The following is a 56,368-nucleotide window of genomic DNA, read 5'->3' as shown; positions in this document are numbered from 1 at the left end:
GACTAACGCGATTCGATGTCGCGCAGGGCCTGGGGTTGCCCGCGGTCCTTCTTGCGCTGGATGCGGCGCAGCCGGCGGGCGTTCTGCCGGGCGAGCTTGGATGCGTGGTAATCATGTCGCATCCGGGCAGGCGAGCCAAAAACGGCGTCGCCGGGAACCGGCCGAGGGCCTGCGACAGTGACGTCCGGGGCGACAGTGCCGTCCGGGGCGCCGGTGTCGGCCATTGCGGACCCGGCCCCGGAGCCCGACGGCGACGGCATGTGGGAAAACCGTTCGGCGGCTTCACCCAATTCCTCGAGCGTGGTCATGGCTTGCCGGTATAGCCGCAGGCCGAGCACGCCGAAGAACAGCAGGGAAACCGCGACGAGCGCTATCCAAATCAGGATCCAGGACCACCAAGGCATGCAGATCAGTCTATCGGGCGATCGGACGAGGCTTCGTATTGCGTCAGGGCCGCGGCGAGCCATTCCCGCGACGCGTCCGCGAGAGCGTCTGGCTGCAGGATCCGCACCATTCCGCCGTGCTGGGCTACGAACATCGGCAGCCAGTCCGTGCTGCCGAACCGGATTTCGGCGAGCATGCCGCCGCCGGGCAGGTCCGCGGTCCGCTCGGCGTAGTAGTCGTCAGCGAGGCCGGTGCCACGCGGCGCAAGTTCCACCACCACCACGGTGTCGTCATCGTTCGGGGTGAACAGTTTCACCGGAAAGCTGTCCGCCGGTTTCGCCATCGCGGCCGCCGGCCGGCCGTTGGGCTCAAGGGCTTCGATCCTGTCCAGCCGGAAGTTGCGCAGGCCCTTGGCGGAGTGGCAGTACGCCTCGAGGTACCAAGTGTTGTCCAGCGAATAGAGCCGCAAGGGGTCCACGTCGCGTTCGGACACCGCGTCCCGCTGTGGCGAGAAGTACCTCAAGTGCAGCTGCGCCCCGGACCCGATGGCCGTACGGGCGGTTTCGAGGGTGGCCGAGTTGCCGGGGGCCACCCCGGGGCCTGAGAGTGCGGCGGCCTGCACCCCCTCCTCCCCCGCCGCGGCCATGAGTTTGAGCGTCACCGATTCGAGTGCGCCGCCTTCGGCGATCTCGGGGAGGCCGTTGAGGGTCTCCAAACCGGTCAGGAGGGCGCAGGCCTCGTCCACGGTGAACCGCACGGGGCGGGTCAGGTCCAGGGCCTGGGTGATGAAAACGTGGTCATCGTCCCACTGGATGTCCAGCAGATCGTCGGGGTAGCCTTCGGGCAGGCCCGAGCAGATCAGGATCCGCAGGTCGTCCTCGAGCGCCTTGCGGGTGATCCCAAACCTGGCGGCGACCTCGCTGATGTGCAGCCCCTGGTTGTGGACAAGGAAGGGGACGAGCTGCAGCATCCGCTTGAGCTGGTCCTCCGAGGTGCGTTTGCGGGTGCGGCCGGTGCGGCCGGCTTCGGGGAAGGCCGCGTCCGGAACGGGCCTGGCGGCGAAGGCTGCGGCGGCGGTGAGGCGCCGGCGGACGGCGCCGGCGAGTTCGGGAGGTGAAATCACGGTGACCCGGGGACCGTAGGAGGCCAGCTCCTCGCCCAGCGTTTCGGCATCGCGGAAGGGCACCGTGAGGCGGTCCGTCCCGGCCGCCGGCCGCCGTGTCCCGCGTTCCGGTGCCCCAGGTTCCAGAGCTCCGGGTTCCCGTGCTGAGTCCGGAACCGCCTGGGCGCGTTTGCGGAGCCCCAGGAGCCGTCCATGCTCGACGTCCACCACGGCGCTCTGTACCGGCAGCTCGGCCAGGCCCGCCAGTTCGGCGCGGACGTTGAACCCGGCGGGAGGCGTGAAGCTCTCCTTCTCCAGCACGGTCACGGCGGACGTCAGGCGGGACAGCCGGAAGAACCGTTTGTCCCCCCGGCCGCGGTCGTGGCCCACGAGGTACCACTGGCCGAAGCGGCTGCCCAGGCCCCAGGGCTCCACCAATCGTTCCTGCTCCTGGCCCGTGCTGCTGGCGAGGTAGCTGAACCTTACCGGGTGCTGGGCGTGCATCGCGGCCACCAGGTCTTCGAAGGCCTGGCCGGCGGGGCGGATGCGGGGCTGGACGCCGGTGGGGAGTTCGGCGTCGACGAGGCCGCCGGCGGCCTGCAGCTTGCGGACCGCGTCCACGGCAGCGGAGCCGAGGGCGGCGTGCTCCCAGAGCTGCGCTGCGAGGATGAGGACGGTGCACTCTTCGGGGGTGAGGCTGACGTCGGGCAGCCGGTTCGATTCCTTGCCGATCCGGTAGCGGGTGGTTGCGGGGTCGTCGGACCCCCAGCCCGTGTCCGTCACGGTTTCGACGTCGAAGCCAAACTGGAGCAACTCGCCTTTGTCGCGCTCGAACATGCGGCCGAAGGCGACGTCGCTGCTCTCGGTGTCGTGATAGACCTTTTCGCGCAACTCGCCGCGGCGCAGGCCGTACTTGGTGTTGAGCAGGGCGATGAGAAGGTTCAGGAGGCGTTCTGTACGTGAGGCGGACACCTCGCAAGGGTACTAAAGCCGATCCCGGAAAATGACGAAAGCGCGGCAACAGCCGGAAGAACTTTTCCGATTGTTACCGCGCTTCCACCCCAAGGGGGATGATTCAGGGTGCTGATCCAGGCGGCTGATTCAGCCGGTTGATTCAGCCGGCGTTACTGTCTGCGTGTGGGTGTTGTCCTAGCGGACGGCGACGAGGTCCACGACGAAGATCAGGGCCTCGTTGGGACCGATCGCCCCGCCGGCGCCACGGGAGCCGTAGGCAAGTTCGGACGGGATCTCGAGGCGGCGGCGGCCGCCGACCTTCATGCCCAGCAGGCCCTGGTCCCAGCCCTGGATGACCTGGCCGACGCCGACCCTGAAGTCCAGCGGCGCGCCGCGGCCCCAAGAGGCGTCGAACTCTTCACCGGTGGACCAGGCGACGCCCACGTAGTGGGTGGAAACAGTGTCGCCGGGCTTGGCCTCGGCGCCGTCCCCCTCGATCAGGTCGGTGATGACCAGTTCGGTGGGGACGTCTCCCTCGGGGAAGTCAATTTCCGGCTTTTCGCGGTCGAGGTCGCGCTGTCCAAATGACATGGTTACTCCTTTGAGGTGACGTGTGGTGACGTGGGGTGGATGCGGTGGATTATTTGACGCCGAGGATGTCGACGACGAAGACGAGGTCGCCCTTCGCGTCGCCTTGGCCCTGATCACCGTAGGCGAGGCCCTTCGGGACCACCAAAAGGACGCGGGAGCCGACCGTCTTGCCGGTCAGGCCCTGGGTCCAGCCCTTGATGACGCCGGTCAGCGGGAAGGTGGCCTTCTTGCCACTCTCAAAGCTGGAATCGAAGACCTTGCCGGTGGCGAGTGCCACACCGACGTAGTTGACCGTGATGGTGTCGGTCTCCTTGAGCGCCTGGCCCTTGCCGGTGATGAGGTTTTGGGAGATCAGCTTGGTCGGAGCCTTGACGCCGGCGACTGAGATCTGCGGGACGCCCTTGTCGTTTTCCTTGACGGTCGGCAGCCCGGTCGGCGGGGTGACGGCGTCGCCCTCAGGCTTGTCCAAGACCGGTGGTGCGTCCTTGGCGGCGAGCACCTTGACGATCAGGAGCTGCGTCGGCTTGGCCGCGGTACCCTCGGCCGCCGCCTGGCCGGGTACGGCCAGGGCGATGTGGGAGCCAATCTTGGCGCCAACGAACGCGTTGTAGATCACAGGGCTGCTGGTCTTGAGCTCGTCGTTCAGCTCCAGCGGCTCGGGACTGTTCGGGAAAGTGTCTTCGAGGGTGGAACCGTCCTTGCCGTTGAAGGCCACGATCGAAATGTCGGCGATCTGGTTGGCCTTGACCCGCTCGCCACTGCCCTCGGTGACCACCTTGACAGTGGGTTCCTTGACGTCGAGCGGCTTGGTGAACTCGACACCGGGGGCCTTCTTGTCGCCCTTCTCGGTCAATTTGACCGAGTCCAGCTTGGCGGTCTCACCCGCGGACTGGCTGGTGGGCTCCGGAGCGGGGGGCGCTTCGCCGCCGCCGCCGCCGCAGGCGGTCAGCAGCAGCAGTCCGGGAAGGAGAATTGCTAGTAGTCGGCGCACTTGGAAACTTTCGTCGGGGCAGGGTGGACTCTGTGCCGTTCGGTTTCCCGTGGCAAAGAAAGCGGAGACCGCAAGGCGGCCCTACCCCAGAATAACGTGCGAAGCTGGGTGTCAGCCCATCGAGTCCAGCAGCGCATCCACCCGGTCGTCCACGCTCCGGAACGGATCCTTGCACAGGATGGTCTGGTGGGCGCGGTCGTTCAGCTTCAGATGAACCCAGTCCACGGTGTAGTCGCGGCCAAGCTCCTGGGCACGCCGGACGAAGTCGCCGCGGAGTTTGGCACGCGTGGTCTGCGGCGGAGCGTCCACAGCATCCTTGACCGCGGTGTCGTCCACCACCCGGCGCACCGCACCCCGGGCTTGGAGCAGGTAGAACAGGCCGCGGCCGCGGGAAATGTCATGGTAGGTCAGGTCCAGCTGCGCAATCCTGGGCGCGTCAAGTCCCAGCCCGTGCCGTTCCCGGTAGTTGTCCATGAGCTTCTTCTTGATGGCCCAGTCCACTTCGGTATCGATCGTGCTCGTGTCGCCGCTTTCGATGGCGTCCAGGGTGCGCTCCCAGAGGTCCAGGATAAGCGGCACGTGTGCGTTGTGCGCGCCATGTTCGGCCACGAACGCGGTCACCTTGCCTAGGTACTCGCGCTGGATTTCCAGGGCCGTAAGCTGCCGGCCGTTGGCAAGCCGCACCAGTGCCCTGCCGCTGAGGTCGTGGGAGATTTCCCGGATGCTGCGGATCGGGTTTTCCATCCGCATGTCGCGCATGATCACCCCTGCCTCGATCATCCGCAGGATCAGGTCCACCGTGCCGATCTTGAGCAGGGCTGTCGTTTCGGACATGTTGGAGTCGCCCACGATCACGTGCAGGCGCCGGTAGAACTCGGCGTCGGCGTGCGGCTCGTCCCGGGTGTTGATGATGGGCCTGGAGCGGGTGGTGGCGGAGGAGACGCCCTCCCAGATGTGGTCGGCCCGCTGGGAGAAGGCGAAGGTGGCCCCGTGTGGGGTCTTGAGGATCTTGCCGGCGCCGGCGATCAACTGGCGCGTGACGAGGAACGGGATGAGGATCTCCGCGAGCCGGGAAAATTCCCCGCGGCGCGGGATGAGGTAGTTTTCGTGGCTGCCGTAGGAGTTCCCGGCCGAGTCCGTGTTGTTCTTGAACAGGTACACGGTCCCGTTGAATCCCTCTGCTGCCAGCCGTTCCTGGGCTTCGTCCACGAGGTCGCACAGAATCAGTTCCCCTGCGCGGTCATGTGCGATCAACTGGGCCAGGTCGTCGCACTCGGCCGTGGCGTATTCCGGGTGGGATCCGACGTCCAGGTAGAGGCGTGAGCCGTTGGTCAGGAAGACGTTGGAGGACCGGCCCCAGCTGACCACCTTGCGGAAGAGGTAGCGGGCCACTTCCTCAGGCGCCAGCGGCCGGGACTCCGGACTTGAATAGGAAATTCCGAATTCGGTTTCGATGCCGAATATGCGCTTGTCCATCTCACTTCTCCTCAGCCAGCAATGCCACGATGTCCGGATCCTCGAGCCGGCGGAACGCCCGACGGGTGCCGCGGCCGCTTTCAGATCCCCGGTCCAGTACCGCAACTTCCAGTGCGGATACCGGCAGGGTGGTGGTTTCCTTGTCTGCCACGAGTCCGGCGAGGGCCAGCCGGATAGCGCCCGCGAAGTCGAGTTCGCCCTGCCAGCCCGCCGCGACAGCTTCGGAAACCTTGTCCGCCTGACCACCCATCACGATAAAGCCGTGCTCATCGGCGATAGACCCGTCAAAGGTCAGCCGGTACAGATGGTCCGCTTCCTGGGTCGGGCCGACTTCGGCCACGGCCAGTTCCACCTCGAAGGGTTTCTGTTCGGCCGTAAACACAGCGCCGAGGCTCTGCGCGTACACGCTTGCGAGGCCGCGGGCCGTGACGTCCTCGCGGTCGTAGGAGTAGCCGCGGACATCGGCGTATCGCACCCCGGCTTGCCGCAGGCTCTCAAATTCGTTGTACTTTCCGACCGCCGCGAACGCGATTTTGTCGTAGATCTCGCCGATCTTGTGCAGCGACGGGGACGGGTTCTCCGCCACGAGTGCAATCCCATCCCGGCAACTGATGACGACCACCGAGCGTCCGCGGGCGATGCCCTTCCGTGCGAAATCCGCACGGTCCTTCATCAGCTGTTCGGGTGATACATAGAACTGCTGGGTCATCTCACGCCTCCCGCTGGGCGACGGCCCGGGATTCGATGACGCGGCCGGCCACGGCGGCGAGATCGCGGTCCGGGACCCGGAAGGCGCCTGATCGGTTCACGATATACACCACCGGCCATAGTTGCCGGACGGGGTCCGGGCCGCCCGTGGCGGAGTCGTCGTCGGCTGCGTCGTACAGTGCCTCGACGGCGACCGCCACGGTGTCCTCCTCCGAGAGGCCGGGCCGCCACAGTTTTTTCAGCGCGCCGCGGGCGAACATCGAGCCGGATCCCACGGCATGGTGCTCCTGCTCCTCGTAGCGTCCGCCCGTGACGTCGTAGGAGAAGAGGCGGCCGATGCCCGCGGGCCGGTCGAAGCCCGCGAACAAGGGGACGACGGCGAGGCCTTGCATGGCCATGGGCAGGTTGCCGCGCACCATGGCGCCGAGCCGGTTCGCCTTGCCGTCCAGGCTGAGGAGCGTGCCCTCGATTTTCTCGTAGTGTTCCAGTTCAACCTGGAACAGCCTGGTGATGTCCAGGGCGATTCCGGCGGTTCCGGCAATACCCAGCACGGAGTACTGGTCGGCGGGGAAGACCTTCTCGATGTGCCGGCTCGCGATCACGTTGCCCATGGTGGCGCGGCGGTCCCCGGCCATCAGCACTCCCCCGGCGTAGGTCATCGCCAGGATCGTGGTCCCGTGCGGGGCCTGGAGGGGCGCTGCCTGATGCGCGGCGTGGCCAGTGCCGGCCAACTGGTTGAAAGGCACTTGACCGAAGGGCATTAAGTCGGGCCGTTCGCGCTGCAGATGCTCGGTGAATGAGGACGTCGCGTTGGCTGCTACTCGGTTGGCTGTTGTTTCCTGCACTAACGCTCTCCCTCAACGTGGTGGATCAACGACACTTCCGGCCCTTAGCCCCTGCCGCCGCCCTCATGCTGCGGCCGGCGGCGCTCCTACTGGCCGCCCTTTTGGACGAATGCGCGGACGAACTCCTCGGCATTGGACTCCAGCACGCCGTCGATCTCGTCGAGGAGATCGTCGACGCCCTGGGTGGCTGCCGACGCCTGGGCGTCCCCTGGGGCCGGCGGCGCGGCGGGGACGTCCTCGTCAACCTCGGTGTCCCGCGACTGCGGCTGCTGCTGCTCCTGGCCTGCCATTGTTTTCTCCTTCATGTCCGTCCCTTTTCTCCTAAGGGACATCCTCTAGCAATAGTGCCACGCCGGGGGCGCCCGCGGGGGGCTTTATTCCTAGGAACTGGGGCTGAGTCCCAACAGTTCAGCCAGGAACGACCCGGCCTCCCGGTGCCGGGCAAACAGGCCGCCTGTGAGGGCTTCGGTGCCGCGCAGCGGCTCGCGGGTAGGGACCCGCTGGAGCCTGCCGCGGCCGGGGACATCGAAGATCACCGAGTCCCAGCTGGCCCCCGCGAGGTCTGCGCCGAACCGGCTGACGCAGCGTCCGCGGAAGTACGCCCGCGTGTCCGACGGCGGTTCGGTCACCGCGCGGGCGATAGCGGCGTCGTCCACGATTCGCTGCATCCGGTCGCGGGCCAGGAGCCGGTAGTAAAGCCCCTTTTCGGGGCGGATGTCAGCCCACTGCAGGTCCACGAGGCCCAGGCGCGCGTTGTCCCAGCCCAGGCCGTCACGCTGCCGGTAGCCCTCCAGCAGGGACAGCTTGCCGAGCCACTCCACCGAGGACGCGGCCGCCGCCCGGTCACTGCCGAGTTCGCTCAACGTGGCGGACCACCGTTCCAGGACCTCGTGGGTGTGGCCGTCACCGTCCACCGCGTCCGCGACTCCGGTGTCCTGCGCATGCTTCGACGCGGCCTCCAAATAGATCCACTGCAGGTCCAGGGCGGTGATCCGTCGGCCGTCGCCCAGGCGCAGCAGCGCGGTGAGCGAGGTGTCGTGGCTGACGGCCTGCAGCGCGGCGACGGGCTCGTGGACTTCAATCCGTGGCGCCAATCCGGCCTCGATCAGGCTCAGGACCATGGCGGTGGTGCCGAACTTAAGGAAATTGGACGCCTGGCTGAGGTTGGCGTCGCCGATGATGACGTGCAGCCTGCGGTATTTGTCCGCGGTGGCGTGGGGTTCGTCCCGGGTGTTGATGATGGGGCGGCGGATGGTGGTTTCGAGGCCCACTTCGGTTTCGAAGAAGTCAGCCCGCTGGCTGATCTGGTAGCCGGCCCGGGCGCTGTCCTGCCCGAGCCCCACTCGCCCGGCACCGCAAATGATCTGCCGGGTGACGAAAAACGGCGTGAGGCCGCGCACGATCTCGCCGAACGGCACCGAGCGGGGCATCAAGTAGTTCTCGTGCGAGCCGTAGGAGACCGACTTGTTGTCCGTGTTGTTCTTGTACAGGTTGATTGGGGGCAGGTCGGGATCGGCGGCGAGTCGCCGGACGGCGGCCAAAGCCACCAGGTCACCGGCGGCGTCCCAGGTGACGGCAGCCCGGGGGTTGGTCACTTCGGGGCTGGAATACTCCGGGTGGGCGTGGTCCACGTACAGCCGCGCGCCGTTGCCCAGCACCATGTTCATGAGCAGCGTGCCGGCCTCGTCCTCGCCGTCGGCCTCGAGTTCCTGCCGCCCGTAGGCGAGGGCGATCGCCTCGGCGTCGAGGACGGGAGGCTGGTCGGTGAGTTGTTCCGGGTCCGCGCTGCTGCGCTCCAAGGTCCAGCCGCGGGCATCGTGCAGCGGCTCCTCGTCGGTGTAGTCCCACCGCGTTTCGGCGCCGCCGGCGGCGCGCTGCCGGGTCACCTGGGCGTACGCCTGAATGACCCGGGCCGACATCATAGTGGCGTTGGCTCCGGGCGCCGAGGGCGCGTGGATGCCGTATTCGGTCTCCGAGCCCATCACCCTCATCGCCCCGCCGACCGGCAGGCCGCCGGAAGTGTCGGCGGGCTTGCCGGGGACAACAGCCGTCACAGGTACTGCCCTGTGCTGGGCATCGTCTCGATGGACTTCCCGGGCTCCTGGCCGGCCTTGCCCTGGACGATGGTGCGGATGTACGTGATGCGCTCGCCCTTCTTGCCCGAGATCCGTGCCCAGTCGTCCGGGTTGGTGGTGTTGGGCATGTCCTCGTGTTCACGGAACTCGTCCACGACCGCCCGGAGCAGGTGGTCGATCCGCAGGCCCTTCTGCCCGATGGTCAGCAGCTCCTTGATGGCATACTTCTTGGCCCGGTCCACGACGTTCTGCACCACGGCGCCGGAATTGAAGTCCTTGAAGTAGAGCATTTCGGTGTCGCCGTTGGCGTAGGTCACCTCGAGATATTCGTTGGACTTCTCGGTGGAGTACATCGCCTCGACGGTCCGCTGGACCATGGCGTCCACGGTCGCCTGCACGTCGCCGTTGTGCTCGGCGAGGTCGGTCTCGTGGAAGGGCAGGTCCGTGGTGATGTATTTGTTGAAGATGTCGGCCGCGGCCTCGGCGTCGGGACGCTGGATCTTGACCTTGACGTCCAGGCGGCCCGGGCGCAGGATCGCCGGATCGATCATGTCTTCCCGGTTGGAGGCGCCGATCACGATCACGTTGTCCAGCCGTTCGACGCCGTCGATCTCGCTAAGGAGCTGCGGGACGATGGTCGTTTCTACGTCCGAGGAAATGCCCGTGCCGCGGGTGCGGAACAGGGAATCCATCTCGTCGAAGAACACCACCACCGGGCTGCCCTCGGACGCCTTCTCCCGGGCGCGCGCGAAGATCAAGCGGATGTGCCGTTCGGTCTCGCCGACATACTTGTCGAGCAGCTCGGGTCCCTTGATGTTCAGGAAATAGCTCTTCATGTCCGTCTTGCCGGCGCGCTCGGCGGCCCGCGCGGCCAGCGAGTTGGCGACGGCTTTGGCGATCAGGGTCTTGCCACAGCCTGGCGGGCCGTACAGCAGGATGCCCTTGGGCGCCTTCAGCCCGTGCTCCCGGTACAGGTCCGGGTGCAGGAACGGCAGCTCGACGGCGTCGCGGATCTGCTCGATCTGCGGGCCCAGGCCGCCGATGTCCTGATAGGTGATGTCCGGAACTTCCTCGAGCACGAGGTTCTCCACCTCGGAGCGCGGGATTTTTTCCAGCGCGTAACCGGTGCGTGAATCGATCGACAGTGCGTCGCCGACCCGGAGCCGCTGGGCGAGCAGGGCACCGGAAAGCCGGATGACCCGCTCCTCGTCCGCGCGGCCGACTACCAGGGCGCGGTCCGGCCCCAGCATCTCCTTCAGCGTGACGAGGTCCCCGGCCCGCTCGTAGCCGAGTCCGGCAACTACCATCAGGGCCTCGTTAAGCAGGACTTCCTGCCCGACGGCCAGCTGGTTGATGTTGACCAGAGGGCTGATCCCCACGCGCATCTTGCGGCCGGCGTTGAAGATGTCCACGGATTCCTCCGTGGCTGCCTGTCCGCTGTTTCCGGCCGTCGGCTGCCGCTTCGGGTTGAGCTGAAGGATTGTGCCGAAGCTGTACGGCGGCTGTCCCTCCTGGTCGAGGGCGTTTTTCAGCCGCAGGATCTCGGCCTTGGCCGTTTCCAGCATGCTGACCAGCTTGGAGTTGTTCTGTGTGGCGGCGGCAAGCTGGCGGTCAATGTGGCGGAGCTTGTCCCGGAGGATGTTGACCTGCCGCTCTGCGACGGACAGCTCATTGGCGGCGTACCGTTCACCCTCGCCGGCTGCGGCCAGGGCCGCGTCCGTGCGCGCGGCAGCATCCGCTGCGTCCTTGGCCGGTGTGCGGCCCGGGTCAGTATTCGGAGTCTCCATCGTGCATCAGCCCCTTCCTGCTCTTCTGTTAAGACCATAGCCCTAAGAAGGCGGGTGCCGCTGGAGACATCCGAAATATGCTGCCTAGTTCGTTATCTCCGGTGCGTCAACGACGTTTGTTCCGGCGATTGCGTCCCGGGCGGCGCGGCGCAGCTTCTTGTCCGAGACCGCACGTTCGCCGACAGCGCCCGGGGTCCAGGCGTTGACGTCTTCTTCGTTAAAGTCGGTCTTGGAGGGGCGGCGCTTCACCGAAATTCCCGTGACGCCGTCGGCGAGACGGCGGGTTACCAGCAGGAAGCCCGTGTGGGCGACCATGCGGTGGTCCGGGCGGACCGCCAGGCCCTCGAGATGCCAGCCGCGGACCATGGATTCCCACGCGTCGGGTTCGGTGAAGCGTCCGTCAGCGCGGATGGCTTCGGCTGTGCGCGAAAGCTGCGTCACAGTCGCGACATAATTGATCCACACTCCGCCGGGTGCCAGGACCGTGGCGACGGCGTCGAGGCATTCCCACGGGGCGAGCATGTCCAGGACCACGCGGTCCACGGAGCCGGGTTCCTCGGTGCGCACCACTTCCTCTTGGAAGTCGCCGAGCGAGATCTTCCAGGCCGGGTGCGGGCCGCCGAAGATGGTCTCGACGTTGCCGCGGGCGATGTCCGCGAACTCCTGGCGCCGCTCAAAGGAGTGCAGGTATCCGTTGTCCCCCACGGCGCGCAGCAGGGAGATGGACAGGGCGCCCGAGCCGACGCCGGCTTCAACAACGCGCGCGCCGGGGAAGATGTCCGCCATGGTCACGATCTGGCCGGCGTCCTTGGGGTAGACCACGGCCGCGCCACGCGGCATCGAGAGCACGAAGTCCGAGAGTAGCGGGCGCAGGGTCTGGTACTGCTGTCCGACGTTGTTGACGACCACCGAGCCGTCAGGCTTGCCGATGATCTCGTCGTGGTTCAGGAATCCCCGGTGGGTGTGGAAGGCCCCGCCGACTTCGAGCGTGATCGTGTTCATGCGGCCGCGCTCGTCCGTGAGCTGGACCCGCTCGCCTTCGCGGAACGGTCCGCGGCGGCGCGCCGCGCCGGTCGCACCGTTCGGGGTGGTCGCGGCGGTGGTGCCTGCGGCCTGCGCTGCGGCGGTGTTAGTGCCTGCGGCGGCGCTGGTGTTGGCGGCAGTGTCGCTGCTCATGAAGATGTTCCTCGCTCCTGTAAAGCTGTGTGGCCGCGGACATGCCGGCGGGCACCGGTCCTTGCGCGTGGGGGCCGGAAATTCACGACCGCCCAGTAACTCTACCGGTTCTGGCCCTGGTTCTGGCGTTCGTTCCGGTACTTGCCTGTAATGGCCCGCAGGACGGCGGACTGGCGCAGCAGCCCGGTGACGGCGCCCTCGCGGTCCACCACCGCGTACTCCTGGCCTTCGATCTGGGCCAAGTACTGGACCAGTTCCTGGCCCTTGGACCATTCGGGGACATAGGCGCCGGCGCCAAGGGGGTAGGAGACCGCGGTCAGTGCGGTCGCTGCGGCCAGGGCGGCAGGCACGGTTGCCGCGGCTGCGGCGTCCACGATGCCCACGGGGCGGCCGTCCCGGTCGCACAGCACCACGGCGGGCTTTCCTGCCGGCGCCCGGTCCACGAGGTCGGCGACCGTCGCCGTTTCCGGAAGGCCGAGGGCGGGTTCGGCGAGGGCCGCGGCGTCGACAAGGTACAGCCGGCCCCGCAGGCGGGCCTGCTGGATCGACGCCGATGCCCCCATCCACAGGAAGCTGCCCACGAGGGCGGTGATGAGGGTGAAGGAAATATCTGGCCGTGCGCCGCTGAGCAGGGGCAGGACAATGAACCACAAGGCCAGGCCGATCACGATGATCCGGCCCGCCCAACCGGCGGCAATGGTGCCCTTTTCCTGGTTGCCGGTGGCTTTCCATACTGCGGATTCGACCAGTCGGCCCCCGTCCAGCGGGAGGCCGGGAAGGACGTTGAAGATGCCGATCAGCAGGTTGGCCCAGACAAAGATGTTGGCCAGGATATCGGCCACGCCGCTAAGGTCCCCGTAAGCGAGCGGGAGCCAGCCGGCGCCGGCAAGGACGAAGTTCGCAGCCGGGCCGGCCATCGCCACCAGGACGGAGCGGCCGGGTGAGGCAGTGAAGCTCTGGAACTGGGTGTGGCCGCCCCAGAGGTTGAGGACAATTTTCTCCGTGGGCCAGTGGAACAGCTTGGCGGTCAGAGCGTGCGCGAGTTCGTGGGCCAGCACGGAAATCAGGAGCAGCAGCGCGTAGGCGAAGGCGACGAAGAAGGCGGTGAGGCCGAGGCGCGGATTGTTGCTCTGCAGGACCGGCCCATACGCGATCACCGTGAACGCCGCGATGATGAACCACGAGTACGCCAGAAATACCGGAATGCCGGCAATGCGGCCCAGCGGGATCCCCTCCCGGCGGGTAGACGTATTCTTGCCGGGCTGTCCCCGGCTGCCGGTGTCAGCCACGGAGACCGCCCCCGGTCGCGAGGGCCGCTGACTCCGCCGCGCGCCCGAACGTGGCGTCCGGGAACTCATGCCGCAGGGCCACGAGCTCTTCCAGGTCCGCAACCGTGCGGCCTTCGAGGGTGTCCCAGGTGGCGCGGCGCGGATCGTACGGGAGGGGCAGGATGTGCGGGATGGCGACCGTCACGACGCCGGAGGCGAGGGCGGCGGCGACACCCGGCACGGAATCTTCCAGGGCCACGCAGTGGTGCAGGCCAAGTTCTGGGTCCTGCTGCTGCAGGAGCTCAACGGCCGTCAGGTAGGCCTCCGGGTGCGGCTTCCCCTGCGTGACCGTGTCCCCCGTGACGAGGAACTCGAAGTAGGGCTCCGGCAGGCTCGCAACGATCTCCCGGGCCAGCGGGGCCTCGGACATGGTGACGAGGGCGCAGCGGACGCCTGCGTTGTACAGTTCGTCGAGGAGTTCGCGGGCACCGGGGCGCCAGGGAACGGAGTCACGGACCTGGCTGACCACATGGCCTGTGAGAGTGTCGATGATGTCGCGCCGTTCCATAGCCACGCCGGCTTCCTGCAGGATGCCCGCGGAAAACATCAGGGACTGTCCCACAAGCTGCATGGCCTGGTCTTGGGACCATTGTCCGCCGTGGGCTTCAACGAGGGTGCGTTCGGCCTCGATCCAGTAAGGCTCGGTGTCGACAATGGTGCCATCCATGTCCCAGAGCGCTGCTTTAAGGAGGGGCCGGGAAGCTGAGGATCGCATGCCTTCAAGTCTACGGGGAAGCCCGCAACCGGGCGCCCGGGCTACGCCTACGGCGAATTCCGTCCGCCTACCCGGGGGATTCCGGGCGGAAATTGGGCGGAAATGGGGCACGCGCGGCGCTCTATTGCGTGTGCGGGGCGGGGTCTTGGACGTAGGGTGATGGCATGAACAGCTTCGAGGCAGACCCGACCGAACCAGGCGCCGTCTCCGAGCCGGAGCGGCTGCTGCAGCCCGTCCCCGAGGGCCGGCGCATCACCGTCATGCTGGCGGCTTTTGAAGGCTGGAACGACGCCGGGGAGGCCGCCAGCGATGCCCTGCGCTATCTGAACAAGCTCTGGGGCGGCAAGAAAGTCGCTGCGATCGACGCCGATGAGTACTACGACTTCCAGTTCACCCGGCCCACGATCCGCCGGACGGCGGCCGGTGAGCGGAAGATCAAGTGGCCGTCCACGCGGATCTTCAAGGCCAGCGTCCCCGACTCGAACGTGGACGTCATTTTCGTCCAGGGAACCGAGCCCTCCTACAAGTGGCGTGCCTACACGGCGGAGCTGCTGGTGCACGCCGAGGCCCTGCGTGTCGACTACGTCATCCTGGTCGGTGCGCTGCTGGCTGACGTGCCGCACAGCCGGCCGATTCCGGTCAGCACGTCCACGGACGACGCCGCACTGCGTGAACGGATGGACTTGGAGGCCTCGCAGTACGAGGGGCCGGTGGGGATTGTGGGCGTGCTCGGCGAGGTGGCGTTGCTGGCAGGGCTCCCGACGGTTTCGCTCTGGGCGGCCGTGCCGCATTATGTGGCCCAGGCCCCGTCACCGAAAGCGCAGCTGGCCCTGCTGCACCGGATCGAGGAGCTGCTCCAGGTCCCCCTGGACACCACGGAACTGGTGGAGGAGGCTGACGCGTGGGAGCGCGGCGTGGACGAGCTCGCCACCGAGGACCCCGAAATTGCGGCGTATGTCCGCCAGCTGGAGGAGGCGAAGGACACCGCCGACCTTCCTGAGGCCAGCGGTGAATCGATCGCCCGCGAATTCGAGCGCTACCTCAAGCGCCGGGGCAAGGACAAGCCCTAGCGAAGGGCCCGGTTAGAGTTCGACGCCCAGCAGGGCGTTGACGGCGTCGCTCACCAGCGCGGCGTCCGTGGCCGAGGCGGTCCCCGGGGCCTCGAGGGCGGACTTGGCCCAGGCGTCGACGGCGGCGAGGGCGCCGGGCGCGTTGAGGTCATTGGCGAGCTCGGTCCGCATCCGGCCGATCAGGTCCGCGGCGGAGCCGTTCGGAGCCACGGCGAGGGCCTCGCGCCAGGTGCGGAGCCGTTCGTTGGCTTCGGTGAACCCGTCGGCGGTCCAGGACCAGTCCGTGCGGTAGTGGTGGGCCAGGATCGCCAGGCGGATCGCGGCTGGCTCTTCCCCGTCGGCGCGGAGCCTGGAGACCAGGACCAGGTTGCCCTTGGACTTGCTCATCTTTTCCCCGTCGAGGCCCACCATGCCGGCGTGTGCGAAGTGGCGGGCCAGCGGCACGCCGGCCAGCGAGTACGCGTGGCCGGCGCCCATTTCGTGGTGCGGGAAGACGAGGTCCGAGCCGCCGCCTTGGACAGTGAACGGCTTGGGCAGGTACTCCTGGGCGATCACGGTGCATTCGACGTGCCAGCCGGGCCGTCCCTCCCCCAGCCCGCCGCCGGGCCAGCTGGGCTCGCCCTCGCGGGCAACCCTCCACAGCAGCGGGTCCAGTGCCTGGCGCTTTCCAGCCCGGCCCGGGTCGCCGCCGCGTTCGGCGAAGAGCTCCAGCATTTCGGCGTCGGAAAGGCCGGAAATGGAGCCCAGGGTCCAGGCGTCGACGGCGTCCGCCGCGTGCTTGCCGGCCGCCTCGACGTCATAGTAGACGTCGCCGTCGGGCTCGCCGCCGGTGCCGGGGACGCGGTACGCGAGTCCGTTGTGCAGGAGGCGTTCGATAGCTGGAACGATCAGCGGAACGGCCTCGACGGCACCGATGTAATGATCCGGGGCGAGGACGTTCAGGGCCTCCATATCGGTCTGGAACAGCTCGATCTGGCTCGCGGCGAGTTCGCGCCAGTCGACGCCGGTGGCCGTCGCGCGCTCCAGGAGGGGGTCGTCGACGTCGGTCACGTTCTGGACGTAGGCGACGTGCTGGCGGCCGTCCCGCCACGCGCGGTTCAGGAGGTCGAAGGCGACATAGCTGGCCGCGTGGCCCATGTGCGTGGCGTCGTAGGGGGTGATGCCGCAAACATACATGGACTGCTCACCCGTGGCCTCAAGGGTGACGATTCCGCCCTTGGCGGTGTCGAAAAGGCGCAGGGCGGGCATGCTGCCGGGGAGCTGGGCAACGGGGCGGGAGATCCAGGATTTCACAGCCCAAGCCTAGTGCTAGGCGCTGATGACACTGAAACCGAGCAGCAAGAACAGGGACATTCCCAGGATGATCCGGTACCAGACAAAGAGCCGGTAGCCGCGGGTGGAGACGTACTTCAGGAACCAGCCGATGATGACGTAGCCCACGATGAAGGCGATCACCGTGGCCAGGGCCGTTTCCGGGAGCCCGTACGGGCCGGTGATGCCTTCCTTGGAGACCACTTTGTACAGCTGGTACAGCCCACTGCCGAACACGGCGGGGATGGCCAGCAGGAACGAGTAGCGGGCCGCCGCCTCGCGGGTGTAGCCCATCAGGAGCCCGGCGCTGATGGTGCCGCCGGAGCGGGAAACCCCGGGGAAGAGCGCCAGGGCCTGCGCGAGTCCGTAGTAAAGGCCGTGTTTGTAGGTCAGCTGTTTCAGTTCGCGGTCCTGCCGGCCGATGGTGTCGGCCACCGCGAGGACCATGCCGAACACAATCAGCATGGTCGCGACGCCCCACAGGCTGCGGAGCACCGACTCAATCTGGTCCTGGAACAGCAGGCCGAGGACGATGATCGGGATGCTGCCCAGGATCACCAGCCAACCCATCCGCGCATCCGGGTCATGCCTGGACACTTTGCCGGTCAGCGAAGCGGACCACGCGCGGATGATCCGCAGGATGTCGCGCCAGAAATAGACAATCACGGCCGTCTCGGTGCCCAGCTGGGTGATGGCCGTAAAAGCCGCGCCGGGGTCTGATGCCTCCGGCAGGAAGGCGCCGACAATCCGCAGATGGGCGCTCGAGGAAATCGGGAGGAACTCGGTCAGCCCCTGTACCAGGCCGAGCAGAGCCGCTTGTATCCAGTTCACGTTTATAGACCCTACGTTATGAAGCACGGCGACTCCCGTAAGCTTGCTGGCATGCAGCAGCGTTATGTCGGCAACAGTGGGTTGCGCGTGTCCGCCCTATCCCTTGGCACCATGTCCTGGGCCCGGGAAACCGAGGAACAGGATGCCGCCGCCCTGGTCCGGTCCTTCGTCGATGCCGGCGGAACCCTGATCGACACTGCGGCGTCCTACGCCGACGGGCAGGCCGAGGCGATGCTCGGCGGAATGCTGGGCGACGTCGTCGCCCGTTCCGAAGTAGTGATCTCCACGAAGGCCGGACTAACGACGGCGGACGGGCGTCGCGGCGTCGACACGTCGCGTAACGGCATGCTCTCCGGGCTTGACGCGAGCCTTGCCCGGCTGGGAACCGACTACGTGGATCTCTGGTTCGCGCACGCCTGGGATTCAAATGTGCCGCTGGAGGAGACCCTGTCCGCACTGGACCACGCAGTGCGGTCCGGCCGGGCGCGTTACGCCGGCGTCTCCAACTTCAACGGCTGGCAGACAGCCAAGGCCGCCGCCATAGCGGGCTTTCCCCTCGTGGCCAACCAGTCCGAGTACTCGCTCCTGCAGCGCAGCGCGGAGATTGAGCTGATTCCGGCCATCGAGGACGCCGGCCTCGGCCTGATGGCCTGGGGTCCGATCGGACGCGGCGTCCTGAGCGGAAAATACCGCGGGCACATCCCCGGGGATTCCCGTGCCGCCAACCAGCGGCTCGCCACATACGTGGAACCGTATCTTGAGGCGCCGGCGTCAAGCGTGGTAGAGGCCGTCGCCATGGCAGCTAAGGGGCTCGGCCGGACGCCGCTGGATGTGGCGCTGAGCTGGCTCCTGTCCCAGCAGGGGGTCGCAACCGCGGTAGTCGGCCCACGGACACCGGTGCAGCTCAAAGAGATCTTGGATTCTGCCCTCGCGCCGCTCCCGCCGGAGATCGCGCAGGCGCTCGAAGACGTTTCCGACCCGGCCTGAGCCGAGGTGCCCTTCAGGCTTTTCCGGGCTAATTCCCGGTTTGCAGCTTTAGCCTTGGGCGGTGAACATGCAGAACCTCGCGATCACTACCGGCGTCGTGCCTGTGGTTCTCTACATCCTGGCGGCGGCCGCCCAGGCCTGGCTCGTCTGGGGGCGCCGGCGGCATCTGTCCCGCTGGGTTCCGGCCGGGGCCGTGGCCGCTGGCCTTCTGAGCATCCTGGTGTGGCTGTTTTCGGAGCGGGTGTGGAACCTATGGGGTTCCCCCTTGCCGAAACGCGTCTATGCCTATGCCGGCCTCGGCATCCTGGCCCTGCTCCTGATCGTGCCCAAGATCCTGGACCTGCGCCGGCCGTCGGCGCGCATTGCCGTGGTGCCCGCCGCGCTCGTCGTGGTCCTGGCCTCGGGGTCGCTGATCAACCAGAACTTCGAGTATTACCCCACCCTGGGCTCAGTCTTTGGGGACGCTGGCGTCAAAATGGAAAGCCTGGACCAGTTCAAAAGCCAGGAAAGCGGCGACCCTGTGCCCAAGACAAAGCGGAGCGACCCCCCCACCTCGCTGGCGAACTGGACCCCGCCGGCGGGTATGCCGGATCGGGGGACGGTGGTCAGTGCGATCATCCCGGCGCCCATCTCGCATCAAGAGTCCTCGACAGCCTATGTGTACCTTCCCCCGGCGTACCTCGCCACGCCGCGGGCCGATCTTCCGGTCCTGGTGCTTATCCACGGCGTCCCGGGGGGGACTACCGACTGGATCCGCAACGGCCGGATCGGGCAGTTCATGGACGACTATGCAGCCTCACACAACGGGCTGGCGCCGGTGGTTGTGATGCCCGACGCCGGCGGGAAACGGGCCAGTTACCCACCCCTCTGCATGAATACCAAGCAGGGCCAGGCCGGAACATACCTGAGCCAGGACGTGCCGAACTGGGTCAAAGCGACCTTCGGGGCAGGCACCCACTCCAGCAGCCAGTGGGCCATCGGAGGTTTCTCCTACGGCGGGACGTGCGCCATGCAGCTGTCCATGAATTACCCGGCGGTCTACCCCACTTTCATCGATAGCTCGGGCGAAAACCAGCCGACCATCAGGCAGGGGCATCAGGTTCTCCTGCAGCAGTACTTCGGCGGCAGCGCCGCTGAGTTCCAGAAACAGAACGCCCTCGACGTCATCAAGAAACGGAAATATCCGCACACCGCCGGCATCGTCACCGTCGGCGCCGAGGATCAGTTCTACCGCCCTCAGGGAATCCAGGTCTACCAGAGCATGAAAAGGGCCGGTATCAACGTCCTGCTCCAGGAGGCACCCGGCGGGCACGCGTGGCCAGCGTGGAAATACGGCGTGGAGAACAACATGAACTGGCTCATGACCCGCCTCGGCGTCGTCGGCTAGGCCGCACGTCCCCTGGCATCGTCGACACCTGTCACCGGCTGAGCCTGCGTGCGGGCTCCGGGACCGCTGTGGAACAGCGGCCCAGAGGCCCGAACGCCGCTGCGCGGATAATATTCTGCGTGACCCCCGTGGCGAAGTTTCGGGAGCGGGCCGGGACAGCCTCATCGGACTGGGCCTGGAGCCAACCCGTGGTGCCCATGTTCAGCACGCCCGCGCCGGACGCGGAAGTGTAGAAGGTCGAATCTGACCAGCCGCGGGACGCGTGCGCCCCGGCTGCCGGCGAATGGGCAAAGACGAGAAGGTTTCCCGCGTGGGCAAATTCAGGCCGCTGTGCCGTCGGGTACAGCCGGTCGACTTCGCCGGCAGTAAGACCGGCGTAGGTGGCGCCCCGGGCCGCGCCGGTGCCAGCGAAGGCGAAGAAATCGGGGTCTGTCACGGTGAACATTCCCGTGACTCCGAGGTCTCCGTAAGCCGAGCCTGTCAGTGTCGATTCCGGTTCGGGGGCGGACCCTTGGCGCCACTCTGTGGTCGTGGCATCGGGGTGGCTCAAATGGTCCGGATCCAGCAGAGCCTTCCGGTAGCAGACCAATACACGGTCTTCCCCTGTGAAGGAAGCTTCAAGACGAGTACGCCAATAGACGTTGTTCGCGCCGAAGAATACAATGTTGGTGCCCGTGTCCCTGGCGTCTTCGACGGTCCGGCGCAGTGCCGGCGACCAGTATTCCGAATGGGCGGAGAAGATCACGGCTGCGGCGCCGCTCACGAGGCGTGGGTTTCCGCTGATCCTCGCTTCGGTGGTGTAGGCGAGGTTGAGCTCGGTGTCTGCGATAGACTCCGCGGACCGGATCAGTGGAGCGTTACTACGCTCGATCTCTTCGAAGTTCCGGTAGGGTCGGTCAAAGGAGACCTTGTAGGACCGGTCAGCCGGTCCGTGCTTCGGTCCGGTGTAGAGCGAATAGCCGCCCCACTTGTTGTACGCCTGCATTGTGCAGTCGTTAAATACCAGCACTGTCTTACCGACGACCGACGCCGACTCTACGACGAGCGGGATCATGTGGTCCCGCCCGGAACCGCCAGTCAGCACCAGGTAGTACAACCCCTCGGGCCATCCGGTCGTGTTGATCGACGTTGTTACGCGCCAATGGCAGGACACCATCCGTGTGTCGCGCTGAAGGGTGAACGGCCGCTGCCGCCGGACCGACACTGGCGCGGACGTCCACACCAGACGCTGGCCCTCCCCGTTATAGTGCCCGATCCGGTAGGCCTTGATCCGGATACTGCTCAAAGTGGAGTTGATGTAGACATCCACGTTGCGCCGCCGCGCGGTGGATGCATGCTGGCCCAGGAACCCTTCCAGCGTCGGGGTGGCCGACCAATTCGCTGCGACGTCCCTCCTCGGGGTGCCGGGCAGCCGGTTCTCCGCCGCAGCGCTAAACCCAGCCCCAGGAGACCGCGCCCGTGACTGACCGTCTTTTGCAGTGCCCTCACGTTCCGCAACTCCGGCACTGTCGTGGCCCGTGCAGTCGATGCCGTCGGTGCTTGGACTAAGGGGGGTCCGAAGCCACCGCTCACTCGATGCGGCCTCCGCGGCGACCCAAGCCGCTCCGGCGATCGCAGCACGGATCACGGCTCGGCGTTCAGGCCGGCAACCATTCGCGCCCATCATCGCCTCGATTCAAGCCGGTCGGTTCGTGGAACCGGCCAGCCCCCTGGCGGCGTTGAATAGTCCGGTACTCGACCTCTCCCAAGGTTATTAGCAATAGTCCTTGGCGGCAGCAGTACGGACTACGTGTTTAATGCCCGCGATCGCGCCTGCTCCACTCAGTCAGTACTCGCGTAGCAGGCCGAAGCCGCAATGGCGTTCGCGATGCTCAGCCGATGACTCCGCGCAGCAGCCTGGCCGTATGTCGGATGGACATGGTGGGCATGTAGGCCTCGGTGAGCGCACGTCCGATGACCGGCAGCGCCAAGGGGTCGTGGTACATCATGTACAGCGTCCGGCGGCGCGGGTGGAAGCGCTGTTTGAAGGCAGCCAGGGACCGGAATCCGTAGACCGGTTCCAGGGCCGCCCCCAGCCAGTCCAGGAAGCGGCCGACCGCTGCGCCGTCTGACGGGCTGCTCGCCGCATCGCCGTCATGAATCGGCGCCAGCGGAGACCCGGACAGGGAAATTTCCGCCATGGTTCCGTCAAAGTGGAGGACCGCGGAGGCAATCAGGAATTCCATCACGCCTTTGAAGCCGTCCGGGCTTCGCCGCATGAAATCGAGCGTGCGCCCGGTGACGCCACCATCCTTGAACACCGGCAGCCAGCTGGTCACGCCGTGGACCTTTCCCGCCGAATCCACCGCCAGGCAGAGCAGCACGTTCTCGTCCTTGAGCTCCTCAATGCCGCCAAGGGTGAATCCCATTTCCGGCAAGGTCTTTTCGGAGACCCACTCTTCGGAGATTTCGTGGACCTGGGTTCGCAGCGTTCCCGTGAGCTCGGCGTAGGTGGACCACTGGGCCTCGACAGACAGTTTCCGGGCCTTGTTGAGGGCCGTGCGGACTCCCTGCCATTCCTTGCCCTTGAACTCGATGTTGCCCAGCGGCAGCAGGGTCTCCTCGGCCACCCTCACGCGGCTGAATCCGAGGTCCCGCAACAGGCTCCAGTGTTCATCGGTGACGGAGTACCAGCACGGGGAGAGAGACTGCTCGGCGCAGAAGGCCGTGAACGCCTCAATGGCCCGCTCGAAGTCTCCGGGTTCGCCGAAGGGTCCGCCAACCGTCAGCGCCACGTTGTAGTGGATCTGGTAGCCGATGCCCACGGTCTCGGCGTCGTTGAACCAGTACCGGTTGTTGGGCCAGAGGGCCATCCAGGATAGCGAGCCGCCGCCCTGACGCACCAGCCGCAGCGCCAGGGAGATGCCACTGTCCGCCCGGAGGTCCCGGAGTTTGCGGCTGACGAACATGGCGAGGATGCTGATGAGGCATATCAGCCAGAACACGGCACCGCCATAGCTGAAGATGAGGGGCGACCACACGCCGTGCGGGTATACCGACACCGAGTACCGGAAGGAAAACGGATACGGCAGGAACATCCTTGGCAGGGTGGCCAAGAGGGCAAGCAGGCCGGCCCGGTGGTAGTAGTTGTCCTCGGCGAACCATGCCACCACGTACCCAGTGACAAACACCGCGAAGACACTGGCCAGCAGGATCAGTGAGCGGCGGCCCAGAACCGGATCGGCGTCGACGTTGAAGTGCCTGCGGGCGGCAAACAGCGCCGCCGCGATGAGCAGGGGCACCAGAACCACCGGGAGAACTTCCGCGATTCCCGAGTCCACGGAGAGTACCCGTGGCCCACTCCGCACGGAGGTTCCGAATTGGGCGAAGAGCTGCAGGTAAATGGCGGAAAGTACACCGATCACCAGCTGGACGGAAATCGCCACCCACAGGGCAGCCCGGTTTCCCCGGCGGAGCCCTTCCGCGCATACCAGCAGCAGGACCAGGGGAACCAGCGAGAGGGCTTCCCCGCCGGGCCCGCGCAACCCGGGGCTGTGAATGACCTGAAGGCAGGAAAGGTCGACGGCTGCTGAGCAGCTCGCCTGCAGGTCGTTGATGGTGGGGATGGGGTTGACAACCAAGTTCCTGAGCACCGCGAGCGGCCCGGAGGGCGCCTTCGCCAGGGTGGCCAGAACCGGGCCCGCGGCAAAGACCGCCACCACCATTGACAGCAGCGCCCTGACTTCCCGGCTTGTGGAATGGACGAAGTGACCGCCGCCGTGCAGGCCGCCCATCACGGCGCCGATGCCGAGCCCGCACACCACTCCGAGCAGGCTGTTGAGGTTCTGCGGATGCCCGATATACAACAGCAGCATCACCGTCACGGATATGCTCACGAACCGGATCCTCCGGCGCCAGAGAGCGCTGATCCGCGGGCTTGCGGCCATGACAGCGGCCAGAGACGCAGCGTAGGGCCCCAACGGTGCGGGGTGACGGAGCGTGGCCAGCCATTCGCTGCCCACGGCCGCACCGGTCCCGACCACCGCAAAATACAGGAGCAGTGCGCCGAGGTGCCCGCCGACGAACGCGAGGGCGGTCCGGCCCATTCCCATGGTGACTTCCGCCAGGCCGACGCACCCCAGGATCACGGCGGTTGACAGCAGGTAGGAGGCGAACGGTCCCGGGAACAACAAAGAGGTAAACAGCGACCACCACTGGCCGCGCATCAGCAGATCAGGTCCTATGGACAGGGCTGACCCGAGCCCGGGCGGAGGCCCTGAAAACACGGAGCCGGTGATGACTCCAACTGCCCACATCAGCAAAGTAAGGGTCAGCGCCAACGGGATCCTGATGATGCTCCGAGCTAGCCGCCTCAAGAACCGGACCGGCCGGCTCCGCCGGACGGGGTTCCCGGCCGCAGAGGATCCGTCCGGGGGAACTAGAGCCACGGCGCGGTTCACCGAGGGGACGTCGTTAACGCCGGTCCCGGGCAGGCTCACAGTGCGCCACGGTGCAGGCAACGACAACCTCCGACATTAGACAAACCCGGGACATGGACCGTCTATCAACCGATCCGAAGCCGACCGGAATACGGACGGCGTCCCGTGGACAAACGTCGACAGGATACTCCCTCAAGCTGGGGAGTTCCGGAGAAGACGCTTCGCCAGAGGCCTTCAAATTTCCGTGCGGGAAAAGGACAGTGCTATGTAGGGTCCGCGCCGATCTGCAGTGGTCCGAGCCCTAGTCCTGCAGCAGTTCGAGGTCTTCCTCGTCGTCGACGTCGTCCCTTTCGTCGTCGTCATCTTCCTCGTCGATGACTTGGAGCGGGGTCACTTCCCCATACGCTTCGTAGAGGGCATCGTCGTAGACTTCAAAGGCATCAGCAACGGCAAAGAACGCCGCCTCGACAGCGGGATCCCCGTCTCCCCGCCGCGCCGAGGCCGCGGCCAAATGTTCTTCCAAGGCGGCGGCAAGGGACTGAAGCGCGACACGCGGATCAATGCTCATGACTTCACGTTAGCCCGAAAAAGACGAGAATGGAGAGCAATGAAGGAACATTTTCTGAGCAGCTCGGTCCGTCGGGAGCGGGACTATGCAAAGCAGTACGAGTACCTCGTGCTGACGGTCAGTCCTGAGGATTCGCTGCCCGAGGCGCGCCGCCTCCTCGCCGCGCACTCCGAGTACGGCAAATGGGAACTCGAGCGCAGCGTCCTTTACGTCGGCGGCGGCCGACGCTTTTGGCTCCGCCGGAAGGTCATCCAGGTCCAGCGGACCGTCTAGGACTCCAGCGGGCCTAGCCAGGCGTTCGCCACGGTATTGTGCGCGGATTCATCGTCCGACGGGTGGAACATACCCGCGAGCACGTCGCGGTAGAGGCGTTCGAGTTCGGAGCCACGGAAGTAGCTCGATCCGCCGGAGACCCTGATGGCCAGGTCCACCACAGTGCGCGCCGTCTCGGTAGCGCGTACCTTCACGCCGACGAGCTTGGGGAACCACTGGCTGCCGTGGTCTACGAGTTCGTCGACGTCGGCCGCCACGCGGGACAGTTGCGGGTAGAGCGCATCCATGGCCATCGCCGCCTCTGCCACCTTCCAACGGATGTCCGGCTCCTGGGCGTAGCTGCGGCCGCCGTTCTTGAACGACGTCCGGCGCTTCACCGCTTCCACCCCGAGCGTAAGGGCTCGCTCACCGATTCCTGTATAGACGGCGGCGAGCAGAGTCTCGAAGCAGGCAAAGATCGCGAAGATCAATGGGTCGGCGTTCGGGCCCACCGGCAGTTTCCGGAAGATCCGGTCCGCCGGCACGACGGCGCCGTCGAGAAGGGTCGTGTTGGACTGGCTGGCCCGCATCCCGAGCGTGTCCCAGTCCGGCAGAATCTCGTAGCCGGGCGTTTCCCGGGTGATGAATCCGTGGACAAGTTCCCCGGCGCCGTCCTGCGCGGAGGAGTCCTTCCCGAAAATCCCCAGCCGGGTCCACGCCGGTGACAGGCTCGTGAAGATCTTGCGGCCGGTGAAGCTGTAGCCGCCGTCGGGCTGGGGGACGGCCTCGGTGCGGGAATCGAACAGCACGGAGTCGTTGCCGGCTTCCGAATTGCCGAAGGCAAAGACCTCTCCCCGCGCGGCTTCCTGGAGGATGAAGTCCAGCGAGGAGTCACCTCGGGCGGCCAGCACTTGTGCGACGCCGGTCCACACCAGGTGCATGTTGACGGCCAGCGCCGTGGCAGGCGCCGCCGTCGCCAGCAGGCGTTGCAGCTGCGCCGCCTCCGCCAGCCCGAGTCCGAGACCGCCGTCAGCCGCGGGGACAAAGATCAACAGGTAGCCGGCGGCCTGAAGATCGGCAAGGTCCTCGTGGAAGAAGGCGTTGTCGCGGTCGTAGCCGGCGGCGCGGCCCCTGATCCGTTCCAGCAGCGGCCCACTAAGGATGTCCTCGGGCGTCATGGCCGGGTGTCCGCTCAGTAGTTGGTGAGCAGGGTGTCCAGCACCCGCGCGCCGAATTTCAGGGAATCCGCCGGGACTCGTTCGTCGACGCCGTGGAACATGCCGGTGAAGTCGAGTTCGTCCGGAAGCATCAACGGCGCGAAGCCATAGCCGGTGATGCCCAGCCGGCTCAGGGACTTGTTGTCGGTACCGCCAGAGAGCGTGTACGGCAACACCTTGGCGCCAGGATCCTCGGAATGCAGGGCATCGATCATCGAATCGACGAGGTTGCCGGCGAACGGCACCTCTAGGGAGACATCGTTGTGCACGTAGCTGATGTCCACGCCGGTGCCGGCAAGCTCACGCACGGTCTCCAGGACCTGCTGCTCCTGCCCGGGCAGGGTCCGGCAGTCGATGAGGGCCTCGGCCGACTCCGGAATGACGTTGTGCTTGTAGCCGCCTTTGAGCAGGGTGGGATTGGTGGTGTTCTGCAGTGTGGCGCCGACAAAGCGGGCCACCGTGCCGAGTTCCTTGAGGATCTTGTCCGGATCGTCGGGATCGAACTCGACCCCGGTCAGTTCGGTGACCCCGTCGAGGAACTGCCGGGTGGTAGGAGTGAGCTCGATCGGCCAGTTGTAGGCACCAATCCGGGAGACCGCACCTGCAAGCCTGGTCACCGCGTTGTCGGTGTTGATCTGGGAGCCGTGGCCAGCGCGGCCGTGGGCAACAAGGCGGAGCCACGAGAGGCCCTTTTCCGCCGTCTGGAGCAGATAGGTGCGCTGCCCGCCGATGGTGGCGGAAAAGCCGCCGACCTCGGAGATCGCTTCCGTGGCGCCCTCAAAGAGTTCGGGCCGCTTGTCGACGGCGTAGCGGGCGCCGTAGGTGCCGCCGGCTTCCTCGTCGGCGAAGAACGCGAAGATGAGGTCCCGCTTGGGTTTGCGCCCCGTGCGGGCGAAGTTGCGCAGCACGGAGAGGATCATGGCGTCCATGTCCTTCATATCCACGGCGCCGCGTCCCCAGATCAGGCCATCTTTCAGCTCGGCGCCGAAGGGGTCAACCGACCATTGCTCGCGGAGGGCCGGGACGACGTCCAAGTGGCCGTGGACCACCAGGGCACTGGCCGAGGGGTCCTCCCCTGCCAGCCTGGTCACCACGCTGGCGCGGCCGGGGGCGGCCTCGAAAATTTCGGCCTCCAGCCCGACTTCCGCCATGAGCCCGGCGGTGTATTCGGCGGCCGCGCGTTCACCGGGGCCGGAGCCGTCACCGTAGTTGGATGTGTCGATGCGGATCAGCTCTTGGCAGATCCTGACGACCTCGTCCTCGGGCCTGGGTTCGGTCCGGTTGTCAGTCATTGCGGCTCCTCTTGGCGGTGGCTCAATTGCTGGCTTCAGCCTACCCACCCACCCCAGCAAAGCCCCGATTATTTGTTTCCGGAAAAGTCGTGCTAGAGTCTTTCTCGCTGCTTCCGAGAAAAGCAAAACGCTGAGAGGCGAAAACTTCCCGGAATTACCACCTGCGCGGGTGGCGGAATGGCAGACGCGCTAGCTTGAGGTGCTAGTCCTCGAAAGGGGGTGGGGGTTCAAGTCCCCCTCCGCGCACAAGGGAAAACCCCTGGAATCCAAGGATTCCAGGGGTTTTTTTCTGTCCCCACCCACGCGAGCTCCAGTTTCAGCCACGTGGATGCTGAAATGCGACACCCGCCGACCGGGCGTATGTTTGCAGCGCGCGCGGCGCCGCTACCCGGGGAGGCGGAACTCCTCGGCCTTCAGCGTCCAGGATGTGCCGGTGGTGCTCACCGTGAGCGTGTAGGTCCCTGGCGGCAGGGTGACGCCGATCGCCCCGGCGCGGCCCTCGGCGAGGGAAAGAACGGTGACGGCCGGCCCTTTCACGGGTTGAAGGTATACGACGGCCGGGCCGGTAAAGGTGAATTCGACGTGGAGCTTGCCGGTGACCGTCACGACCCGCTCCACGGCTTTAGTGCTGGAGGCTTTCGCGACGGTGACCCACTCTTTCACTGGTGCCGGCGGGGCCGGGCTCAGCAGTGCGTTCAGGGCGGTGACGGTGGCAGCGACAGTCCCAGTGACGGGAGCCGCGGTGACGTAGATCACCAAACCCACGAGCGCAGCGACTAAGACAGTCGAGGCCAGGCGCAGGCCGCGGCGCAGGGAGTTGGTCCCGGCCAACGGCACGGACGCACCGTCGGCGGCGTATTCTTTGGTGATCCGGAACAGGTCAATGAGCCACCAGATGCCGGCGCCGCCGAGCGTCAACAGCTTCAGGGTGCCGGTGACGGGCCTGCGCAGGTAGAACCGGTCCGCGCCTGTGAAGCCCAGAAACAACGCCAGCAGCCACGCGGTCCGCAGGTAGCGCCGCGGCGGCAGGTCGCGTTCGAAGAAGTGCCCATACTGCTGGGCCCGGGGCATATTCCGATTTTCGAACAGCTACGCCGGGATGTCCATGATGTTCCGGTGCACGGTCGGGACGGCTGTGGCATCGGGACGGAGTTGCCCCCTACTCCAGGGGTGCGCCGGCCGGCAGCTCAGGTCCGGGCAGCTGATCGCGGCCGGACCACGTCTTCAGGACGGTCCAGGCCACGGCGGTGATCGGCACGGCCAGCAGCGCTCCGACGATACCTGCCAGCATGGTGCCGGCGGCCAGGACAAGCAGGATGGCCAACCCGTGGATGCTGAGCACCTTGCCCATCAGGACCGGCTGCAGGAAGTGGTGTTCAAGCTGGTTCACCCCAATCACGACGGCGAGGACGATGAGCGCCTGGATGGGACCGTTGGAGATCAGCGCGACGGCGATGGCGAGGGTCCCTGCGACGGTGGCACCAACTATCGGGATGAAGCCGCCCATGAAGATGAACACGCCCAGCGGGAGGGCCAGAGGTACTCCCATGATGGCAAGGGTGATCCCGACGACCAGACCGTCGATCGCGGCGACGATGGCGGTGCCGCGGACGTAACCGCCCAGGACGACGGTGCTGCGGTCTGCGGCCAGACGTGCCTTGGCTCGGTGGTCAGCGGGAAGGAACCCGATCAGAAAAGTCCGGATCTCAGGCCCGTCCTTGAGGAAGAAGAACAGCGTCACGACCATCAAAATGGCGCCGGCGAAGACTTCCCCGACGGTGCGTACCCCGATGAGGGCTTCTGCACCGAAGGTGCTGGAGGCGAAGAACTCCCGCACGGAGTCGACGGCGGCGGTGATCTGTTCGTCGCTGACGGGGACGGGCCCGGTGTTGAGGAAGGCGTGGAGCTGGGCAACCCCGGCAGCGGCGCGGGCTGAGAGCTCTGCCCACTGGTGGGAAACCAGGATCACGATGCCGGTGATGACGCCGCCGACCACAGCGAGGATGGCCACGAACGAGGCAACGACGGCGAGGGAACGCGGCCACGAGCGCCCTGTGAGCCACCGGACCAGCGGGGAGATTGCGGCGGCCAGGATGACGGCAATCAGGACCGGGATAATGACGAGCGGCACGCGGGTCGCCATCCAGATGATCGCCCACGCGAGGGCGGCAACCGTGAGGGCCTGGACGGAACGGATGCTGGCCCGGCCGAGTCCGTCCGACCATATGGCCGCGATACCGGTGCGGAGCTCGGTCATAGGTCTCTCCTTCGCAGCGCTGAATTGTCGCGACTACTCCCACTTCAGGGATTTTGGCCTGGACTTTTGCCACGCATCATAGAACCGTGCGCGGGCTTGATCGCCGCGTAGCTGCTCCAAGGCGTGAAGGCGCCCATAGCTGAATCCGTTGCCTCGGCCGGCCGCGGACTGTGCCGCGAGTGTGAGCAGGGTTTCTCGGGTGACGACGCTGTCCTGGAAGTCTCCGAGTATTTCCTGGATGTCCTCGGCGGCCCGGGCAAGGGCAGTTGATTGTTTGCCGAAAATCGGAGAAGCCGCTTCGGCGGCGTAGCGCAGCCGCTTGGCGCTCTTTCGAACTTCATGCAGTGCGACGTCCTGCGGCCCCCGTCCGGTGGCACTATCGACGGCGCGGACCGCTGTCTTCAGGCGCTTTTGCTCGGCCGAGACGAGGCGGCCAACCGTCCGCAGCGCTTCCTTCGACGCTGAGGCGGTGAATGGAGGTGCCGCAAGGAACGCATCGAGGGAATCGAGGAGACGGAAGTAACGGTCGCTGTCCAGCGCCGCCAAGCCCGCGGCACGGCTCTGTTGCTGGATGGTGCCGAGGTGCTCTTCGATTTCCTGCGCAACTGGACCGATCAACAGTTCTGGCGGTTCGGCGTTGATCATGTCCTTCAGCCGGGCGCGGATGACCTCGGTGTCCCGGGCCTGGCCCACAGCGCCGGCCAGCCATTGCAGTTCGGCCCGCAGGACCTTGGTCGACGTCTTATCTGTGAGCTTCCGGAAGGTCGCCAACGCTGACCGTAAGCGGCGCGCGGCCACCCGAAGCTGATGTACGGCGTCCGGGGCATCGACTCTGACTCCAGGGTCATGCAGCTTCAGGGCGCGTACCTGTTGGAACATGTAGGACAGCGCGACGTCCGAGGCCGGCCCGCTCCGGCCCGGCTTTGGAGCCGCGGCGGGATCACACGGATAGTTGGGTCCGAGCGCCCTGGCCAGCTTGGACGGCAGGGAGGATACGGAGACACCCTCAGCTGCGAGCAGTGTGTCGGCGTCCTGCAGTAGCTGTCGGGGACCGTCGGCGAGTTCAATTTCCCACTCCCGCCACCGCGACGGTTCCGCCGGGGTTATGAGGGATTGGGCCTCGACGTGGTCATCGCTGAACTGGGCCAGGACTGCTCCGTCGGCGGCGTACAAGGCAGTCGAACTCCGGTTGGTCTTGATGTGCGCCACAGGCACCAGCACGCGGCTGCGGGTGTACACGAGCACTAACTGGCGCAAAAGCTCCGGCACGGCATCCTGATCGCCTCCAAGCGGCTCCCCTATCTCCCGCCGCTCCCCCGGGGTGACTGGGAGTTTGAGGTGCCAGCCTGCATCCGGACCGCCGGACCGGCGGCGCAGCGTGATCCTCCGTGCGGCCAGCGCCAGTGACTCGGTATCAAAGTAGACGGCGTCCAGCTGTTGGTTTACGGGTGGTCCGACGCGATCTACCCCTTGGATTGATCCCAGTCGCGGGAGGGCGTCAGATTCCGAAGGGCTGTACTTGTGTTCCACCTCAATGACTTCGGAACCGGCCATACTCCATTCTAGGAAGCGGCACACCCGCTCGCCCGTGCCCAAAGCCCCCTATCACCGGAACCCCGCACGCCTTCGCTGGCCAGGGTGCACGTGGCGAAGCTCCGGTCAAATAGCGGTTGACCGGAGCTTCGGGACCATTATGGGCAGTGCTTCCTGTGTATTGGCCGGGAAGGCCGCCCGCCGCTACCGGTTGAGCAATTCGCTCATGAGGGGCGCGTTGCGGACGTTGGCGGTCAGGGGCGCCAGCCCCCACACGTCCTCGATCGTGTGCAACAGCGAGTAATGCGAATAGGCGGCATGGGACGTGAAGCCCTTCCGGGCCGCCGGGCCCGCAAAAACCGTGGCCACCCGGTTGTCGTCGTCATTTCCCTCGTCCCACGTGACCACCAGCAGGGAATTCTGCGTCGTGAAGGCCGGCGATCCAAGAATTCTCGGCACCTCCCTGGACAGCCAGTCGTCACCAGTGCTGATCGAACAGTTGTGCGTATCGTGGCACATGTTGGGGCTGATGAAGGCGTAATCCGGGAGCGAGGATGCCGATTGCAGATCCTGGTCCAGCCGGTCGAACGGCACAACATGGTCCGCACACGAGGTCTTGTCGCCTGTCACCGATGGGTAGTACAAGAATGGGTTGTGCTTCACCGCGTACGCCCCGTAGTCCCGCGCAACACAGGGCGCGGGCATGCTCTCGGCGTACATTTTCCAGGTTCGTCCGGACTGCGTGATCTCATCAGCGATGGACCGCACATCCGCCGTGCAGGACCTCGGTTTGCAGTCGCTGGTGATCCCCGCGTTCGTTCCGCTCGTCAGGGCGAGATAGTTCGGCAGGCTCGGGTGCATAATCGCTTGGTAGTTGGCAGCCAGCGAGAATTCCGCCGCCAGCTGGTTGAAGTACCCCGCAGAGCTGGCGCCGAGGATCTGCGAGGCCGCCTTGTTTTCCAGGACGATGACGACAACATGCTGGATGCCACCGCTGCCCGGCGCCCCGGGTGCAGGGTGCGGGGCGGGCTGCGCGAAGTACGGGGACGACGGCGGCGGGGACGCGGCGGGAGGCGTGCCCTGGTTAGAGGGTTGGGGCGGGGATTCGGCGGGAGCCGACTCAGCAGGCGTGGATTCGGCAGGCGAGGATTGGGAAGGCCCAGGCGGGCCGGCTTGGAAGGGCTGCACCGGGGTGCACCCCACCAACAGCATCGCCAGCGCCCAAACGCCGGCCAGGCAGCCTCGGCCGATCCGCGTCATCGGACCATGCTAGCGGCCGGTGGCGGCGCGGCCAATGCTGTCGCCGGGCCCGGTCTCAGGCCCGGCTCAGGTCTGGTTCAGGGCTCCGGGATGGAGCGCCGTCCGGACCGTGCCCAGCAGGGACAGGAACCGCTCATTGCCCGGCATGTCATCGATCAGTACCACGCCCTCGGGACCGGCCAGCGGGATGCGCCAGTTCGGGTACTGGATGCTGGTGCCCGGCTGGTTCTGGGTCCGGGTCTCCCCCACAGCGTCGACGAGCGCCACGCCCAGCAGCGAGGATGGGGCAAGTGCCGTGAAGGCGTACAGCGCCTCCACCGTGGTCCGGACGTCTGTGCCGCCGGTGTCCGTCAGCAGGCCGCGTGCCCGGACTTGGGCCAGCACTGCCTCCTGCTCGGCCGCGGCCTCGGCGCGTTCTTCAGCCACCGGGCGCCGCAATAGCCCGAGCGATTCGCGCAAAGTGACGTGTTCACCGGCAAGGTAACCCGCCGTTGGGGGCAGATCGTGGGTGTTGACGCTGGTCAAGCATTGCTGGCGGTAGTGCTCCGGCGCGATCGGGCCGTCGGCGTCGTGTTCGAACCAGAGGATCGATGTGCCGAAGATGCCCCGCTCGGCCAAATAGCCGCGGACCCACGGTTCGAACACGCCCAGGTCTTCGCCGATCACGATCGCCCCGGCCCGTTGCGCCTCTAGGGCCAGGATGCCGATGAGCGCCTCGTAGTCGTAATGCACGTACGTGCCGCTCTCGGGGCCGGCGCCCTCGGGGATCCACCACAACCGGAACAAGCCGAGGATATGGTCCACGCGGATCCCGCCGGCGTGCCGCAGCACGGTCCGGAGCATGTCCCGGTAGGCGGCATAGCCGGATTCGGCGAGCCGGCCCGGATGCCACGGCGGCTGGGACCAATTCTGGCCCAGCTGGTTGAACATGTCCGGAGGTGCGCCCACCGTAACGCCTCGGGCGAGAACGCCGGCCAACGTCCAGGCGTCGGCACCGCCAGGTTTCACGCCAACGGCGAGGTCATGGACGACGCCGGTCCCCATCCCCGCCTGGCGCGCCGAACGTTGGGCCGCCTCAAGCTGCTGGTCACAGAGCCACTGGAGCCAGCAGTGGAATTCGATCCGGGCTGCGAGCCTCGGCCGCTGCTCGACACAGTACGGCGACGCCGGGGATGCCGCCGCCCCGGTCCATTCCGGCGCCGACGGCGGCAGCTGTTCGGCGAGCGCACACCACAGCGCGAAGTCCTCGAGCCCCTGTCCCTGCTCGGCGCGGAAGTCTGCGAACTGCCGGGCGCGGGCCGGACCGCGGCTGACGGCAAACACGAGTTCCAGGGCCGTGAGCTTCGCCGCGTAGCTGGCGTTGCGGTCCAGAAGGTCCCGGGACCGGTTGGCCGCCTGCAGACCTTCGGCCAGACGCGCTACCTCGGTCCGGGCGGCAGCGTCCAGGTAGCCGTATTCCGGGATTTCCTCCACCCGCAGGTAGAGCGGGTGGAAAAAGCGCCGTGTGGCTGGCAGGTACGGGGAGTCTTCGACCGGCGGCACTGGTTCGGCGGCATGCAGCGGATTGACCAGCACAAAGCCTGCCCCCTGCTCGCCGGCAATTTCCGCGAGATCGCTGAGATCTGCAAAGTCGCCAATCCCCCAGGACCGGGAGGACCGCACGGAGTACAGCTGGGCGGTCAGCCCCCAGCTCCGTCGTCCCTCCAGCCGGGTCGAGGTGCGGAGCCGGCCGGGTGTCACAACCAGCGGGCACTGCGCCGGGGTGCCTTCGGCGTCGGCGTTCAGGGTGTGCCAGCCGAGGCCGAGGTCGCCGGGAATGGTGAAGGTGGCACGTCCTGTGAGGACGCCGTCAACGTCAACCGGCTGGTCCCAGTTCTCCCGCTGGGCGGCCTCGTGCCTGCTGCCGCCCTCGGCGTCGATCCAAACGCGGACGTCGCTGCCGTGCGGGACGTGGACATCCACGTGGGTCTCCCGTCCCTCCCTCACCACAAGAACCGGCGGGAGGATGCGCCGCCACGGTGCCACCCGGAACTCCGCCAAGGAGCGTTGCTGCTCTTGGGGCCCGTTGGCGGGGACACCGAGGGCCGCCAGCACGTCCTGGAGTGTTCCGGCGGCCACGGGGCGCTCTACCCCGTCCCAGCCCCAGTAGCTCGTGTCGACGCCATAGGCCGCGGCGAGTTCGCTCAGGAGCGCGTCGGCCGTGTCAGTGTCCCCTGCGCGCCCCGGACTTCCAGGTGTCCCGGCATATTCGGGGTTTGCGGTGTTCTCGGGGTGCGTCTGGTCCGCCATGCGCCCACTCTAGACGCTGCCTCCACGCCCCGCGCCCCCTCTGTGGATTTGGGATTCACCTACCAGTTCTTCGAGTCCCTCCACGGCGGCCGCAAGTGACAGCTCCGGGTTCCCCGCAAGGAACGGCAGCAGGACCCGGTTCTCGGTCTGTAGGTGCAGCGCGAACAGGCCGCGGAGGGTGCCGGCCGCCACGGCAGCGTCCACGCCGCTGGAAACGCGCAATTCCTCGATCACGCCGACGATGCGCTGGTGCTCGGCCAGCAGAGCCTCCACAAGGAGCCGGCCCTCCGTTGTGCGGCCTGCTCCCCCGTACAGCGAGCCCTCCTCGGCGAGCGCATGCGGGACGAGGTCGGTTTCGCACCATTCCACCAGGACCCCATGGGTGTTGTGTTCGTCAACGGCGTTACCTGCTTTGACCGCGTGGATGAGAGAACCTGTCAAGGCTTCCAGCCGCTTGACCATCGCAGTGTGGTGGTGTTCCACGGCCTCAAGGGCGCGGGCCTCATCGCCCGCGGGGCCGGGCAGCGCGTCCCCCGGCGGCGTAGCGTCGGGATTGTCCATGGTGACTCTCCATGGTGACTTGTGGCTGTGCAGGACTGATGGTCGATTACCACCATACGGATACGGCCACCGGTGCGGACGGGTCTTTCGGCCCGTTTAGACGCCGCCGCAGCGTCCGCGCTAGCCTTGCACTCTATGGTTGACATCGAACGGTTCCGGATCCTGCTGCAGGAGGAACGTAACCGGAAGCTTGCCCTCCTGCCCGCTCTCCGCGGAGACATCACCTCGGTCAATGCCGCCCGCCGGGACTCCAATGTCGACGACGAACACGACCCCGAAGGCAGCACGATCGCCTTCGAACTGTCCCAGGCATCCGCGCTTCTGGAACAGAGCAGGGCTTCCCTGGTGCAGATCGAGGCCGCCCTTGCCCGGATGGATGAGGGCACCTATGGGATTTGCGCAGTGTGCGGCGCCTCCATCCCCGAGGACCGGCTGGAGGCCAGGCCCTGGACCGCGTACTGCATCGAGCACGCCTCGGGCAGGGCATGACCTGGCCGGGCCTGCCGGTGGAATCGAACCTCGCCCTGACGTGGTGGGAACGGATCGTTGCCGGATTCACCCACGCCCCCAGCCCGCACGTGACCAGCACCGAGCTCGTTGCAGTGATCCTGCTGGCCGTCGCGGTGTCCCTGCCGCGCCTGACCTGGCGCTACTTTGGCCTGCTCGCCACCGTGACCCACGAACTCGGCCACGCCTTTGCCGCCCTCACCACCGGCCAGCGGCTCGGCGGCATCCGGCTGGGCCTGGACCACTCCGGCACCACCACGACCTACAGCAAGAGCCGACTCTCCGCCGCCTGGTCGACCTTCTGGGGTTACCCCGTGCCGGCCGTCGTCGGGGCAGTGATGGTCTGGTGCGGTTTCAACGGCTGGGGCCCGGCCGCGATGTCGGTGGGCACGCTGATCCTCCTGGCGTCATTCCTGTTCCTCCGCAACGGCGTGGGCCTCCTCATTACCGCCGCCGCCGTGCTGGCCTCGGCGCTCCTGGTTCTCTTTGTCCCGCCGGTGTTCAACGCTCACGTGATGATCGTGCTGGGCCTGGCGCTTCTGGTCGCGGCCGTCAGGGACCTCGGCAAACTGGCAAACGTCCATCTGCGGCACCGTGACAGGCTCCCGACGTCGGACGCTTACCTGCTGGCCCGGGCCACCTCCGTCCCTGCGGCGGTGTGGATTGCGCTCTTCGCGGCGGTAGTGGCCGGAGCCTGGTGGTTTGCCTGGCAGCCGATGGCGCCGGTCTTCACGGCCTTGTTGGGACCGTTCAATGCCCGGCCTTAGGCTGGGACCATGAGCCAGACTATCCACACCAACGATCCGGGATTCAGCACCAAGGGCGCCTACGTGACCGGAGGCGAGGAATTCACCCGGGACACCAAGTACATCGAGGACCGGATCACCCGGGACGGCGGCCCAGGCAGCAACGGCGAGCCCGGCTGGCCGGTGGAGCCTGGCCGCTACCGCCTCATCGCCGCGCGTGCCTGCCCGTGGGCCAACCGCACGGTGATCGTGCGCCGGTTGCTCGGCCTGGAAGAGGTCATCTCGCTCGGCCAGCCCGGTCCCACCCACGATGTCCGGTCCTGGACGTTCGAGCTCGACCCGGACGGCAGGGACCCCGTCCTCGGGATTGAGCGCATCCAGGACGCCTACTTCCGCCGCTTCCCCGGCTACCCCCGCGGGATTACCGTCCCGGCGATCGTGGACGTCCCCAGCGGGCAGGTAGTCACCAACGACTTCCCCCAAATCACGCTCGACTTTTCCACGGAGTGGGCGCAGTATCACCGTGCCGGCGCGCCGGAGCTTTACCCGGAGCACCTGAGGGAAGAAATCGACGCCGTCAACAAGCGCGTCTTCACTGAGGTGAACAACGGCGTCTACCGGTGCGGGTTCGCCGGTTCCCAGCAGGCCTACAACGCAGCCTATGACCGGCTTTGGACGGCCCTGGACTGGCTCGAGGAGCGCCTGGCCGGCCAACGCTACCTGGTGGGCGACACCATCACGGAGGCCGATGTCCGTCTGTTCACCACTCTTGCCCGCTTCGATGCCGTCTACCACGGCCACTTCAAGTGCAACCGGCAAAAGCTCAGCGAGATGCCGGTCCTGTGGGCCTACGCGCGCGACTTGTTCCAGACTCCCGGGTTCGGTGACACCACGGACTTTGTGCAGATCAAGGAGCACTACTACATCGTTCATGAGGACATCAATCCCACCGGAGTGGTCCCGCGCGGACCGGAACTGGGCAATTGGCTCTCGGAACACGGCCGCGAAGCGCTGGGCGGCCGGCCCTTCGGTGACGGCACGCCTCCCGGACCGGTCCGCGCCGGCGAAGAGGTCGCCCCGGGACACGGCGCAGCCTGATGCCGGCAGGGGCCGGCGCGGCGCCGGGGTGGGGCAAGGCAACCACGTCCGTGGAGACAGGAGCCGTGGACACATCGGCGCAGTCCCTCTCGACTGGCCTTGCCACCCCCGAATTCACGGGAGTGCGTGAGCTCTTCGACTCCTTCCTCTCCGATGACCCGGGCTACAGCGCGCAACTGAGCGTCTACCTCCGCGGCACCAAGATGGTGGATCTTTGCGGCGGCCCGGGTTTCGCGCCAGGGGACATCACGGGCACCTATTCCTGTTCCAAGGGAGTAGCCGCGTTCGTGATCGCCCTCCTCGTCCAGGACGGCCGGCTCGACCTCGACCGGACCGTCGCGTCCTACTGGCCCGAGTTCGCCGTCCACGGCAAAGACCGGCTCACCGTGCGGCAGGCCCTTTCCCATCAGGCGGGGCTGCCCGGCGTCGTCGGCGGTTTTCCGCTGGCGGAATTCACGATGCCCGACGCGGCACGGCGCCTCGCGGCCTCGGCGCCGCTGTGGCGCCCGGGCACGGCCTTCGGCTACCACACCCTGACCATGGGGATCCTCATGGAGGAGCTCTGCCGCCGTACTTCCGGGATGCCGCTCCAGGGGCTCTACGACCAGCGCATCCGTCGCCCGTGGGGCATCGACTTCTTCCTGGGCCTGCCCGAGGACCAGGAACCGAGATACCGCGAAGTACTCTACGATCCGGACCCGGCCCAGCCGTGGCTGGATCCGCTCAGCCTCGACGGGCTGGGCAGCAACGCGCCGGTCAGCACCATCATGGAGCTGCCCAACCATCGCGCCGTGCGCGCCGCGGGAATGAGCGCCGCCGGTGGCGTGGGGTCAGCCGAGGGGATGGCCAGGCTCTATGCCGCCGCCACAACCGGACTGGACGGTACTCCCGCATTCCTGAGCCCGGCCACCATCGATCTCATGGCCGCAGAGCAGGTCTGGGGACTGGACCGTTGCTCCGGCGCGGACAATGCTTTTGCCGTCGTGTTCATGAAACCCCAGCCGGGACGGAACTTCGGCAGCCATTTGGCGTTCGGACACGAGGGCGCCAACGCGGCCCTCGGCTTCGCGGATCCCGGCTACGGCCTTGGGTTCGGGTATGTGCCCCGCCGCAGCGAAGAGGGCAGGACCGGGGGCCGGGCCCAGCGGCTGTCCGCGGCGGTGCGGCGGGCCGCCCACGCCGCGTCCTGACCGGCGTCGTTCGGGTCCGTCGGCGCCGCACCGGGTTTCGTCCACTTGTCGCAGCAACCTCCCGGCCCTAGGGTGAGCCGGGATGGTCACTCCCGAAAAGACAGCAGACAGCCCGCCCTCCCCGCCGCGCAAATGGGCCCGGAATGTATCCCGCGCTGTCTCCGCGACGCTGCTGTGGCCCCGGCTCCAGCTGGCCCTGAAAGCGGCGCTGGCCGCGGGCATCGCCTTCGCGATCGCCCCCTACATGCCGGGATCCGCCGCCGAATATCCGTATTACGCGCCCCTCGGCGCCTTGGTCGCCATGTACGAGAACGTGGCCGGTTCCATGCGCCAGGGCCTGCAGACGCTCGTCGGCCTGGCGATCGGCGTAGGGCTGGCGTTCGTGCTGTTCAGCCTCGGATCGCCGTCTCCGCTGACGGTCGCGGTGGTTATGGGTCTGGGCGTTATCCTGGCCGGACTGCCGAAGATCGGCTCGGGCCGGGACTGGATCCCGACGGCGGCGCTGCTGGTGCTGTTGGTTGGCGGCCATAATCCGGACACGTTCTCGTTCGGGTACCTCTTTCAGATGGGCGTCGGCGTCACGGTGGGCATCATCGTGAACCTGCTGGTGTTCCCGCCGCTGCACTTCCGGGCCGCGGCCCTGAGTATCGCGGAACTGCGCCAGGCACTCGCCCAGCAGCTCTGGGACATGGGCAAGGCCCTCAAGGAAAGCTGGCCGCCGGAACATCAGGACTGGTCCCGCCGTTCGGAGGCACTCGCAGCGCACGCCCGCTCCGTGCGCCTCGCCGTCGAGAAGGCGGATGCGAGCCGCCAGGCCAATCCCCGCCGCCGCCTGCATCCGCGGGACATGGAACTCGACTACCGGAACCTGCGGGACCTCGAGCGGCTGACCTTCCACGTCCAGGACGTGACCCAGGTGCTCTCGGACGTCATCTGGGCCCAGGACACCCCCTTCGTGATCCCCGACGCCTCCGCGGCGCCCCTCGGGGACGCCATGGCTTCTGTCGGCGACGTGCTGCATGCCTTGGAGGACGAACAGCCGGAACGCCAGGCCGAGTTGGCCCGCTCCGCCGACTCGGCAATCAACGAATTGACTGCCCGGCTTGCCTCCGAACCGCACAGCAAGGGCGCCCCGAGCGCGGCGGAATCAATCCTCGTGAGCCTCCACCGCATGCTGCGGGTGGCCACACCCGGCCGGCCGGAGGAAGAACCGGCCAAGGCGCCCGCAGGCTAGGCAAGCGCGCGCCGTCCGCCCGCTGGGCGGGTCCCGCGGATTTGTCCCGCTCGGCTACGGCAGCGCCGCGACAGACCCGCTAAAGTGCCGGCGCCCGGACAGCGGGTTCCACGCCACATAGTCGGAGCGCTCCCAGGCGCCGCCGTCGGCCTGCACCGTGCCGATGTCCAGCGCAACGCGGGCCGGCAGGAACACGGGCGCTTCGAAGGCAACTTCCCAGCGGAACGAGTCCCCCCTGACGGCGCCGACGTCGGCCAGCGCCCGCGACGCTAGGTACATGCCGTGGGCAAGGGAACGGCGCATGCCCAGAGCCTTGGCAGTCAAGACGCTCAGGTGGATGGGGTTGAAGTCGCCGGACACAGCGGCGTAGGCCCGCCCGGTGTCGACGCCAAGCTGCCACAGCGCCGTGGGGTCCGGCGCCGAGAACGGCGGCGGCGTCACCGGCACCGAGGGCTTGTCGATCCCGGGCAGGAACACCCCCTTGGCCAGGTAGGTCGAGACCCCGCGCCAGCGGACGTCTTCTTGCTTTGCGGCGGCTTGCCCGGCGGCGTCTCGCCCGGCGGTAAAGACCTCTGCCACGACGTCGAGCTGGGTGCCGGCCCGGTGGCCGCGCAGGTTCTCCACCCGGGCCCGGATGTCCAGGGCCTGGGTGAACGGGACCGGCGCGGCCTGCACCACCTTGTTGCTCAGATGGATCATGCCCAGCAGGGGCAGCGGAAAATCGTCCCGGTTCATCACGCTCATGGCCAGCGGAAACGCCAGGGCATGGATGAACCCGGCCGGGAGGACATCGCTCGCGCTCTCACCGATCAGGTGCTGGTAGGCCGTCAGGTTGGCGACGTCGGCCTTCACGCCACGGACCTCGTGGGTGTAGGCCGGCAGTTCGGTGCCGCCGTGGGTGCCCAGGACCCGGCGGCGTGCGGCCGAGGCCGCCGCGTTGACGTAGAGCTTGGACAGGGACGGCATCTCGCCCAGGATGACGGTCCGGGAACCGCTCATGCGCCGACCAGGTTCTGCCCGCAGACGCGCAGCACCTCGCCGGAAATCCCGCCAGCGGCGTCGCTGGCCAGGAACGCGATGGCCTCGGCGACGTCGCCCGGCTGGCCGCCCTGCTGCAGGGAATTGAGCCGGCGCGCCACTTCGCGGGTGGCGAAGGGGATCCTGGCGGTCATCTCCGTTTCGATGAAGCCCGGAGCGACGGCGTTGATGGAGCCGCCGCGCTCGCCGATCAGCGCCGCAGTGGCGCGCACCATGCCGATCACGCCGGCCTTGGAAGCTGCATAGTTGGTCTGGCCGCGGTTTCCGGCGATGCCGCTGGTGGAGGCCACGGACACGATCCGGGGCGCATCGCCGAGGTGCTCCGAGGCCAGGAGGGCCTCGTTGATCCGCAGTTGCGCGGCGATGTTGACGGCGATCACGGAGTTCCAGCGGCCCGCGTCCATGTTGGCCAGAAGCTTGTCACGGGTGATCCCGGCATTGTGGATCATGATGTCCAGCCGGCCGTGCCGTGCCGCGGCGTGGTCGATGATCCGCTGGCCAGCGTCGTGGCGGCTGATGTCCAGTTGCAGGGCCGTCCCGTGGACCTGGTTGGCCACCTCCGCAAGATGGTCCCCGGCGGCCGGGATGTCGACGAGGATCAGGGTGGCGCCGTCGCGGTACAGGGTGCGGGCGATCGCGGCCCCGATTCCCCGGGCGGCGCCAGTCACGACGGCCACCTTGCCGGCCAGCGGTCTCTCGACGGCCTCGGGCAGCTGCCCGGCGCCGGAGCTGACGGTCAGGAACTGCCCGTCCACAAACGCCGAGCGGCCCGACAAGAAGAACCTCAACGCTCCCAGCGTGGCGGGGCTGGTGGTCCGCGCGCCGTCCGCGAGCAGGATGCCGTTGCCGGTGGCGCCGGCGCGGAGTTCCTTCGCCAGAGACCGCAGGAGGCCGTCCACGCCCTGCCGGGCCGCTGCCGTTGCCGGCTCCGTCGCGGAGTCTGCCGTGCGGGATACGGTGATGACGCGGGCGTTGGGGGCGAGATCACGCAGCGAGGTGGCGGCGGTGAGCACCGGTTTCTCGAGGTCGCCAGGGTGGGCCAGTTCGTCCAGCACCAGGATGATGGCGCCGAGCTTCTCCTTGGGAATCGCGTGGCGGCGGACGTCGAGGTTCCAGGCCAGGAGCGTGGCGGCGAGGTCGTCGGCGCCGGCGGTTGAGCCCTGGACCAGGACGGGTCCTTCGATCACGGGGCTGCCGGTCTCGTACCGCCGGAGGGCCACCGGCTGCGGGAGGCCGAGCCGCTTGGCGATGTCCTTGCCGAATCCGTGGCTGACGAACCGGGTGTACTTGTCGCTCATCGGATTCTCCTTAGAGTGCTTCGAGGATTGCGACGACGCCCTGGCCGCCGGCGGCGCAAATGGACACAAGCCCGCGGGCCGGGCGCCCGCTAACCTGGCCTTGGGCGTGCAGCATTTTGGCCAGCGACGCCACTATCCGTCCACCAGTGGCAGCAAACGGGTGTCCGGCGGCCAGCGAGGAGCCGTTGACGTTCAGTTTGGTCCGGTCGATGCTGCCGAAGGCGCCGTCCAGGCCCAGGCGGGTGCGGCCGAATTCCTCGTCCTCCCACGCGGCAAGAGTGCTCAGCACCGTGCCGGCGAAGGCCTCGTGGATCTCGAAGAAGTCGATGTCCGCGAGGGTGAGATTGTGGCGGGCGAGCAGCCGGGGCACCGCGAAGGCCGGCGCCATGAGCAGCCCGTCCTTGCCGTGGACAAAGTCGACCGCGGCAGCCTCGCCGTCGACGACCGTGGCCAGCTTGGGGAGGTCGTGGGCGTCGGCCCATTCTTCGGACGCGAGCAGCACGGTGGAGGCGCCATCCGTCAGCGGGGTGGAGTTGCCGGCCGTCATGGTCGCCTCGGCGCCAAGGTTCTTGCCGAACACGGGCTTGAGCGTGGCCAGTTTCGCCAGGCTCGTATCGGCGCGCAGGTTGGAGTCCCGGCTCAGTCCCCGGTAAGGGGTCAGAAGGTCGTCGAAGAAGCCGGCGTCGTAGGCCGCGGCAAGATTCCGGTGGCTGTTGAAGGCGAGCTCATCCTGGGCCTCGCGGGTGATCTTCCACTGCGCGGTGGTCAGCGCCTGGTGCTCGCCCATCGACAGCCCGGTACGCGGCTCCCCCGTGTTCGGGGCGTCGGGGGCGAGATCCTTGGGCCGGAGCCGGCTGAGGACCTGCAGCTTCCGAGACACCGTCTTGGCACGGTTGAGGTCAAGAAGCACCTCGCGGAGTCCCTCACTGACCGCAATGGGGGCGTCAGAGGCGGAGTCGACGCCACCGGCGATCGCGGAATCAATCTGGCCCAGTTTGATCTTGTTCGCCAGGCCGAGCACCGTTTCCAGGCCGGTGGCGCAGGCCTGCTGGAGGTCGTACGCCGGGGTCTCGGCAGAGAGGGCCGAGCCCAGCACGGCTTCCCGGGTGAGGTTGAAGTCGCGGGAGTGCTTGAGGACAGCTCCGGCCGCGACTTCCCCGATCCGTTCGTCCTGAAGGCCGAAGCGGGCGATCAATCCGTCCAGAGCGGCGGTGAGCATGTCCTGGTTGGAGGACTTGGTGTACGCGCCGCCGGTCCGGGCAAACGGGATGCGGTTGCCGCCCACAACCACGGCCCTGCGGAGCTGCGCCGAGGCTGTGCCCCCGTGCTGTGACATCCCTGCTGCGGTCCCCGCGGCGCCCCCTGCGGGGGTGGCCGCGGCCGGTGGTTCCTGCGGTCCGGGCACTGACGGTCCGTTGACGGACATGGGCTGTCTCCTTCGATCAAAGCGATTACCGATACCCAGCGTACCTGATACGCTGGGTATCGTGAACATCATCCACGACCTCCCGCCCGCCGGACGGGCCGCCGTCGACGGCCGCGCTTCCCGCTGGCAGTCCCACCGCGAGGAACGGCGGCGGGAGCTCATTAAGTCGGCCCGGAGGGCGGTGCACGCCCTTGGCAGTGACGCATCGATGGAGGACATTGCCGCAGCCGCGGGAACCTCAAAGTCCGTGTTTTACCGCTATTTCGGCGACAAGGCCGGACTCCAGCAGGCCGTGGGCGAAGTGGCTCTGAGCCAGATGCAGCGGCGCATCCAGGAGGCGGCCCAGAGCGCCCAGACGCCCCGCGAAGGCCTGTTCGCGATGGTGTCCGCCTACCTGCAGATGGCCGAGACCAGCCCCAATGTTTACGCCTTTGTCACGCGCCACGCCCCCGGCGAAGCGGATACCGCCAGCGCGCCCATCTCCACGGCCGGCGCATTGAGCCACTTCTTCGCCGCCATCAGCGACATGATTGCCCGGCCCATGCGCAGCCATCTGGGCGGCGGCCAGGACAAGGAAGCCGTGATCGGCTACTGGCCCAATGCCGCGATCGGCCTGGTCCGGAACGCCGGAGAGCAGTGGCTCGCCAGCCCGCCCGGGCCCGGCCGGCCGGACCAGGAAGCCATGGCACGGCAGATCACGGACTGGCTCTGCTTCGGCATAGCCCCCGAGCTGCAGTCACCGGTGGACCCGGCTCCGGCACCGGCGGACCCCGGAGCGCCGTAGCCGCGGCGCTCCGGCCCACGCCTACGCCTACGCCTTCGGACTGAATTGTCAGCACTAAAGATTGTCAGAACCACAGAAGGAAACGACATGACTGAACTAGCCGACCGCACCACCGGCAACGCGCCTCGCCGCACCACGACGCCGGCGGCGACCGCACCAGCCGGCCGTTCCGGCGCCCAGCCCGGCTCCCCGGAGGCGCCCGCCGTCGACGTCGCGGCCCTTGGCGAACAACTGCTCGGCAAATGGGCCGATATCCGGCTGAAGTCCAGGGGCCTCGCCGGCCGCCCGGAACTGCACAAGATCGAGGGCCTGACCCACACCGATCATCGCCAACGCGCGTTCGGACAGCTCAGGATCCTGGTGGACAACGGCGCCGTACACCGCGCCTTCCCACAGTCCGTGGGCGGATCGGATGATCACGGCGGGAACGTGGCCGGTTTCCAGGAGCTGGTCATCGCCGACCCGTCGCTGCAGATCAAGGCCGGCGTCCAGTGGGGACTGTTCGGCTCCGCAGTGAACCACCTCGGCACCGCCGTACACCACGAGAAGTGGCTGCCCGGCATCATGAGCCTGGAGATCCCGGGCTGCTTCGCCATGACCGAGACCGGGCACGGTTCGGACGTGGCCAGCATCGCCACCACCGCCACCTACGACCCCGCGGCCGAGGAGTTCGTGGTCCACACGCCGTTCCGGGCCGCGTGGAAAGACTACATCGGCAACGCCGCCACCGATGGCCTGGCCGCCGTCGTGTTCGCCCAGCTCGTGACAAAGGGCGTCAACCACGGCGTGCACGCGTTCTACATGGACCTCCGGGACCCCGAGACCAAGGATTTCCTGCCGGGCATCGGCGGCGAGGACGACGGCGTTAAGGGCGGCCTGAACGGCATCGACAACGGCCGGCTGCACTTCACCCAGGTCCGGATCCCCCGCAGCAACCTCCTGAACCGCTACGGCGACGTCGACCCTGAGGGCAACTACACGTCTCCCATCGCCAGCCCGGGCCGCCGCTTCTTCACCATGCTCGGCACGCTGGTCCAGGGCCGGGTCTCCCTCGACGGCGCCGCCGTGACGGCGTCGAAACTGGCTCTGAAAACCGCCATCCAGTACGCCACCGAACGCCGGCAGTTCAATGCCTCCTCCCAGACCGATGAGGAAGTCCTGCTGGACTACCAGCGGCACCAGCGCCGGCTCTTCACCCGGCTGGCCGCCACGTACGCCGCGAGCTTCGCCAGCGAGCAGCTGCTGCAGAAATTCGACGACGTCTTCTCCGGCCGTCACGACACCGACCAGGATCGCCAGGACCTCGAGACCCTGGCCGCGGCACTCAAGCCGCTCAGCACCTGGCACGCACTGGACACGCTGCAGGAATGCCGCGAGGCCTGCGGCGGCGCCGGATTCCTGATCGAGAACCGTTTCGCCTCGCTCCGCGCCGACCTCGACGTGTACGCCACTTTCGAAGGCGACAACACGGTCCTGCTGCAGCTGGTCGCCAAGCGGCTGCTGGCCGACTACGCCAAGGAATTCCGCACCGTGAACTTCGGCGTGCTGGCCCGCTACGTCGTGGGCCAGGCCACCGGTGTCGCGATCCACCGCACCGGACTACGCGGCGTCGCCCAGTTCGTAGCGGACTCCGGATCGGTGCAGAAAGCGGCCCTGGCGATCAAGGACGAAGCAAGCCAGCGGACCCTGCTGACGGACCGCGTCCAGACCATGGTCGCGGAGGTGGCCACAGCCCTTAAGGGCGCGAACAGGCTCCCGCAGCAGCAGGGCGCCGCCTTGTTCAACGCGCACCAGCACGAACTCATCGAGGCCGCCCAGGCCCATGCGGAGCTGCTGCAGTGGGAGGCCTTTACCGCGGCGCTCGGGAAAGTGACAGACCCGGGCACGCACACGGTCCTGACGTGGCTGCGTGATCTGTTCGGCCTGTCCCTCATCGAGAAGAACCTGTCCTGGTACCTCATGAACGGCAGGCTGTCGATGCAGCGCGGACGCACCGTGGGCGAATACATCAACCGCCTGCTCGTGAAGATCCGCCCGCACGCCGTCGACCTGGTGGACGCCTTCGGTTACGGGCCGGAGCATCTCCGCGCTGAGATCTCCACCGGCGCGGAGAAAGTCCGCCAGGACGAGGCCCGGGACTACTTCCGGAAACAGCGGGCCAGCGGCCACGCGCCCCTGGATGAAAAGATCCTGCTCGCCCGCGCGGCCCACGGCACAAAAGCCCAGTCCACAAAAGCCCACGGGACAAAAACCCACGGCACAAAAGCCCCCGGCGCCTGACCCGGCCGAAATACGACGGCGGCGCCGCCCCTCAGCCGGGGCGGCGCCGTCGTACTCCTGTGTCGCCTTACTACTGTTCGGACGCTGGGTCAGGAGTCCTTGGTGAGCACCGAGCGGTAAACCTCGAGCGTGGTCTCCGTGATGGATTCCCAGGAGAAGTGCTCCTCGGCCCTGCGCCGGCCGGCTACACCCATGGCGCGCGCCCGGGCGGGATCGGACACCACTTCGGTCAGGGCGGCGGCGAACTCGGTGACAAATTTCTCCGGATCCAGCGGCGTGCCCGTGCCGTCGGTGACCTGCTCCAGCTCGACGAGCAGCCCGGTCACGCCGTGCTCGACGACCTCCGGAATACCACCGGTGGCGCTGGCCACCACGGCGGCGCCGCAGGCCATCGCCTCAAGGTTCACGATGCCCAGCGGCTCGTAGATGGACGGGCAGGCGAACGCCGTTGCGTGGCTGAGGACCTGGACGAGTTCATTGCGGGGAAGCATCCGTTCCACCACGATCACACCGCTGCGCTGGCTCTGCAGCTCCTCGATGAGGCGCGCGGTCTCGGCGGCCAGTTCCGGCGTGTCCGCAGCGCCGAGGCACAGCACCAGCTGGACATTGGCCGGCAGCTTGGCGGCGGCACGGAGCAGGTACGGGACGCCCTTCTGCCGCGTGTTGCGCCCGACAAACACGACACTGGGCAGCGACGGGTCCATCCCGAGGGCCCGGACGACGTCGTCGCCCTCGTCCCGGTTCCACAAGCTGACGTCAATGCCGTTGTGGACCACCTTGACCTTGGCCGGGTCAACGTCCGGGTAGCTGCGCAGGATGTCCTGGCGCATCCCTTCCGAGACGGCGATGATGGCGGCAGCGGCCTCGTAGGCGGTCTTCTCCACCCATGAGGACACCGCGTATCCGCCACCGAGCTGCTCGGCCTTCCACGGGCGCAGCGGCTCCAGGCTGTGGGCGCTGAGCACATGCGGGATGCCGTGGAGCAGCGACGCGATGTGTCCGGCCATGTTGGCATACCAGGTGTGGGAGTGGACCAGGTCCGCGCCGGCTATGTCCGGAACGATCCTCAGGTCCACCCCGAGGGTCTGGATAGCCGCGTTTGCTGAGCCCAGGTCTTCGGGCACGGAATACGACGTGACGGTCGCTCCGTGATACCCGGGCTCGCGGGGCGCGCCGAAGGCACGCACCTGAAGGTCCACGCGTTGGGCCAGCACCCTGCTGAGCTCCGCCACATGGACCCCGGCGCCGCCGTAGATTTCCGGCGGGAATTCTTTGGTCACAATATCTATTCGCACAAGCACCAAGGTAGTCGTTACGGTGGAACTGATCTAGTGTGAAGACGTTCGGGCATGCCGGACTGTATTGGGGAGTAACGAAGGCGTTCAGGAGCGATCACCATGCCGCATCAAAAGAGAGTTTTGGCAATTGTCCTCGCAGGTGGCGAGGGAAACCGGCTCATGCCGTTGACGGCGGACCGGGCCAAGCCTGGTGTCCCGTTTGCCGGAAGCTACCGGCTTATTGACTTTGCCCTTTCAAATCTTGTGAATTCCCGCTATCTGCAAATTGTTGTGTTGACGCAATACAAGTCCCACAGCCTTGACCGGCACATTTCCGAAACGTGGCGCATGTCCACCCAGCTGGGCAACTATGTGGCCTCGGTCCCGGCCCAGCAGCGCGTCGGCAAGAGCTGGTTCCTGGGCAGCGCCAACGCCATCTATCAGTCCCTGAACCTCATTCAGGACGCCAATCCCGACATCGTGGTTGTGGTCGGCGCAGACCACGTCTACCGGATGGACTTTTCCCAGATGGTGGCGCAGCACGTCGCCAGCGGGGCCAAAGCCACGGTCGCGGCCGTCCGCCAGCCGCTGCACATGGCAGACCAGTTCGGCGTGATCGAAACGGACGCGGACAACCCGGAGAAGATTGCCGCGTTCGTCGAGAAGCCGTCCACGACGCCCGGCCTCGCGGCCGACCCCAGCCAGTTCCTGGCCTCCATGGGCAACTACGTATTCGACGCCGACGCCCTGGTCGCAGCCCTCCACGTTGACGCCGAGCGCCTTGACACCAAGCACGACATGGGCGGGGACATCATTCCCTACTTCGTGAACCAGGGTGAGGCCGGCGTCTACGACTTCACCCTCAACGACATTCCCGGTTCCACCGAACGGGACCGCACCTACTGGCGCGACGTCGGCACCATCGATTCGTTCTACGACGCCCACATGGACCTGATCTCCCCCGTTCCGGTTTTCAACCTCTACAACTCCGAGTGGCCGATCTACACCCGCCAGAGCATTTCCCCGCCGGCCAAGTTTGTCCGCGGCAAGTCCAACACGGTGGGCACGGCACTGGATTCCATCGTGGCCAGCGGCGTCGTCGTCTCCGGCGGCATCGTGGAAGGGTCCGTGCTCGCCAACGACGTCTACGTCAGCACCTCGAGCCGGGTCCTGGACTCGGTCCTGATGGACAAGGTCAATGTCGGCGAGGGCGCCGTGATCAAACGCGCCATCATCGACAAGAACGTCAAGGTTCCCGCCGGCGCCGCGATCGGGCTCGATCCCGAACTGGACCGCGCCCGCGGGTTCAAGGTCACCGACTCCGGAATCACGGTCCTGTCCAAGGGCCAGCTTGTCCCGGATCCCAGCGATGCGGAACGGGCACTCTCCGCGGCCAACCTGCGCCTGGTGCCGGATGCCGTCCGCACTGCCACGGAAAACTGGCCCGAACTGCGGGAGTCCGTGGACAAGGTTGCCGACGTGCAGGCCGCCGCGGTCGGCGCGGACGGACCGGCCAAGCAATCCCCCACGGCATAGGCAGGCGGGGGCCCGGCACTGCCGTCAGGCCGGGCTCCCCGCACCCTGTAAAATTAGGGCAATGAGCTCCCCCGATCTGTCCTCCGATCTTCCCCGCGCCGAGCTTGGCAGTGTCGAGGCGGGCCCCGCTGGGCTGACCCCGGAGGAAATCCAGGCCTGCCTGAAGGTCCTGAACACGATCCACGCCTATGACGAGGAACACCCGGACTACGTTTCCGTGCGCCGCGCCACCGGGAAGATGTTCAAGGCCGTCAAGCGCCACCGGCGGGTCAGCAAACGGGATGAGATCGCCGAAGCGGACCGTGCCGTGATCGCCCAGACGGCGACCGCGGCCCCCGACAGGATCGACGACGAGACGCGCGGCAATAAGCTCGCCACGTCCGCGACCGGGGAGATCGCCGGCCACCTCATCAGGTCCCGGCCGTGCTACATCTGCAAGCAGCACTACACCCAGGTGGACGCCTTCTACCACCAGCTGTGTCCCGAGTGCGCCATGTTCAGCCACAGCAAGCGCGACGCCCGCACCGATCTGGCAGGCCGCAGGGCCCTGCTGACGGGCGGCCGGGCGAAGATCGGCATGTACATCGCGCTCCGGCTCCTCCGGGACGGCGCCCACACCACCATCACCACCCGGTTCCCCAAGGACGCCGCCCGCCGCTTCGCCGCCATGGAGGACAGCGCCGACTGGCTGCACCGGCTCCGGATCGTGGGCATCGACCTCCGCGACCCGTCCCAGGTGATGGCCCTGACTGATACCCTCGATGCCGCCGGACCACTGGACATCATCATCAACAACGCGGCCCAGACGGTGCGGCGCTCCGGCAACGCCTACAAGCCCCTCGTCGACGCCGAGGACGAGCCGCTGCCCGCCGCCCTCCAGGCTGCCAACGGGGGCCCGGAGCTCGTCACGTTCGGCCACGCCCACGACAAGCACCCGCTTGCCCTCGCCAGCAGCGTGCTGGACCATCCCGTACTGGCCGGGGACGCAATCACTTCCCTGGCCCTGTCTACGGGTTCCGCGTCGCTGGAACGCATCGCCTCCGGCACCGCGATCGACGCCGGCGGGCTGGTCCCGGACCTCGCCACGATCAACAGCTGGACCCAGGTGCTGGACGAAGTGGACCCGCTGGAGATGCTCGAAGTGCAGCTGTGCAACGTGACGGCTCCGTTTTTGCTGGTCAGCCGGCTGCGCGGCGCCATGAAGCGCTCCACCGCACGGCGGAAGTACATCGTCAATGTCAGCGCCATGGAAGGCCAGTTCTCCCGCGCCTACAAGGGCCCCGGGCACCCGCACACGAACATGGCCAAGGCTGCGCTGAACATGATGACGCGCACCAGCGCCCAGGAAATGCTCGACGCCGACGGCATCCTCATGACGGCCGTGGACACCGGCTGGATCACGGACGAGCGGCCGCACTACACCAAAGTCCGCCTCATGGAAGAGGGCTTCCACGCGCCCCTGGATCTGGTTGACGGCGCCGCCCGCGTTTATGACCCCATCGTGATGGGCGAGTCCGGCGAGGACCAGTACGGCGTCTTCCTGAAGGATTACAAGCCCAGTCCGTGGTGACCGGTGTAACGTGGCTCCACATGGAGACAACCACGCCCCCGCCGGATTATTCGCTGACCATGGACCAGTGCTGGGCGCTGCTCGATGCCGAAGTCGTGGGGCGCGTAGCGCTGATCGTGGACAGCCATCCGGAGATCTTTCCGGTGAATTTCGTGCTGGAGCGGCGGGCGATTATCTTCCGCACCTCCGGTGGCACGAAACTGTGGGGCGCCATCACGGGCAAACCGGTGGCATTCGAGATCGACGGCTACGACGCCCACGAGGAGACGGCCTGGAGCGTGATGGCGCGTGGCGAAGCCGAACTGATCGAGAACCAGGCAGACAGGGACGCGGCGGACGCCCTGCTCCTGGAACCGTGGCAACCCGGCGCCAAACCGTATTACGTGCGGGTGGCTCCCAAAGCACTGACGGGACGGCGTTTCAAGGTCAACAGGCCCGATGTGTGGACCACGCGCCTCTCGGACCAGCGCCGCGCAACATTCGAGTAGGGCGGGTTCGAATCTGTCCGGGCACGGATTCCGGTGTCAGTCCTTTTCCGGCGAATGCACCACCAGCACCGGGCAATGCGCGTGTGCCACACAGGCAGAACTGACCGATCCCAGGAGCAGACCGCCGAACCCGCCGTGGCCGCGGCGGCCCAGCACCAGCATGTCGGCGGATTTGCTCTCCTCGATGAGCGTGTTGCGGGGATGTCCTTGGATGAGGCGGGCCTCGACGTTGTGCGGCGTGTCCGGGCCGAATGCCTTCACCATCGCCTCGGCCAAGATTTGCCCTGCCCGGACGTCGAAGTCGTCGATGCCGACGGCGACATAACCGTCGTACACCGGCGGATAGTCCCAGCACGCCAGCGCGACCACCTTGGCGGACAGGGGCACCGCGAGGGCCTGCGCATGCTGTAACGCCGATACCGACGCGTCCGAGCCATCAACTCCTACCACGATCGTACGGACGTCCATGACTTCGTTCATCGGTGACCTTTGTCCTCGTACGGGCCGAGCTTCCTATGCCAGATGGCGACGCTTCCATGATTCCCGCCCGCCGGCCCACCGCCTAGGGCCAAAAGACTTGCCATCACACCAGCCAGCGGGCCCGAAAGGATTCAGTGCGGCGCGCCTCCTTCGAATAGGCCGCGGGCGGCCCGCCGGGCATTATGACCCTTGTCTGCTGCGGCGCAGTGCAGAAGAATGGCAGAGGCTGGGGTACGTCAACGAACCACAGAATCGAGCGGTCCCGCAAGCGGCCGGACGGGAGAACCATGATTGCCTGGGCTGACGCAGGTCTCACTGCACCTGATGGCGTGCAGGCGGTGATCCGCGTCTTTATCCTTGATGACCACGAACTCGTCAGGCGCGGGCTGCAGGAACTCCTCGAAGGCGAGGGATTCGTCGTGGTCGGCAGTTCCGGATCCGCGGTGGAGGCGACCCGCCGCATTCCCGCACTGCACCCCGACGTCTGCGTGCTCGACGCCCGGCTGCCGGACGGGACCGGTATCGAGGTCTGCCGGGACGTGCGGTCGGTGGATCCATCATTGAACTGCATCATCTTGACGAGCTTCGACGACGAACAGGCCCTCCGCGGCGCCGTCCTGGCCGGTGCACGGGGATACGTGTTGAAGGAGATCGGCGGCACGGACCTGATCGGCGCGCTGCGGCGGGCGGCAGCGGGCGAGACCCTCTTCGAGGAAGACGTCGCCGCCGGCGTCGTGGACAGCCTGGTGGAGGCCGAGGAGGTTGACCCGCGCACCTCATCCCTCACACCCCAGGAACGCAAGGTATTGGAACTGGTGGGCGGCGGGCTGACCAATCGGCAGATTGCCGCCGAAATGTTCCTGGCGGAAAAGACCGTCAAGAACTATGTATCGTCGCTGCTGGCCAAGCTCGGATTCGAACGACGCACCCAGGCCGCTGTCTTCATCGCCAGCCCCGCCTATCCGGTGGCCTCCGGCGCTAACGCCGGCGACGGAACCCGGCCGCACAGCGGCCGGTAGCCTCCGTGCGCGTCGGCTAGAGGGGCACCGACCATTCCAGGCTGGTACCGGCGTCGGGCACGCTTGTGATGGTGCATTCGCCGTCGAGCATGCGCGCCCGGTCCTCGAGGTTGCTCAGCCCGTTGCGCTTTCCGGGTTGCGCGAATCCGGCGCCGTTGTCGCTGATCACCACCGTCACCCGGCCCCTGACGACCGCAACGGAGACCGAGATGGTATCGGCCCCGGAGTGCCGGATGGCGTTGCTGAGCCCTTCGGACACCACAGCCACGACGTTGTCGGCCTTGTCCGGCGTCACGGCATCCACGGGTCCCGTGATGGTCAGGCGCGGCGCGAAGGGCATGGACTTCGACGAACTTCGCGTGACCCGGCGGATCCGGCCGCTCAGCAATTCGGTATCGCCAATGTTGCTCTTCAGTGAGTAGATGGTGTCACGCAGGCTGCGGATCGCCTCGTCGAGTTCGCCTGTAATGTTGCGGATGCGCTCCCACGCCATTTTGTCCTTGGTGAAACGGGTCAGGCTTTGCACGCTCAGCCCGGCGGCGAACAGCCGCTGGATGACGAGGTCGTGCAGGTCCCGCGCGATCCTGTCACGGTCGGTGAAGACCAGGAGTTCTTCGCGCAGCCGGTGCACCCGGGACAGTTCCAAGGCGAGGGCCACATGGGAGCCGAAGACGGCCCCCATCTCGATGTCTGTCCGGGCGTAGCGGACCGAATCCTTGTTCCGTGCCAGCAGCAGGAGGCCATGGTGGGCGCCCTGGGTGCTCAGTGCCACTGCCAGCAGCGGACCGGTGACTGCGGCGTCGACCTCGCCTATCACCTCCGACGCGTCGTCGAACAGCACCGGCTCGCCGCCTTCGAGGACACCATCCAGGAGCCCTGAGTCCAGGTGCCATGACCTTCCCGAAAACGCTGCGCCCCGCTCACCGGCAACGCCGATCACCACGTGGGCAACGCCGTTGGCGGCGGGAGCCACCAACAGGGCGAGATCGGACGCCGACTCCTGGAGCGCCCGGCTGGCAATCGGATCCAAGCCACCCGAGGTGTAGTCGCGGTCCGTGCTCAGCATCAGCCCGGAGACGTCCATGCAGGCCTCCAGCCAGCGGGCCCTGCGGCGGGCGTCGTCATAGAGCCGGGCATTTTCAATGGCGACGCCGGCGGCTGCCGCCAATGCGACGGCCAAGGCCTCGTCTTCGGCGGTAAAGTCGTCCCCGCCTTCTTTTTCCGTGAGGTAGAGGTTCCCGAACACCACCTCCCGGACGCGGACCGGGACCCCCAGGAAGGACTGCATGGGAGGGTGGTGTGCGGGGAACCCATAGGCTTCAAGGTGCTTGCCCAGATCATGGAGCCGAAGCGGCCGGGGGTCTGCAATGAGGAGGCCGAGGACGCCGTGGCCGGTCGGCAGCGGACCGATCTGCCGCGCCAGTTCGCCATCGATGCCGACAGTGATGAAGTGGCTCAGCGCGTGGTCATCGCCGATGACTCCAAGGGCGCCAAAGCGTGCATGCAATAACCGGCAGGCCGATTCGACCACGCGTTCCAGGACGGCCTCGAGGCTCAGGTCCTCGGCCAGGGCGACGACCGCTTCCAGCAGTCCCGCCATGCGTTCCTTGAATTGGAGTAGCTCTTCTGCCCGGGCGCCGAACCCCTTCAGCAGTTCCTCAACCGCGGGATCTGGCTCGGATGCGGCATGGGCTGAACCCTCCCCGGTGGAATGCATGTCATTGCCCCAATCGCTCCGGCCCGTGTCGACGCTGACGGCCCTATGCCAGAATACAGCGAACCACTCAGGAAAGCCTCAGAATTCAGAGTTTTACACGGCAGTTGGGACTATTTGCCCTAGCCGTCCACAGCCCCGGCAGCGTACGATCGCCGGCATGAGTACTGATCCGGGCCCGGGCAGCCACGAGTCAAGGGACCAGGCCCACAAAGTGGAACACCTGGACCATCACGAATGCTGGCAGTTGTTGCGCAGCGTCTCGGTCGGCCGGCTGGCGGTCTGGGTGGACGATCACCCCGACATCTTCCCCATCAACTACAAAGTGGACCACGGTACGCTGGTCTTTCGGACCGCCGAGGGCACCAAGCTGCAGGCCGCCACCAGCGACACGCCGGTGGCGTTGGAAGCGGACGGCGTGGACGCGGACACCGGTGTCGCCTGGAGCGTTGTGGTCAAGGGACAGGCCGCGCCGGTGCAGAACCCGCAGGAAGTCATGGATACGGTGGGCCTGTTGCTGTTCCCGTGGCAGGCCGGGCAGAAGGAACACTTCGTCCGGATCACGCCGGACACCGTCACCGGCCGGCGCTTCAAAGTGGTGCCGCCGCAGACGTGGTGGACGCCATTGGACGACTCCACCCGGTCCGGCCTCGAATAAGTCCTCCGAAATCACGGCATGCGCTATCAGATCGGGCTGCTCTGAGGGCTTGTGATGTCTCACCTCATCGTTGACACTTCATGTCTCAACTGATCGTGGACGGTTCATGTCTCAGGACTTCGTGGACGGTTGGTCGGTGGGGCCGCTGCGGCCGATGTAGACGGTTCCTTTGGGCGGGCGTGGGTGGCTGATGATTTCGGTTCCGCGGGCGTCGAAGAACATGATGGTTGCGTCGTCGTAGAGGACGTGGATCTGTTCTCCTGCGTGGTTCATGCCGATGTAGAAGTGCATGCCGATGACGGTGACTTCGCCCTGACGCCCTACCTTCCGTTGCACGCTGTGGCGGGGTGCGGGTTGGCGGGTCGCGGGGGTCGGGGGCTCGGGCGGCAGGGCTGTCGCGGTGGCGTTCCAGGCCTCGGCCGGGGTCGTGCCGGGCGGCAGCGCCTGGTGTTCACGCTCGGTGTTGTAATACGTGTCGAAGACATCGACACGGGGCCTGTAGTTCGGCGATGGTCGCGGCTTGGGCATGGCGGTTCAGGTAGGTGTGCAGGGTCCGGTGGAAGCGTTCGTTCTTGCCCCTGGGTGGTGGGTTTGTAGGGTTTGCCCGTGATCGGCACGACGCCCAGGGTTTTGAGGTATTCCACCAGGGCCCCGGTGCGG

At 66.9% G+C, this 56,368-nt stretch carries 49 protein-coding genes and 1 tRNA gene; 17 read left to right on the top strand and 33 right to left on the bottom strand.

Features of this window, described 5'->3' with window-relative positions:
- Nucleotides 1-2: 2 nt before the first annotated feature.
- The 13 genes from BLQ10_RS06550 to BLQ10_RS06490 form a co-directional block, all read right to left on the bottom strand.
- Nucleotides 3-404: a hypothetical protein gene (locus BLQ10_RS06550; RefSeq protein WP_091559844.1), complete on the bottom strand. Its 402-nt coding sequence runs from the start codon at nt 402-404 to the stop codon at nt 3-5.
- Between the two features lie 5 nt (nt 405-409).
- A complete protein-coding gene (locus BLQ10_RS06545) occupies nt 410-2,458 on the bottom strand; it encodes a helix-turn-helix transcriptional regulator (protein ID WP_091559841.1) in 2,049 nt (682 codons plus the stop codon).
- Nucleotides 2,459-2,635: 177 nt separating this feature from the next.
- Nucleotides 2,636-3,031, bottom strand: coding sequence for an FKBP-type peptidyl-prolyl cis-trans isomerase (locus BLQ10_RS06540; protein ID WP_091559839.1), 396 nt, complete (start codon nt 3,029-3,031; stop codon nt 2,636-2,638).
- 49 nt (nt 3,032-3,080) lie between these two features.
- Entirely contained in the window at nt 3,081-4,022 is a 942-nt protein-coding gene (locus tag BLQ10_RS06535; protein WP_091559836.1) for an FKBP-type peptidyl-prolyl cis-trans isomerase, read from the bottom strand.
- A 111-nt stretch (nt 4,023-4,133) separates the two neighbouring features.
- Complete coding sequence (gene pafA / locus BLQ10_RS06530) at nt 4,134-5,498, bottom strand: Pup--protein ligase (RefSeq protein WP_091559834.1); 1,365 nt, start codon at nt 5,496-5,498, stop codon at nt 4,134-4,136.
- Between the two features lies 1 nt (nt 5,499).
- Nucleotides 5,500-6,207, bottom strand: a complete 708-nt coding sequence (gene prcA / locus BLQ10_RS06525) for a proteasome subunit alpha (RefSeq protein ID WP_091559831.1) — start codon at nt 6,205-6,207, stop codon at nt 5,500-5,502.
- A gap of 1 nt (nt 6,208) precedes the next feature.
- Nucleotides 6,209-7,051: a proteasome subunit beta gene (gene prcB, locus BLQ10_RS06520; protein WP_091559828.1), complete on the bottom strand. Its 843-nt coding sequence runs from the start codon at nt 7,049-7,051 to the stop codon at nt 6,209-6,211.
- Nucleotides 7,052-7,137: 86 nt separating this feature from the next.
- Nucleotides 7,138-7,341 carry a ubiquitin-like protein Pup gene (locus tag BLQ10_RS06515; RefSeq protein ID WP_090581157.1) on the bottom strand — a complete coding sequence of 68 codons (204 nt, stop codon included), beginning with the start codon at nt 7,339-7,341 and terminating at the stop codon, nt 7,138-7,140.
- A 90-nt stretch (nt 7,342-7,431) separates the two neighbouring features.
- On the bottom strand, nt 7,432-9,042 hold the full coding sequence (gene dop, locus BLQ10_RS06510; RefSeq protein WP_091560414.1) for a depupylase/deamidase Dop: 1,611 nt from the start codon (nt 9,040-9,042) through the stop codon (nt 7,432-7,434).
- A gap of 59 nt (nt 9,043-9,101) precedes the next feature.
- Nucleotides 9,102-10,913, bottom strand: coding sequence for a proteasome ATPase (gene arc, locus BLQ10_RS06505; protein ID WP_091559825.1), 1,812 nt, complete (start codon nt 10,911-10,913; stop codon nt 9,102-9,104).
- A gap of 84 nt (nt 10,914-10,997) precedes the next feature.
- The gene (locus tag BLQ10_RS06500; RefSeq protein WP_091559822.1) at nt 10,998-12,089 is read right to left on the bottom strand and encodes a tRNA (adenine-N1)-methyltransferase; all 1,092 of its coding nucleotides are present in this window, start codon (nt 12,087-12,089) and stop codon (nt 10,998-11,000) included.
- A 101-nt stretch (nt 12,090-12,190) separates the two neighbouring features.
- On the bottom strand, nt 12,191-13,378 hold the full coding sequence (locus BLQ10_RS06495; RefSeq protein ID WP_091559819.1) for a site-2 protease family protein: 1,188 nt from the start codon (nt 13,376-13,378) through the stop codon (nt 12,191-12,193).
- On the bottom strand, nt 13,371-14,132 hold the full coding sequence (locus BLQ10_RS06490) for an HAD family hydrolase (RefSeq protein ID WP_091559818.1): 762 nt from the start codon (nt 14,130-14,132) through the stop codon (nt 13,371-13,373). The genes BLQ10_RS06495 and BLQ10_RS06490 overlap by 8 nt, the downstream gene beginning before the upstream one ends.
- A 164-nt stretch (nt 14,133-14,296) precedes the next feature.
- Between BLQ10_RS06490 and BLQ10_RS06485 the strand changes: the two genes are divergently transcribed.
- Entirely contained in the window at nt 14,297-15,202 is a 906-nt protein-coding gene (locus BLQ10_RS06485; RefSeq protein WP_091559815.1) for a PAC2 family protein, read from the top strand.
- A gap of 12 nt (nt 15,203-15,214) precedes the next feature.
- On the opposite strand, the gene mshC is transcribed toward BLQ10_RS06485, so the two are convergent.
- Both mshC and BLQ10_RS06475 read right to left on the bottom strand, forming a co-directional pair.
- Entirely contained in the window at nt 15,215-16,495 is a 1,281-nt protein-coding gene (gene mshC, locus BLQ10_RS06480; protein WP_091559814.1) for a cysteine--1-D-myo-inosityl 2-amino-2-deoxy-alpha-D-glucopyranoside ligase, read from the bottom strand.
- A 15-nt stretch (nt 16,496-16,510) separates the two neighbouring features.
- The gene (locus BLQ10_RS06475; RefSeq protein ID WP_091559811.1) at nt 16,511-17,344 is read right to left on the bottom strand and encodes an undecaprenyl-diphosphate phosphatase; all 834 of its coding nucleotides are present in this window, start codon (nt 17,342-17,344) and stop codon (nt 16,511-16,513) included.
- A 51-nt stretch (nt 17,345-17,395) separates the two neighbouring features.
- Between BLQ10_RS06475 and BLQ10_RS06470 the strand changes: the two genes are divergently transcribed.
- Together BLQ10_RS06470 and BLQ10_RS06465 are read left to right on the top strand one after the other, a co-directional pair.
- Nucleotides 17,396-18,331, top strand: a complete 936-nt coding sequence (locus BLQ10_RS06470) for an aldo/keto reductase (protein ID WP_091559809.1) — start codon at nt 17,396-17,398, stop codon at nt 18,329-18,331.
- A gap of 67 nt (nt 18,332-18,398) precedes the next feature.
- Nucleotides 18,399-19,718, top strand: a complete 1,320-nt coding sequence (locus tag BLQ10_RS06465; RefSeq protein WP_091559805.1) for an alpha/beta hydrolase — start codon at nt 18,399-18,401, stop codon at nt 19,716-19,718.
- Nucleotides 19,719-19,749: 31 nt separating this feature from the next.
- On the opposite strand, the gene BLQ10_RS06460 is transcribed toward BLQ10_RS06465, so the two are convergent.
- From BLQ10_RS06460 to BLQ10_RS06450, 3 genes are all read right to left on the bottom strand, one after another.
- The gene (locus tag BLQ10_RS06460; protein ID WP_139164187.1) at nt 19,750-21,003 is read right to left on the bottom strand and encodes a N,N-dimethylformamidase beta subunit family domain-containing protein; all 1,254 of its coding nucleotides are present in this window, start codon (nt 21,001-21,003) and stop codon (nt 19,750-19,752) included.
- 586 nt (nt 21,004-21,589) lie between these two features.
- Nucleotides 21,590-24,013 carry a bifunctional lysylphosphatidylglycerol flippase/synthetase MprF gene (locus tag BLQ10_RS06455; RefSeq protein WP_091559801.1) on the bottom strand — a complete coding sequence of 808 codons (2,424 nt, stop codon included), beginning with the start codon at nt 24,011-24,013 and terminating at the stop codon, nt 21,590-21,592.
- A 424-nt stretch (nt 24,014-24,437) separates the two neighbouring features.
- A complete protein-coding gene (locus tag BLQ10_RS06450) occupies nt 24,438-24,704 on the bottom strand; it encodes a hypothetical protein (RefSeq protein ID WP_091559799.1) in 267 nt (88 codons plus the stop codon).
- A gap of 39 nt (nt 24,705-24,743) precedes the next feature.
- On the opposite strand from BLQ10_RS06450, the gene BLQ10_RS06445 reads away from it, so the two are divergent.
- Nucleotides 24,744-24,977: a DUF5703 family protein gene (locus BLQ10_RS06445; protein ID WP_091559797.1), complete on the top strand. Its 234-nt coding sequence runs from the start codon at nt 24,744-24,746 to the stop codon at nt 24,975-24,977.
- Here the strand turns inward: BLQ10_RS06445 and BLQ10_RS06440 are convergent.
- Together BLQ10_RS06440 and BLQ10_RS06435 are read right to left on the bottom strand one after the other, a co-directional pair.
- Nucleotides 24,974-26,134: an acyl-CoA dehydrogenase family protein gene (locus tag BLQ10_RS06440; RefSeq protein WP_091559795.1), complete on the bottom strand. Its 1,161-nt coding sequence runs from the start codon at nt 26,132-26,134 to the stop codon at nt 24,974-24,976. The two genes, BLQ10_RS06445 and BLQ10_RS06440, sit on opposite strands and share 4 nt — an antisense overlap.
- 14 nt (nt 26,135-26,148) lie before the next feature.
- Complete coding sequence (locus BLQ10_RS06435; protein ID WP_091559793.1) at nt 26,149-27,465, bottom strand: M20/M25/M40 family metallo-hydrolase; 1,317 nt, start codon at nt 27,463-27,465, stop codon at nt 26,149-26,151.
- A 163-nt stretch (nt 27,466-27,628) separates the two neighbouring features.
- Between BLQ10_RS06435 and BLQ10_RS06430 the strand changes: the two genes are divergently transcribed.
- Nucleotides 27,629-27,711: transfer RNA gene (locus tag BLQ10_RS06430), tRNA-Leu, on the top strand.
- Nucleotides 27,712-27,849: 138 nt separating this feature from the next.
- Here the strand turns inward: BLQ10_RS06430 and BLQ10_RS06425 are convergent.
- The 6 genes from BLQ10_RS06425 to BLQ10_RS06400 form a co-directional block, all read right to left on the bottom strand.
- Nucleotides 27,850-28,536, bottom strand: coding sequence for a TM2 domain-containing protein (locus BLQ10_RS06425; protein WP_091559790.1), 687 nt, complete (start codon nt 28,534-28,536; stop codon nt 27,850-27,852).
- 88 nt (nt 28,537-28,624) lie between these two features.
- The gene (locus BLQ10_RS06420) at nt 28,625-29,722 is read right to left on the bottom strand and encodes an AI-2E family transporter (protein ID WP_091559787.1); all 1,098 of its coding nucleotides are present in this window, start codon (nt 29,720-29,722) and stop codon (nt 28,625-28,627) included.
- Between the two features lie 33 nt (nt 29,723-29,755).
- Entirely contained in the window at nt 29,756-31,276 is a 1,521-nt protein-coding gene (locus BLQ10_RS06415; protein ID WP_091559783.1) for a CYTH and CHAD domain-containing protein, read from the bottom strand.
- A 183-nt stretch (nt 31,277-31,459) separates the two neighbouring features.
- Nucleotides 31,460-32,515, bottom strand: coding sequence for an alkaline phosphatase family protein (locus tag BLQ10_RS06410; RefSeq protein ID WP_091559782.1), 1,056 nt, complete (start codon nt 32,513-32,515; stop codon nt 31,460-31,462).
- Nucleotides 32,516-32,581: 66 nt separating this feature from the next.
- The gene (gene malQ, locus BLQ10_RS06405; protein ID WP_091559779.1) at nt 32,582-34,804 is read right to left on the bottom strand and encodes a 4-alpha-glucanotransferase; all 2,223 of its coding nucleotides are present in this window, start codon (nt 34,802-34,804) and stop codon (nt 32,582-32,584) included.
- A gap of 9 nt (nt 34,805-34,813) precedes the next feature.
- The gene (locus BLQ10_RS06400; protein WP_091559776.1) at nt 34,814-35,365 is read right to left on the bottom strand and encodes a hemerythrin domain-containing protein; all 552 of its coding nucleotides are present in this window, start codon (nt 35,363-35,365) and stop codon (nt 34,814-34,816) included.
- Nucleotides 35,366-35,500: 135 nt separating this feature from the next.
- On the opposite strand from BLQ10_RS06400, the gene BLQ10_RS06395 reads away from it, so the two are divergent.
- The 5 genes from BLQ10_RS06395 to BLQ10_RS06375 all read left to right on the top strand — a co-directional run bounded on the left by BLQ10_RS06395 (nt 35,501) and on the right by BLQ10_RS06375 (nt 40,140).
- Complete coding sequence (locus BLQ10_RS06395; RefSeq protein WP_091559772.1) at nt 35,501-35,854, top strand: TraR/DksA family transcriptional regulator; 354 nt, start codon at nt 35,501-35,503, stop codon at nt 35,852-35,854.
- Nucleotides 35,851-36,639 (top strand): M50 family metallopeptidase, encoded by a 789-nt coding sequence (locus tag BLQ10_RS06390; RefSeq protein WP_091559770.1) that lies wholly within the window; start codon nt 35,851-35,853, stop codon nt 36,637-36,639. The genes BLQ10_RS06395 and BLQ10_RS06390 overlap by 4 nt, the downstream gene beginning before the upstream one ends.
- A 9-nt stretch (nt 36,640-36,648) precedes the next feature.
- Nucleotides 36,649-37,716 carry a glutathione S-transferase family protein gene (locus BLQ10_RS06385; protein WP_091559767.1) on the top strand — a complete coding sequence of 356 codons (1,068 nt, stop codon included), beginning with the start codon at nt 36,649-36,651 and terminating at the stop codon, nt 37,714-37,716.
- A 122-nt stretch (nt 37,717-37,838) separates the two neighbouring features.
- Complete coding sequence (locus BLQ10_RS06380) at nt 37,839-38,906, top strand: serine hydrolase domain-containing protein (protein WP_254785462.1); 1,068 nt, start codon at nt 37,839-37,841, stop codon at nt 38,904-38,906.
- A gap of 82 nt (nt 38,907-38,988) precedes the next feature.
- A complete protein-coding gene (locus tag BLQ10_RS06375; RefSeq protein WP_175558504.1) occupies nt 38,989-40,140 on the top strand; it encodes an FUSC family protein in 1,152 nt (383 codons plus the stop codon).
- Between the two features lie 54 nt (nt 40,141-40,194).
- On the opposite strand, the gene BLQ10_RS06370 is transcribed toward BLQ10_RS06375, so the two are convergent.
- Genes BLQ10_RS06370 through BLQ10_RS06360 form a run of 3 tightly spaced genes read right to left on the bottom strand, consistent with a single transcriptional unit; the run spans nt 40,195 to nt 43,902 of the window.
- Nucleotides 40,195-41,139, bottom strand: a complete 945-nt coding sequence (locus tag BLQ10_RS06370) for a MaoC family dehydratase (protein WP_091559761.1) — start codon at nt 41,137-41,139, stop codon at nt 40,195-40,197.
- On the bottom strand, nt 41,136-42,476 hold the full coding sequence (locus BLQ10_RS06365; protein WP_091559758.1) for a 3-oxoacyl-ACP reductase: 1,341 nt from the start codon (nt 42,474-42,476) through the stop codon (nt 41,136-41,138). Before BLQ10_RS06365 ends, BLQ10_RS06370 begins: the two co-directional genes overlap by 4 nt.
- A 10-nt stretch (nt 42,477-42,486) precedes the next feature.
- The gene (locus BLQ10_RS06360; RefSeq protein ID WP_091559754.1) at nt 42,487-43,902 is read right to left on the bottom strand and encodes an acetyl-CoA C-acetyltransferase; all 1,416 of its coding nucleotides are present in this window, start codon (nt 43,900-43,902) and stop codon (nt 42,487-42,489) included.
- 61 nt (nt 43,903-43,963) lie between these two features.
- On the opposite strand from BLQ10_RS06360, the gene BLQ10_RS06355 reads away from it, so the two are divergent.
- Together BLQ10_RS06355 and BLQ10_RS06350 are read left to right on the top strand one after the other, a co-directional pair.
- A complete protein-coding gene (locus BLQ10_RS06355) occupies nt 43,964-44,686 on the top strand; it encodes a TetR/AcrR family transcriptional regulator (protein ID WP_175558503.1) in 723 nt (240 codons plus the stop codon).
- A gap of 87 nt (nt 44,687-44,773) precedes the next feature.
- The gene (locus BLQ10_RS06350) at nt 44,774-46,966 is read left to right on the top strand and encodes an acyl-CoA dehydrogenase family protein (RefSeq protein ID WP_091559751.1); all 2,193 of its coding nucleotides are present in this window, start codon (nt 44,774-44,776) and stop codon (nt 46,964-46,966) included.
- 89 nt (nt 46,967-47,055) lie between these two features.
- Here BLQ10_RS06350 and glgA read toward each other — a convergent pair whose 3' ends face one another.
- Complete coding sequence (gene glgA, locus BLQ10_RS06345; protein ID WP_091560405.1) at nt 47,056-48,261, bottom strand: glycogen synthase; 1,206 nt, start codon at nt 48,259-48,261, stop codon at nt 47,056-47,058.
- Nucleotides 48,262-48,357: 96 nt separating this feature from the next.
- Here glgA and glgC point away from each other — a divergent pair, with 96 nt between their 5' ends.
- The 3 genes from glgC (at nt 48,358) to BLQ10_RS06330 (ending at nt 51,837) form a co-directional block, all read left to right on the top strand.
- Nucleotides 48,358-49,779, top strand: a complete 1,422-nt coding sequence (gene glgC / locus BLQ10_RS06340; protein WP_175558522.1) for a glucose-1-phosphate adenylyltransferase — start codon at nt 48,358-48,360, stop codon at nt 49,777-49,779.
- A gap of 61 nt (nt 49,780-49,840) precedes the next feature.
- Nucleotides 49,841-51,349 carry an SDR family NAD(P)-dependent oxidoreductase gene (locus BLQ10_RS06335; protein ID WP_254785431.1) on the top strand — a complete coding sequence of 503 codons (1,509 nt, stop codon included), beginning with the start codon at nt 49,841-49,843 and terminating at the stop codon, nt 51,347-51,349.
- A 20-nt stretch (nt 51,350-51,369) separates the two neighbouring features.
- Complete coding sequence (locus tag BLQ10_RS06330; protein WP_091560401.1) at nt 51,370-51,837, top strand: pyridoxamine 5'-phosphate oxidase family protein; 468 nt, start codon at nt 51,370-51,372, stop codon at nt 51,835-51,837.
- Between the two features lie 36 nt (nt 51,838-51,873).
- Here BLQ10_RS06330 and BLQ10_RS06325 read toward each other — a convergent pair whose 3' ends face one another.
- Nucleotides 51,874-52,317, bottom strand: coding sequence for a universal stress protein (locus tag BLQ10_RS06325; RefSeq protein ID WP_091559747.1), 444 nt, complete (start codon nt 52,315-52,317; stop codon nt 51,874-51,876).
- Nucleotides 52,318-52,604: 287 nt separating this feature from the next.
- Here BLQ10_RS06325 and BLQ10_RS06320 point away from each other — a divergent pair, with 287 nt between their 5' ends.
- The gene (locus tag BLQ10_RS06320) at nt 52,605-53,336 is read left to right on the top strand and encodes a response regulator (RefSeq protein ID WP_091559745.1); all 732 of its coding nucleotides are present in this window, start codon (nt 52,605-52,607) and stop codon (nt 53,334-53,336) included.
- 16 nt (nt 53,337-53,352) lie between these two features.
- Here the strand turns inward: BLQ10_RS06320 and BLQ10_RS06315 are convergent, their stop codons facing one another.
- Entirely contained in the window at nt 53,353-55,053 is a 1,701-nt protein-coding gene (locus BLQ10_RS06315) for a GAF domain-containing sensor histidine kinase (protein ID WP_175558501.1), read from the bottom strand.
- A 157-nt stretch (nt 55,054-55,210) separates the two neighbouring features.
- Here BLQ10_RS06315 and BLQ10_RS06310 point away from each other — a divergent pair, with 157 nt between their 5' ends.
- On the top strand, nt 55,211-55,708 hold the full coding sequence (locus tag BLQ10_RS06310) for a pyridoxamine 5'-phosphate oxidase family protein (protein WP_254785430.1): 498 nt from the start codon (nt 55,211-55,213) through the stop codon (nt 55,706-55,708).
- 111 nt (nt 55,709-55,819) lie between these two features.
- On the opposite strand, the gene BLQ10_RS06305 is transcribed toward BLQ10_RS06310, so the two are convergent.
- Entirely contained in the window at nt 55,820-56,236 is a 417-nt protein-coding gene (locus tag BLQ10_RS06305; protein ID WP_091559741.1) for a hypothetical protein, read from the bottom strand.
- Nucleotides 56,237-56,368: the final 132 nt, after the last annotated feature.

It is taken from the genome of Arthrobacter sp. ok362 (assembly GCF_900102785.1).
Lineage (GTDB): Bacteria > Actinomycetota > Actinomycetes > Actinomycetales > Micrococcaceae > Arthrobacter.
Note: the sequence above shows the minus strand (reverse complement) of the source record. Positions and strands in the feature narration are given on the sequence as shown.

Bases quoted from the DNA above. Each gene is read 5' to 3' on its own strand.
- BLQ10_RS06550 (WP_091559844.1), bottom strand. From the start codon at position 404: ATGCCTTGGTGGTCCTGGATCCTGATTTGGATAGCGCTCGTCGCGGTT.
- BLQ10_RS06540 (WP_091559839.1), bottom strand. From the start codon at position 3,031: ATGTCATTTGGACAGCGCGACCTCGACCGCGAAAAGCCGGAAATTGAC.
- pafA (WP_091559834.1), bottom strand. From the start codon at position 5,498: ATGGACAAGCGCATATTCGGCATCGAAACCGAATTCGGAATTTCCTAT.
- prcA (WP_091559831.1), bottom strand. From the start codon at position 6,207: ATGACCCAGCAGTTCTATGTATCACCCGAACAGCTGATGAAGGACCGT.
- BLQ10_RS06515 (WP_090581157.1), bottom strand. From the start codon at position 7,341: ATGGCAGGCCAGGAGCAGCAGCAGCCGCAGTCGCGGGACACCGAGGTT.
- dop (WP_091560414.1), bottom strand. From the start codon at position 9,042: ATGAGGGTGATGGGCTCGGAGACCGAATACGGCATCCACGCGCCCTCG.
- arc (WP_091559825.1), bottom strand. From the start codon at position 10,913: ATGGAGACTCCGAATACTGACCCGGGCCGCACACCGGCCAAGGACGCA.
- BLQ10_RS06500 (WP_091559822.1), bottom strand. From the start codon at position 12,089: ATGAGCAGCGACACTGCCGCCAACACCAGCGCCGCCGCAGGCACTAAC.
- BLQ10_RS06490 (WP_091559818.1), bottom strand. From the start codon at position 14,132: ATGCGATCCTCAGCTTCCCGGCCCCTCCTTAAAGCAGCGCTCTGGGAC.
- BLQ10_RS06485 (WP_091559815.1), top strand. From the start codon at position 14,297: ATGAACAGCTTCGAGGCAGACCCGACCGAACCAGGCGCCGTCTCCGAG.
- BLQ10_RS06470 (WP_091559809.1), top strand. From the start codon at position 17,396: ATGCAGCAGCGTTATGTCGGCAACAGTGGGTTGCGCGTGTCCGCCCTA.
- BLQ10_RS06465 (WP_091559805.1), top strand. From the start codon at position 18,399: ATGCAGAACCTCGCGATCACTACCGGCGTCGTGCCTGTGGTTCTCTAC.
- BLQ10_RS06455 (WP_091559801.1), bottom strand. From the start codon at position 24,013: ATGTGGGCAGTTGGAGTCATCACCGGCTCCGTGTTTTCAGGGCCTCCG.
- BLQ10_RS06450 (WP_091559799.1), bottom strand. From the start codon at position 24,704: ATGAGCATTGATCCGCGTGTCGCGCTTCAGTCCCTTGCCGCCGCCTTG.
- BLQ10_RS06445 (WP_091559797.1), top strand. From the start codon at position 24,744: ATGAAGGAACATTTTCTGAGCAGCTCGGTCCGTCGGGAGCGGGACTAT.
- BLQ10_RS06440 (WP_091559795.1), bottom strand. From the start codon at position 26,134: ATGACGCCCGAGGACATCCTTAGTGGGCCGCTGCTGGAACGGATCAGG.
- BLQ10_RS06435 (WP_091559793.1), bottom strand. From the start codon at position 27,465: ATGACTGACAACCGGACCGAACCCAGGCCCGAGGACGAGGTCGTCAGG.
- BLQ10_RS06425 (WP_091559790.1), bottom strand. From the start codon at position 28,536: ATGCCCCGGGCCCAGCAGTATGGGCACTTCTTCGAACGCGACCTGCCG.
- BLQ10_RS06420 (WP_091559787.1), bottom strand. From the start codon at position 29,722: ATGACCGAGCTCCGCACCGGTATCGCGGCCATATGGTCGGACGGACTC.
- BLQ10_RS06415 (WP_091559783.1), bottom strand. From the start codon at position 31,276: ATGGCCGGTTCCGAAGTCATTGAGGTGGAACACAAGTACAGCCCTTCG.
- BLQ10_RS06410 (WP_091559782.1), bottom strand. From the start codon at position 32,515: ATGACGCGGATCGGCCGAGGCTGCCTGGCCGGCGTTTGGGCGCTGGCG.
- malQ (WP_091559779.1), bottom strand. From the start codon at position 34,804: ATGGCGGACCAGACGCACCCCGAGAACACCGCAAACCCCGAATATGCC.
- BLQ10_RS06400 (WP_091559776.1), bottom strand. From the start codon at position 35,365: ATGGACAATCCCGACGCTACGCCGCCGGGGGACGCGCTGCCCGGCCCC.
- BLQ10_RS06395 (WP_091559772.1), top strand. From the start codon at position 35,501: ATGGTTGACATCGAACGGTTCCGGATCCTGCTGCAGGAGGAACGTAAC.
- BLQ10_RS06390 (WP_091559770.1), top strand. From the start codon at position 35,851: ATGACCTGGCCGGGCCTGCCGGTGGAATCGAACCTCGCCCTGACGTGG.
- BLQ10_RS06385 (WP_091559767.1), top strand. From the start codon at position 36,649: ATGAGCCAGACTATCCACACCAACGATCCGGGATTCAGCACCAAGGGC.
- BLQ10_RS06375 (WP_175558504.1), top strand. From the start codon at position 38,989: ATGGTCACTCCCGAAAAGACAGCAGACAGCCCGCCCTCCCCGCCGCGC.
- BLQ10_RS06370 (WP_091559761.1), bottom strand. From the start codon at position 41,139: ATGAGCGGTTCCCGGACCGTCATCCTGGGCGAGATGCCGTCCCTGTCC.
- BLQ10_RS06365 (WP_091559758.1), bottom strand. From the start codon at position 42,476: ATGAGCGACAAGTACACCCGGTTCGTCAGCCACGGATTCGGCAAGGAC.
- BLQ10_RS06360 (WP_091559754.1), bottom strand. From the start codon at position 43,902: ATGTCCGTCAACGGACCGTCAGTGCCCGGACCGCAGGAACCACCGGCC.
- BLQ10_RS06350 (WP_091559751.1), top strand. From the start codon at position 44,774: ATGACTGAACTAGCCGACCGCACCACCGGCAACGCGCCTCGCCGCACC.
- BLQ10_RS06335 (WP_254785431.1), top strand. From the start codon at position 49,841: ATGAGCTCCCCCGATCTGTCCTCCGATCTTCCCCGCGCCGAGCTTGGC.
- BLQ10_RS06330 (WP_091560401.1), top strand. From the start codon at position 51,370: ATGGAGACAACCACGCCCCCGCCGGATTATTCGCTGACCATGGACCAG.
- BLQ10_RS06325 (WP_091559747.1), bottom strand. From the start codon at position 52,317: ATGAACGAAGTCATGGACGTCCGTACGATCGTGGTAGGAGTTGATGGC.
- BLQ10_RS06320 (WP_091559745.1), top strand. From the start codon at position 52,605: ATGATTGCCTGGGCTGACGCAGGTCTCACTGCACCTGATGGCGTGCAG.
- BLQ10_RS06315 (WP_175558501.1), bottom strand. From the start codon at position 55,053: ATGCATTCCACCGGGGAGGGTTCAGCCCATGCCGCATCCGAGCCAGAT.
- BLQ10_RS06310 (WP_254785430.1), top strand. From the start codon at position 55,211: ATGAGTACTGATCCGGGCCCGGGCAGCCACGAGTCAAGGGACCAGGCC.
- BLQ10_RS06305 (WP_091559741.1), bottom strand. From the start codon at position 56,236: ATGCCCAAGCCGCGACCATCGCCGAACTACAGGCCCCGTGTCGATGTC.